Below are 57671 nucleotides of genomic sequence, written 5' to 3'. Positions count from 1 at the left end.
AATATTTTAATATAGCAGATATATCTGTAAGTGGAAATTTAATGCCAAATTTTATAACCTTCTTTTTTACAACAATAGGTCTTGAAATAAGTATAGGTCTCATAAAAAAAGGTGGTAGTATATTATTTAGATATTGGATTTTGTGTGGAGTCTTAGCTTTCTGTCAAAATATTCTAGCTATTACAATATCAAAGATTATAAATCTTGAACCACTTTTGGGACTTATGTGTGGAAATGTATCTATGGAAGGTGGGCATGGTTATTCTGCCGCATTTGGACTTACAATAGAAAATCTTGGTGTGAATGGAGCAGTTGGAGTTGGTCTGTCTGCTGCAACAATAGGACTTATTATAGGTGGTATATTAGGATGTCCTGTAGCTAGATTTTTAATAAATAAATATAAACTAAAACCTTCAGCAGATATAGATTTGTTAAATTCTAAGTACAATAGAAAGCTAAATGGACTAGGAAATAAACTTTTTAGAAGTAAAAATAGAATAAAAAATAATGACTTTTCTCAAACAATAACACCTACTATATTTTTAAAACAGGTGCTTATTATATTTATTTGCATAAATACAGGAGAAATTATAAGTAGAATCTTTTATATAATGTTTAATATTCTTCTACCTTCCGTTGTGACTTGTATGTTCTCAGCCGTTATTTTTAGAAATTTAAATGATAAGATAAATATACTGGAATTAAATTTTAAACTTATTAATTTTCTAAAAGAACTTTCATTAGGAATTTTTTTGACTTTATCACTTATGAATATAGATTTATTTGAATTATCCACATTATTACCTCCTATTCTCCTAATAGTAACTTTCCAAGTAATTTTTATAATTCTATTCTCAGTATTTATTTGCTTTAGAATTCTTGGAAAAGACTTTGATTCTGCTATTATAATAAGTGGTTTGATTGGACATGGGATAGGAGCTACTCCAAATGCTTTAGCAAATATGAGCTCTTTGACACAAAAATATGGTGATTCTCCAAAAGCATTTTTAGTAGTTCCACTTGTAAGTGGATTTTTACTAGATGCTATCAGTATCCCTTGTATATTACTTTTCATAAACATACTAACTTAGTATGTTTATTTTTTTGTTATATATTGACAATTTGCTATTTTTGTTATATATTATAAATATAGAATTTGATAATGATTTTCATTAGGAGGTGTTAATAATGACTGTTTACAATTTGAAACTTGGACAAAAGGGAGTTATAGACAATATAGCTGGAAATGAAAAACTTATGAAGAGACTTCTAGCTTTAGGATTAATAGATGGCACTGAGGTTGAAGTTAAAAAGATAGCTCCTCTTAATGACCCTATAGTGATTAGATTTAGAGGTTTTGATTTGGCTATTAGAAAATCCGATGCAAAGAATATAAATTTAAAAAATAATTAATATATAAGAATAAAAAAGAGATTTTAAAATCTCTTTTTTTATTTACATATATAACCTTAAATTGATACTACATCAGTATAAAAATTATTAATATAGACTTATAAATAATACTCTTGTAAAACAACATAATAAATATCCATAGATATGTTAATTGCAAATAAATATATCTATGGATACCTTAATAGTACAAAATAGAAACTATTTTTATAAATAAATTATATTGGTCTATTAAATTTCACTTTTGAATTTTTATCATCCTGAACAAGACTGTAAGTATTATCCCATTGCTCATCTTCATCACTTCTCTCAAAAACATCATACAATGTTTTTATATTTTCATTATTAGAAGGTTCTTTTCCTTTCTCTAGTAGGTCATTATTTACTTCTGAAACCTTATTTTCTTCTCTATTTGACTCTTGTGCTTTATTTTCTTTTAGCTCTTGAATTTTATTTTCAATCTCTTCTATTTCTTTTTTTAAGCTTTCTATTTTTAATTTGGCTGTTTCACTATCAATACTCTTATTACTTTTTACTTTCTCTATTTCATCTTGTAATGATTTTTTCTTTTGTTCTAGACTTTGTATCTCACTCTGACTATTATCTAAACTATTTGTAATAGGTGTTTGACCACTTATATTTCCAATTTTCATTTTAACAACCTCCTATTTTCTATATGTTAAACTTTTTTGTTTAAATACATAGTATTGCTTACAAAGGTTATTTTCAACTGTATTGTTCTCAAATACCAATACGTTGTAACGAAATAACTAGCATTATATTTATTTGAAAATAATCTGATGCCTTATCTATACTTATAGCTCCTTGATATTTCTTAGCGATTTCTTTTATATTTGAAATTCCTATTCCTGAGCCACCTGTATAATTATTCATTGAGTTATAACTATTCTTTATTTCTATCATAAAAAATCCCCCTTCTAACTTGGTAGAAAGTTTTAAATACCTACTTTGTTTATCTACAAATCTACAGGCCTTAATTGCATTATCAATGGCATTGGAAAATACTATACATAGGTCAAAATCCTTTATATTAGTATCCTTTGGTATGATTACTTCACAATCCACCTGTATTCCTAATTGTTTAGCTATACTCAATTTATTATTAAAAAGTGCATCAATAACAACATTTCGTGTATTACAAGAAAAAGATAGGTCACTTGTTACTTTTTCAAGTTTATTTAAATAATCTTGTGCCTTTGAAATTTGACCTTTTTTCAACAATCCATTGACAATGGCTAAATGATTATTAAAATCATGTCTAAATGATATGGTTTGTGATAATCGTGACTTTGCTTCTTCAATGTAGTTTTTTTGAGCATAAATTTGTTGATTTATAATTGCCTTCTCCTTATCATCTTCTAGAGATTGCATAAGTTTCTTGAAGGTAAATATAGAAAAAGATACACACATCGTTCCGATTATTGAAAAAAGAAAAGCTTGAATTTCTTCAGTAATAGACACATTTAACAACAATTTTGCAGTTTGAAGTTTTGTATCTATATTTATATATGAACTACTCTCAAATGATTTCATAAATAAGATTATAAATAGAAATGGAGTTATTAAAATTGCTAAATATCTATCAAATTTTACAATCTTAATATTAAATTTTTTAGCACCATACCAATATATAAATCCAGCTATTAGAATAGTAATTAAACATGATATGCCTATATTTATATAAAAGTTATAAATACCTTTATTTGTATTACTTACAAATATTAGGTAATTAAATGGAGCTACAAATCCATATACTAACTGTTCAATTAAATATACTAATAGAGATGAGACTATAGATAATACTGTAGATTGTTTTATGATATACTTTACAAATAAAAAAGTCATGAAAAAAAACGGAAGCTGTGAAGAAAATAAATTATTTAAATTAAAATATGTACTTGTGATGATTAAGAGAAATGAAACTAGCAAATACAAAATAAAACTCCTAGATTTTAAATTAGCATTTGTGAAACTAACTAGAAAATAGTATTGTAATATTATCATCAAAAATCTATATATTATAAAAGAAAATAAACTAATCATCTTATTTCCTCCTATTCTTCATAAACTCAAGCATAACTTCTGAAAATATTTGTTGACGTAGTCTAGAAACTGGTATCCTCTCTCCATTTTCTATAACTGCATTACCATTTTCATACCCATATACAGATTGCAAATTAATTATATAGCTGCGGTGACATCTAAAAAAATTTGTTGGTAGACTTTTCTCTAAATTATCAATAGTTTCATAGTAATCAATAGTCTCTTTTTTTAAGTGAACATAAATCTTCCTTTTTATGACTTCACAATATAAAATATCTGCAATTTTTAATCGCCAATATGAATAACCTTTTTGTATTGTTATATAATTATTTTCATTATTATCAAGTTTTGCAACTATTCTGTCCAAAGTTTTATATAGTTTCTCATTAGATAGTGGTTTTATCAAATAATTTATAGCATCTACTTCAAAAGCATCATATACGAATTCATTTAAAACTGTAACAAAAACTATAAAGCAATCATTACCATAAGCCCTTAATTTTCTAGCTGTCTGCATTCCATTAATCTCTTCCATTTGTATGTCTAAAAATATAATGCTAAACTTTTCATGGTTACATAATAAATCTTCTGCTTTATCAAAAATCTCTATATTATATGATAGATTATTCTGTTTCATATATAATTGTATATTTTCTTTTATATGATTTAGCATGTATGATTCATCATCACAAATTGCAATTGAAATCAATATATACACCTTCTTCCTTATTATTATCCTAATTATTATATAAAGTTAGTTTTTTCTATTCAATTAAACTGTTCTAATATGTTGAATATCTGTTCCAAAAGGTAATAATCTCACCTTTCATAGTATATCTAATTTAAATTTATGTATCAAGATTATGTCAAATTAATTTATCATCTTATAAGTTTAATTTAAGTATATACAAATACTTCTTACTATTTTAGATTTGCATAATAAAAAAAATATCATAAAATAATTTTCAAAAACTATTTTATGATATCAGTTTTTATTACAGTGTTATGTTATTTTTATTATTCAAATACTGTTTGAGTTTCTATATCCTCTTTTAGGGCATTTAGAGCTTTTAAAACTATCTTCTTTCTAATCTTTTTACTTTCTTCTTCTCCTAAGTTAGGATTTCCAAGTGGGTATGGTATTCCTACTGCAGGAACAATTCTATTAGCTCCTATTGTAAGCGATATTGGTACTACAGTACAAATATGAACAACTACTATGCCAGCTCTTTCTATCTCTTTTACCATCGTTGCTCCACAACGAGTGCAAGTACCTCATGTAGATGTTAAAATTACAGCATCCACATTATCTTCTAAAAGTTTCTTTGAAAACTCTTCCCCAAATCTTTTAGAATTTCCAACACTTGTTCCAGTTCCTGTAGTAGTGACAAAATAATTTGCCAATTCTCCAATTATACCTTCTTTTTCAAGTTCTCTAACTACATCTAATGGTACAACTAAATTTGGATTTTCAAGTACATATGCTCTATCATAACCTCCATGTATAGTTGTAAAATTTTTATTTGACATGGAATCCATATCTGTTAAATCATAAATTCCATACTTAGTAGCACTTGAAGACTCAATTTTATCTGGATTATCAATCGGAACTATCCCTCCAGAAGTTACTAGTGCAAGTTTTATTTTAGACAAATCCTTAATAGGTTTCATAGGTGTAACTCTGTCAAACATAGGCATTGGATACTCTGTTTCAAAGCTTTCTCCTTGCATCTTTTTAACCAACATATCAATTGCTCTTTCAGACCCTCTACACTCATGGAAGAAATTTTTTCTTATTCCCCTCATTATATATCCTTCTTCTTCAGGAGGTCCTATTTCTTCTCCTCTAACCAGTCTAAGACCTAGCTTTGTCATTATCGGAACTACTTTTCTAAGACTAGCTGCTGAATTTCCAGTAGATATTATGTGTAAATCTAGCTTAAACATGTCTACACCAGGGTTTTCTTTGTACATTCCTGTAATTACAGGAATACTTAGCTCATCTTCAACTGCTTTACAAATAGCTCCACAAGCTACTCCATATCTACCTGCATTAAACGCAGGCCCTGCAATAAATAAATCAGGATTTTCGTCTTTTATCATTTTTAAAAGTTCTTGGGTTGCACTTTCAATGTTCTCTCCGAAATACGTATCTCCACAAATTACAGTTGAAATTATTTCTGCTTCATCATTAAATTGACTTTGAAATGCCATTCCAGGTCCTACTGCTCCCTCTCTTTTCTCTGGTGGAATATCTGCTTTTTCTTCTCCTCCTATACCAGCAAAGAAATTATTTATATAATGAACCACTTTGATTTTACTCATATCTTAACCCTCCAAAACACTTTATAGTTATTGCATTAATTAGACCAATGATTACACTAATAAAACTCTATATTCAAATATTTATTTAATAATATCTTGCTGTCAGATGATTATAACCATTTGCTATAGTTGAAGCTATTATTATTTGTAATTCTGCATCCATACTTCCATCATCATTTAAGCATCCTTTATACCCACCAATCATCATTTCAACATAGTCTAAAGTACCTATAACCTTATCCATTGCTGGAAAATGAACCACTAAGTTCCCTTGACCACAAGAAACAACTGCATCTGCTTCTTTAGTAGCATCTGCTATAGATTGACTCTTTCCATCTTTTCCAGGGAATTCATCTGTTATCAAAACCACACTTGCTCCAACTTCACTACATTTTCTACAATTCATCATTAGGTCAGTATCTGGATTTCCATAACCTTCTTCTGTAACTAATACTCCATCAACACCCAAAAATTCAATTAATTTTGACACCATATCAGAACTTCTCTCTTTATCAACTAAGAATACATTTTCATTAGTTAAAATAACTCCTACAAAGTTTAAATCTTTTCCATGTCTTTTATATAAGTCATGTATAACTGGATTATTTAAATGATGGAATGTAGTAACCTTATCACATGGTGCTACACAGTTTCCAGAGATTATAGCTCCATCCATTATTTCAGTTGGATACATAAAAGTAGGAACTATTTGTTTAGCATCAACTCCATAATAATAAGTATCATGTAAAAGTCCTTGTGATTGTAACATATGAACATATGCTACTGTTGGTAGGTCTGGGTATTCTTTTACTTGTTTCAATAGTGGTTTTGTCTCATATATAATTATTTCATCTGGATTAACTTCTCTTCCTGCTTCACCTATATAGGCACCTATTTTCAATCCAGCAATTCTAGCTGCTTGCTCATAGTCATGAGTATCTATACCATCTTTTACTTTTATAATAATACATACATTATTTGTTTTTGAAAAAGGTGTATATTTAGCAGTAGGACCACTCATATCAATCACACCTTCTTGAAAACCAACTATACTTCCACAAGTTACAACACAAGCTCCTAAAAGTACATGAGTTCTTCCACTTCCTACAGTTTTTACTTTATTTATAATTCCAGGAAATATTTTACTGTCATCTCCAATTTTAACTCTAGGTTCTATTACATCTTTAACTGGAGCTATTCTTATTGATTCACCAGGTCTTGCAAGTTCAACATTTACACCTACAATCCTTTCATCTTCTAAAGCTATCTTTTCTATTTCTTTACTATTCACATATAGTACTCCATCTTTTACTTCTGTCTTTTCTCCAAATTCAACATTTTTTATAAATATATTCCCTAGCTCTAGCTTCATATGAAAATCCCCCTTAATATATTTAATCGCAATTAAAAGTATTTATTATTACGTTTATTCCTATATAAAGCATTTTTCATGCCAATTATTTAAGATATATATTAATGTCATAGAGATTTTCATTTCTAAGCTTTATAAGTATTGAATTTAACAATAATTATTGTAAATCTTTAATTTAAAAATTATAATAAAAAAAGATAAGCAGGTTTTTCTGCTTATCTTTTAATAAAGTTTGAGAAGTTTTTTTCTCATCAAATGAGAAGTTTTTTTCTCACCTAATATTATATTCCGATATTTTGTTAGTTAATTGTCTTCTACTAATCTCTAATTTTTTAGCCGTGTTTGACACATTATTTCCACATAAAGATAAAACTTTTTCAATATACTCACATTCAAATTCTTTTCTTATTTCTCTTAGAGGTCTGATGCTTATTTTTTCATCTATATGCACGTTATTTGATATTAAATTTAAATTATCTTTTGATAAATTACCTTCTTCACTTAAGACTACAAGCCTATTTATTATATTTTTTAATTCTCTTATATTTCCTGGATAATTGTAATTTAACAAAAAATCCATTACTTCCTTATCAATTGAATATACCTTTTTTTCATGTTCATTTTGATACTTGTTTAAGAAAAATTCTATAAGAGTATTTAAGTCTTCTCTTCTACTTCTCAGCGGTGGTATAGTTATCGTTATTGTACTTATTCTATAAAAAAAATCTTCTCTTATACTTCCATTTGATATTTCTACTTTTGGTTCCTTATTCATCGCACAAATCAGCCTAAAATCAACTTTAATTGATTTATTACTTCCTATTCTCTCTATAGATTTATCTTCAAGTGTTCTTAGTAATTTTACTTGAACGTTTAAAGGTATATCTCCTATTTCATCCAAAAATAAAGTTCCTTTATTTGAAACTTCAAATCTACCTTTTCTGTTATCTAATGCTCCTGTAAAAGAACCTTTTTCATGTCCAAACAACTCAGACTCCAATAAATTTTCTGAAAAAGCACAACAATTTACAGGTACAAATATCTCATTCCTTCTTGGACTTATACTATATATATACCTAGCTAGTATGTCTTTCCCTACACCAGATTCACCCAAAATTAATATATTAACATCTTTACAAGCAGCTTTTTCTGCTATTTTTATGACATCATTAAAATTTTTATTTTTAGATTCTAAAGTAAACTCTAAATTATTCTTTTGTTTAAAACTCGATGTTTTTACTGCTTTTACCTTTTCAATTTCTTCTAATAAATTTTCAATAGGATTGCTCTTTATAAAATAAGATAGCGCACCTCTTTTCATAGCATCAACTGCATTTTCAATACTTCCATATCCTGTAACTAATATAACTTCTATACTCTCATTGATAGATTTAATTCTATCTAATAGTTGTACCCCATCCATATTTTTCATCATAACATCAGATAAAACCAAGTCATAATTCTTATCTTTTTTAATAATATTTATAGCTTCTTCTCCACTTAGTGCTATATCTACAATATATCCATTCTTTTGTAGAATTTTTTTCATTACCGCTCCATACTCTAGCTCATCATCAACTACTAGTATTTTCATTATATAGTCACCTCTTTATTTAGTGGAATCTTTATATGAAAACAAGTTCCAATACCCAATTTACTTTTTACACTTATATCTCCATTATTCTTTTTAATCTCATTATAAGTAATGTATAAACCTAAACCAGTCCCTTCACCTATTGATTTTGTAGTATAGAAAGGATTAAATATATCCTTCAAAGCATTTTCTTTTATTCCTTCACCATTATCTTTAAAATCAATAAACAAATAATTGCTTTCTACATAACAATATATAATAATTTTACCACCTTCATGTATCGCATCTACTGCATTAGAAATTAAATTTATAAATACATGTTTTAATGATTCTCCATTTATATAGCACACTAAATTCTCATTACACTCTATTTTTACTTCAACAGTCTTTAATTGTAAGACCTTATATTGAAGCTTAACTATATTTTCAATAAAGTTTCTTATATTTATATTTTCTAGATTATCATTTGATATTCTCGCAAAGTTTAACAAGTTTGTTATTATGTTACTTGCTCTATCTACATTACTTTCTATAGATTTTACACAGTCATTTACTTCTTCCATTGTAACATCATCTTTTAAAAGATAACAATTATTTCTTATTATACCTAAAGGATTTCTTATCTCATGTGCTACACCAGAAGCTAGTTGCCCTATAGCTATCATCTTATTTTCTCTGAGTAATTTTGCTTCTACTATTTTATCATTCGTTATATCTTTAATGAGAACGACTATATATTCAATATTATTTTTTTTATATTCTACAGGGAAAGTATTTATCTTTAAAATCTTATTATGTAATTCAATTTCATTTGTCTTACGTGAATTTTTAGAAAATGTATTTTCAATAATATCCTTTATCATATTAATTAAATCTTCTATTTTGTAATTTATTTCATCCATAAAATAATACAGAACCTTGTTAGATTCTACTATGTTGTAATTTTCGTCTATAAGCATTATTATATCTGTAATACTATTAAATGTAGCTTCTAAGGTTTTTTTATTTTCAAGTACCTCTTCTGTTTTTCTTTTTATTTCTACCTTTAACAAATATGTATAGCTATAAAAAATATAAACTGATATTAAAATTATACCTATAAAAAGATAAATACTTGGTACAATTCCTCTTTCATACAATATATCATCAACATCATTATAGCTAGAATACCATTTTTTCTTTAAATCTTTATATACTCCATTTTTTTGAAGCTTAAAAATTCCCTTATTTAGAATACTGACCAATTCTTTATATTGTTTAGGCACAGCAAGAACAGCTTTTTTAGTATAAATAGGATTAGTTAAGACATTATATTTATCTGAAAGTCCATAATTACTTATATAATATCGTAATACTGGCTCATCACCTACAACTGCATCTACTCTTCCTGACATTAAATAATTGACCCCAGTCTTTATATCTGGAGTTAGTACTATATTTATGTTTTTAACCTTTTGTTTTAAAAAATTTATAGAATAATCTCCTTCTGGTATTGCTATTTTCTTTCCCTTTAAATCCATATAATCACTTATGTCTTGAGATTTCTTATCTTTTAAGATATTTGCACTTAAAGTATATATTGGGTCAGTGAATATAAATTTCTTTGCCCTTTCCTCTGATGGAATTAAATCAAAGAATTTTATGCTATCACCTACTGAATTTTCAAAAGATTCTTTCCACCAAGTATTTGGTTTAAAATAAAAATCCCTACCAATTTGAATTGACAGGGAATTCATTAAATCAACAATGATTCCTTTATACTGACCATCTTCTTTACCTTTATATCTTAAAGGAGGAGAACTTTGGTCAGAACTATACACCAGATTCTTATATTCTTCTAACCATTCTTTTTCTTCTTTTGTAAATGGTAGTGATTTTTTAATATATTCAAATACATTGAGATTATATTCCGTATTTACATACATATTTGTGAGTGAAAATACCACTAAAAAAGAATAAATAATACCCATAATAACTATCTTTTTTTTATTCACTTTAAAACTCCAATCTTCTTTTTATTATTAAATTCAATATTTAATAACAAAATCCTACTTTTTCATTAAATATTTATATTTATTATAAGATTAATTGGATAGATGTTGAAACTATAGTCATTACTACTCCTATTAATGCTTCATATGGAATTAATTTAAACCTTTCTCCTATATCCATATTTATACTACCTGCACTAGTATGGAATAATGAGCCATGTGGTAATTGCTCAAATACACTAGAGCCTGCATTTACAATTGATGCTCCTGAAATTGGTGATAAGCCTCCATTTATTATAGCATCAGAAAAAGTTGATGAGGCTATAGTAGCACCAGCTGTTGATGAGGCTGTTGCTAATGACATAAGTATACCTGAAATTGGTGCTAATAAAAATTGTGGCATATTTAAAATTTGTAGGATACTTATTGTACTCTGTTGCAATTCAGAAACCTGTATAATACCTGCAATAGTCCCTGTTCCAAGTAATAATATACAAACTCCTTGCATCTTAGATAAACCAAAAGCTAAATACTCTCTTGAATTGTTCATATTTCCTGTGACAATTAAAGTTACTATTCCTCCTATTGGAAGAGCTATCATAGGGTCTATAACTATAGGAGATATGTTCCCCAAAAACAATAAGAATATCGCTACAATTGGACCACATAATGATTTAAACAAACTTGGTAAATTATCTCTTTGTTCTAATATTTCATATGATTCTACTTTATTTCCCTTATTTGTTAGCATACTTGCTAAAACAACTGTAATCACAACTCCAACAATTGCTGGAATTATATTAGCCACCATAACACTAGATAAGTTAACAGAAAAGTTCCCTGCAACTGCTATAGTATTTGGATTTGGTGATATTATATTACCTGCTTTTCCTCCTCCTAACATTGCTAAAAGTATTGATAATTTGGAATAATTTAATTTTCTACCTATATATAATCCTATAGGTGCTACTGTTATTATAGACACATCTAAATTTACTCCTACTCCAGCAAGTACCATAGTTGAAGCAGCAATTGAAAGCAAAGCTCTTTTTTCACCTAATATTTTTACAATCTGCTCTGATATTTTATCTACTGCCCCTGTTTTTATTAAACTTCCAGCTAATACCCCTGATGCTAAAGCTCTAAGAATTGATGGTGAGATGTTCATAGCTCCAGTTGCCATAAAATCTACAGTTTGTGTTATGTTTGCTCCTCCAACTATTCCACCAATGAATGCACCTAACATTAAACTATAAACAGCTTGAAATTTTTTTATAATTAAAATAATTGCTACTAATAAACCTAATATAGCTCCAAATGTTGTTATTTGCATAATACTCCCTCCTATCATAAGTTAATTATTTTTTACTTAATTTAATTTTATTTAAATATATTTTAAGTATTCTGTATTCACTTGTCAATTATATTTTAATTTATTCAATTAGATTGAACATTATTTTTTCAAAAATCCATTCTATATGTTATAATAATTTCATACTGTATAATCTTTTTATTTGATTATTTTAAGGTAATATTTTTTAAAATGAAAAAGAAGGGATATTCATATGAATGATTTAAATTTAGGAGAAAAAATAGCTGAAGTTCGAAAAAAACAAAATTTAAGTATTCGAGATTTAGCAAAACTAGCTGATGTTACACCATCATTATTAAGCCAAATAGAAAGAGGTCTTGCTAATCCATCTGTAAATTCATTAAAGTCTATAGCTTCTTCTCTAAATGTTCCTCTATTTACATTTTTTGTATCTGAGGTAGATAAAAAAAGCTTAATAGTAAGACATAATAGTAGAAAAAAAGTTATTTTACCTGGAAGCAATGATGTTATATATGAAGTTCTAATTCCAGACTCTAGTAGTAATTTAGAATTTGCAATTATGGATTTAGCTCCAAATACCTCTTCTTGTGTAGATAGAATTACTCACAATGGAGATGAGATTGCATATGTTTTGGAGGGTGAAGTCAAACTTTTTATGGACGATGATGAATTTACTCTATTCAAAGGCGATAGTGTCAAAGTTCCTCTAGGAACAAAACACAAATGGCAAAACAATTCAGATAGTGAAAGCAAAGTAATTTTTGCAGTTATCTTATAAAGGAATAGAATTTATGAAAACATATAAATTTATATTTTTTGATGCAGATGATACATTATTTGATTTTAAGAAGAGTGAATTACATGCTTTTAAAAGACTTCTATCTGAGTTTGGTTTAAAACTTGATTATGAGAAATGTATAAAAATATATAGAAATATAAGTGATAAACTCTGGCTTGACCTTGAAAAGAACATTGTAACTTTAGATGAGCTTAAATTGCTTAGATTTAAACTTTTTGCAAATGAAATAAAATTAGATGTTGACCCCAAGACTCTTAGTAAAATGTACTTAAATTTTTTAGGTGAATGTACATTTTTAATTCCAGGTGCAGTCGATATATTATCATATCTCAAAGAAAAGTACACAATAATTATAATAACAAATGGAATATCTGAAGTTCAAAATAAAAGACTTAGAAACTCAGAAATAAAAGGGTATATTGATGGAATTGTCGTGTCTGAAGAATTAAAAATATCAAAACCAAATCCTAAAATATTTAAATATGCCCTTAAAAAATTTGATTGTTATGACAAATCTTCTGTGTTAATGATTGGTGATAGTTTGACATCAGATATTTTAGGAGGAATAAATTCAGGAATAGATACTTGTTGGCTAAATCTCAATAACAATATAAATAATACTAACTATACACCAACTTATGAAATAGGTAATCTGCTTGAATTAAAGGAAATTATTTAGTTCATAAATCACCAAATATTAAGTAAAATATTATTATTTTGCAATAATTTTTTGTTATAAAACTTATATAAATTTTGATTATATTTCATAAATTAGAAAATGTCAGTGCAACCTGTATTTATGGGCTTTACTGACATTTTTTATATTAAATTATATGATGATTTTTTTACTATAAATAATATTTTAAAATGCCTAAAATCCCCTATCTATAAGTAATTTAATAAATCTTCATTTCAATGTTGACATATGTTAATATAGGTGATATCTTATACTTATATTAACACACGTCAACATTTAAGAAGGAGGGTTCTATTGAAAAAGAAACCATATCACCACGGCAACCTACATACAAAATTAATTGAAGATGGATTAACTCTCATCCATGAAGAAGGTAGGGGAAATTTTTCATTGCGAAAACTAGCGAAAAGAGTAGGTGTATCTCCTACTGCCTGTTATAATCATTTTACCACAGTAGAACAATTACTCTTAGAAATGAAGGATTATGTTACGAAAAAGTTTTGTGAAGCATTGACTGAAAATCTGAATACTTCTAAAGATTACTTATCTCTAAGCTTAGGAAAATCATATGTGAACTTCTTTGCGAAAAATCCACACTATTTCACCTTTATCTATGATAACGATGATTATCACATCCGATTGACAGAAGATTCATTTGAAGGAGATTTTCAACCTTTTCTTATCTTTAAAGAAATAGCAACACAATGTATGGAGCATATCCAAGTACCAAAAGAAAATATTCATAATAATTTAATCGTCATGTGGGCAACAGTACATGGACTTGCTGCTATGGCTAATATGAAAGGGTTTCACTATGAAGGTGATTGGGGGACATTGACTGAGACACTTCTAGAAACAAAAATAGATTTATTTTAAAATAAATACTCTAAATCGGAAAGGAAAAAAGAAAATGACTATTTATGAGGCTATGATAAACCGCCATTCTGTTAGAAATTATCAGGATAAAAAAATTGAAAACGACAAGATTCAGACATTAACAGAAGAAATTAATCTCTGCAATAAGGAAAGTTCTCTAGCTATACAACTCATTACAAATGATAAAAATGCATTCAAAGGTCTTATGGCACATTATGGAGGCTTTCGAAATGTTTCAAATTACATTGCACTAGTTGGACCAACTGGAGACAAGCTTGATGAAAAACTTGGCTATTATGGTGAACGAATTGCTTTAAAGGCACAACAACTGGGATTAAATACCTGTTGGGTTGCAGCAACATATAAAAAAAGAAAGTGTAAGGCTATCATTAAAGATAATCAGGCATTGGTATGTGTACTGGCAATTGGTTATGGAGTTACACAAGGCATAGCACATAAATCTAAACCTATGTCTCAAGTGTGTAATGTTAGTAAAGATATGCCTACTTGGTTTGAAAAAGGTATGGAATCTGTATTACTTGCACCTACTGCAATGAATAAACAGAATTTTATGATAACATTAGAAAGTGAAAAACCTAAATTTGAAGTCGAAGAAAGTAAATATAGCAATATAGACCTAGGAATCATTAAATATCATTTCGAACTGGGTGCTAACATCACTTTGGAAAAATAGTACTAAGTCTCATATTTATTTAGCAAATACCTAAAGGAAAGAGCTATTTACATTTGGTACCATATAAAATAGCCGTTCATTTCTGAACGGCTAAAAATAGACTATGAACATCTTTTTTGTGGCATTTTGTAATCTATATACTTTATTCAATTTTTATGTTTCAATACTGATATGTTATACTATATTTTTTCATATATAAAATTATCAGTGTATCAATGCATATTCATAAGTAGTAAATTGCAATTCATACAGAAAACAAGTTTTTAATCTTGAAAAATATCTAAAAGCATTTTTGAGGACATTTGCTGCATCTTGATTCGAGATTTTCTTCATCTCCCATTAAAATAAGCATTGCTACACTCTTTATGGGTGATAGTTGATGATAATCATTAATTTCTATTTCCACATTGTTATATTTATTTTTTATATAGTTATAAATATCTCTTTGCTTCTCAACCTCAAAATCTTTATCTCCTGGATATACTTCATATGATATATTAAGATTACAGTATTCTTCTTTTAAATATTTTTTTATTTTCTCATTGATACAATCTAAACATACTACTCCTATTTTATCCAATGCTAACCCTGCCATCATATTACAATTTTTCATATAATCATTCATCTTGATATCAATCTTATCTCCTATTGTGTATAGTATAGCAAATGCTTTCTTACATTTTTTAGGCATTTTATCAATATCAACTTCACTCATATATATCTTAATATCTAAACTATCATTTATATTTTTTATTTCTCTTTCAACGATTTCACTAATCGTATCTGGAGCTTTTCTATTTCCATACCCCAAAAACTTTAACACAATATCCTTGTCTATAAAAATATCTTCCAGATTTAGATATTCTAAAAAAGATTTATTTTCATTACTATTATAATTCATTAATATCAATCCTATCTAATTCTTTATAACTAATTCTTCCTGCCTTTATAGCTGCTTGTAAGTTTTCTACTGGAGTGGTATTTAAACAATTACATCCAAAGTTGCATAGGAAATTGTCATATCCTCTCATCTTCTTTAGTAACTTTAGTGTCTCTCTTCTAATTTTATCTGGATTAGAACGTCCAAGAAGTTTTATTGGGTCCAAGTTACCAATCAATACTATATCTCTAGGAATCATTGGTGCAACTTCTTCATAGTCTAAAATTTGGTCCAAACTTACTGCATCTATATTACAACTTAACATATTGTCCAATAATTCCCTAGTATCTCCACATATATGCATACCTTTCCAACAATCAAGCTCATCATATATTTTATTTAAATTTTTTACTATATACTCATCAAATCTATCTTTACTTAATGTCACTGATGTTGGTTCTGCTATTGAAATATATTTAGCTCCTGCTTTATTTGCAGCTACAGCATATCTTCTTACCAACTCAGTTGTAAACTCCAATAACTCTTCCACAAATTTTTTATCAGTTATTATACATCTCAAAAGTTGTGTAGCACCAGCTAACTGACCTGCAAGTGTGAATGGACCTTGTATAGCTTCATACAATGGTTTTTTTATACTTTTTGATATAAGTGACAAGCTTTCTATATTAAGTGGCATACGTCCACTTGTATAAGGGTCTGGAACTTCTAGCTTTCTTAATTTTTCCCTATCAGTTATAGTATGTGTTAATACACTTGGAAAATCATAATCTGGTCTTAGCGTCTCTAGACCTAAAGTCTCACAAAATGTGATACCATCACAGAATGAATATATAAAATCTGATTCGAAATACTTATCCATAGTCTTTGCTAATTCAAGTTGTATATCTACACTATCATATACTTCATACGCCTTTTTATTTATTAAAAATAATCCATTTGTACCCATATCAGGCAGAAAAAATCCTCTATCTTCACTATTTATATATTGAAGTAAAGTCATGTCTGAAAACATATTAAACTTCACCTCCTATAAGTTTGTTTATTAATTTAACTGCTTTTGGAGCATTTGAGCTATATCCATCTGCTCCTATTTCTTCTGCAAATTCCATACTTACAGGACCCCCGCCAATTATCACTTTTGGCTTTTTATCTGTATTAATCTTATTAAGCTCATTTATAACTGATTTCATGTTATAGCAATAGGTAAGAGTTTGATGTTATCTCCGTCTTTTCCCCTGCTCCACACCGTACGTGAGACTTTCATCTCATACGGCGTTCCATCAACTATTTATCACTCAAATTATTTCATTTCCAATTATTTTACGATATTTATTCACTTTATTAATCTCTTGCTTAATTAAACCTAGTTTGTGTAGGTAAAAATCAATGGTGTTTGATTTGGTCGCATGTATTAATTTATGTACATATGGGGTTACTAGTATCAAATTTTTATAACTATCATTTCCACCTAGGCTTATAGGTATAACGTGGTGTAATTCCATATTTTCGTCTAATGGAAAACCACTTATTTGACATAAACCTAATTGTGATGAATATTTAGATAATCTATTATCATTGTATTCAACACTCCTGTTGGCTACAGGATGTTGTGTTAAATAAGCCATTAAGTTTTTGTCTATGTATCCTAGTTTTGCATGTATAAGCTTCCGTCCTTCGGCTGTGTAGTTTGTTATTGATTGCCTAAACATGTAAGGTGGAAATGTTTTGATTCCTGTTAAGGGATAGACTGCTTGTTTTAATACAAATAGCTCTTTACCTTTGTAATCTCCATATTTCTTTATATATTCATGTGACTTAATACCTGTTTTAGATTTAATTTGATTCAAGCGATTTTTAAAACTAAAAGAAAGATTATATCTTATTCTATCAAAGTTTCTATATACATCACTAGCTATTTTATAGTCATTATGAGAACCAGCAATTATTTTATTCAACAAATATACATTTTTGTTAATTGGATATTGTCTCAGTATTATTAGTTGATTCTTTATATTACTAATTACTTGTGCTTTGGCTTTTTCTGTCATACTTGTATAAACAACATATTTATTATTTTTCTGTTTTGCTCTTATATTAAATCCTAGAAATTCAGAGTTGGAACGTCTGACATCTGTTATTTTAGATTTTTCTAGGCTAATTTCTAACCCTAATCTTTCTTTCAACCATTGCTTAGTTGCTATGAAAATCTTGTTTGCATGATTGAAGTTTTTACATAAGATTTTGAAGTCATCAGCATAACGTACTATATACATTTCTTTAAGATTTGTATTTCTTAATGCTCTGTATTGATTGCTTAGTGTCGAATATTTATGTTGTTTAGATTCATATGTTTGCCATTGGTTGCTAATCCACCAATCTAATTCATTTAGAACAATATTTGATAATAATGGTGATAATATACCACCTTGAGGTACACCTTTAGTTGGTATACCAATTCCTTCAACTTCTGCTTTTAACATTGCACTGATAATGCTTATAACCTTTTTATCTCTTATTCCAATTGACCACATTTGTTTTAATAACTTACTGTGATTAACATTGTCAAAGAATCCTTTGATGTCTATATCTATTACATAATATAAATGGTCTAAATTTATATTTTTGTTAGTGTAGGCTATTGCATGTTCTGTGCTTCTGTTTGGTCTAAAACCATAACTATGTGGATGAAACTTTGCTTCACATATAGGCTCTAAAACCTGTTTGATACATTGTTGAATTAGTCTATCTTCTATACATGGTATTCCTAAAGGTCTCATTTTACCATTTGATTTAGGTATTTCAACCCTACGGACTTTCTGAGGTCTGTAGTTATTTAGTCTAGCCTTAATGTATTTTAGATAATCTTCTGTGGGTTTATTATTCCAATATTTTATAGTATGTCTATTAGTGCCTGGTGTCTTACTGCCTTTATTACCTTTAATTGTTCTATATGCTAGTAGTATGTTTTCATCACTACTTATTATTTTGTATAGATGTGTGAATTTACTGCCCGATTGACTTTGTTTATACAAATTGTCAAATGTGCATTGCATGTTGTAGTACTCGTTGTATCTAAGTGTATCTTTCTTTAATGGTTTTAAATCTTTATTAATTATAGCTTTCGTATCTGTATTATACATTGATTAGGTTGATTATCTCCTTTATATATATTTGTAAGGAATATAATCTTTCTTAGTCTTACTCGAACCCTAAAGTAAATTTGAAATAAATTTGATATTTTTGAATAGTTGACTTGAGCCTATCCCTCCACCACTTATTATCATGGTTTCTTAGGTACTGTGGCTCTACTCTCATTGGTATGAATTTAGGTTATATTGTTTTATGTTCAGTAAATTTATACTGATTTATAGTATATTATCTACATTTATTTATTATAATATAAACATAATAATAAATTAGATTTGGTTATTTATAGGTTTATTATATGACTGAATTTTGATTTGTAATAAATATTAGGATGTCGGGATTTCGTGGGTAAATTATTGATTGTTATCTATCTCATTACCTATGCGTTGCACCTTTTAAATATATTTCGGCGATAACTATATTTAACTTGGCTCAATGTTGTCCAGTATATTGGAGTTTCTTTGAGTTAACCCGATTTTCATTCATTAATTACTTAATGATGGGACAATAATATTTTATCCTGACCAAAAACTTTCGTTAACGTTCCAGTGAAAGGATGGGTTGGTCCGAATTGTCTTGATTGTACAGTATGTGTGTCCATATCTCTACTAAGCATTCTACCAACTCCTTTTCCTTCGTTCGCAATTTTACCACTACTCATTAGGTCTTCTTGGAAATTCAATCAGTGTTATCTTATGGCTTTTTATCCATAATTCTATATGTTGCCATATAGTTCAGCATATATCATCATCCTAATATTTACTTTTTACATTATATCATAGACCGAAGTTAAGGTCTATGATTTTTTTTCCTGTATTTTCCATATTAAGATGAAAATCTATATCAAATCTATTTATATTACAATTTTTCCCTAAAAATGTTTCATAGGTTGCCAAAAACCTCCACATTACCAACTTTCCACGTTCCGATAATTCTATCTTTACATATAAACTTAGGTCTATCCTATAGTACTGCCTTAACAATATTGCCTGTAACAATATAAGGTATTTCATAACGGAAAATCTTACTTTACCTCTAAGGCGACCCCTTAGGGGTCATTCACATTTCTATGAATCCAACCTTTAGTACTGTACATTCGGATATTCGTCAGTGGTTCGTACCCACTATTCTAACCATATTTATTTTATAGATGCCCGACCTATCATATACTTGACCACCTCTGGTTCACTGTTCCTCTTTTGATATATAAATTTATATTAGGTATATTATATTTCTTTAGGTATCCTCTTTTGGATTATCCTCTTGGGGTTATTTTAAATATATATTTTGTATCAAAAGTTAGGGTATATTCTCAGCCGACTTCACCGAGCTTTTAACCCCTGTAATTTGACTTACAGACGCTAATCGGAGTATCAGCATTAGCCCTTCAAGACGTTACTCTATCATTTGACTAATCAAATTATCAGTTCATTAACTCACCTTTCCTGAGGCTTATTTCATCCCCAAATCCTCCTTAAATTGTTAATGGCTAGTCTTTTCAACTAGCAACGTGTCGCACCTCCATAGTTGTTGTCATCATTGAAGACAGACCGATTATATCCACATTATTTTTTATAGCTTCCTCTATTATATCTTCACTTTTTCTATTTACACCTAAATCAATAACTTTATATCCAGTAGCTTCTACCATTACTTTTACAATGTTTTTTCCTATCTCATGAGTATCTCCTTCCACTACAGACATCAGAATTACTCCCTTTGATTTTTTCTTTACTTTTCCAGTTCCTTTCAAGAGATTAATTCCTTTATTTAATGCATCTGTACATACTATAACTTCTGAAAGGTAGTATTCTTTGTTCTCAAATTTATCTAAAGCTCCTATCATCCCTTTATTTAAACCATATTCATAAATGTCTTCTACATCAATATTTTTATCTATAGCAATTTTCACTAAATTTTCTATATTGTCTACACCCATATTTAATATGCATTCTGCTATATCATCAAGTATGTCCATATAATATTTCATCCCTTCTAATATCTTACAAAATTTCTTTTTTAACATACACTAATTTATGTTATTTAATAAGAGCTCTCTTTAGACATAATCCATTTTTATTGAATATAGTCAAAAAACACAACAATTATTGATAATTTAAATTTGCAGTCCATGGAAAATCTAAAGGAAATACCTTTGTTGCAAATTCATGTATATTTTTTAAATGTTTAAACTCATTATATTGTTCTTCGTTTTTCTCAAAAAACAGTTTATTAAGTTTATCCAAACTTTCTATTACAAGTTCTTCTTCTTTATATTTAATAATATATTTATTTTCAACTTGTTTAAACTCCATGTATTTTAATAATTCAGAATCTATATATTGATTAAAATAACTTCTTAGATTATCACACAATTTTGCAAAGTTTATTATTTTCATTGTTCCTTGTTGATAATCCAAAGTTTTTATTTCATTACCTTTTAATTGGTCTTTAAGATTTCTCACATGTACTTTATAATCTAAAGATTCTAAACCGAATTTATTTGCAACATATTTCAACACATTTTCAACATTTACAGAGTTTAACCCTATTTCAGCCACTTCTCCTATAATAGAATCTTCTTTTTTTATTGTTCTTATTATTAAATATCCTATAACATTATTATTTTCTTTTATAAATATCTTCTTATAATCAATTGGACCCCAAGCGATAGTTGCTGCATGTAATAATTTTTTGAACTCATCTTTTGTTCTTATGAATCTAGTACTATTTTGATTATATAGTTCAATCATCTTATCTAAATCACAATCTTTTTCAAAATTAGTTTCATCAAATTCAACTATTTCATATGGTATTTTCATATTTTCAGGTTTTATTGTATATTTATAGAAACTTTTTACCAAACTACAGTTTCTTCTACTATATAAGGTTCTCGTTCCCGAAATGATTACAATATCTACACCATCATAAAGCATTTTTTCTTCTACTTTATCCAATACCTTAGATGAATATCCCTTTTTCTCATAATCTGGATGAGTACATACCCCACCTATAGCTGCAACCTTAAGCTTATTTCCTTGAATAGATACATCTTGAATTAAATAGTTTACATCTGAAACTATTTTATTATCTTCCGATATTATAATCATATTTTCTATATTATTTTTATTTAGCAATAGAGGAAATTCCTCCATCATAGTTGGTTTATGATTCCTTGATATCCTAAATACATAGTTTATTAATTCTATTACTTTATCGAATTCTTCTAATTTTGCACTTCTTGGTCTTAATTCCATCTACCTTCCTCCAAATATTATTTAAAATACTTAAACTCTATTATCTATAATAAAACATTTATTACTACATTTCTAATTATATCTTTTTTCTTTGCAATTTTTAATTGTTTTTTTCATCAAATTTTTATAAAATATACATCTAATTCCCAGTTACACTTATAAAATGACCAGTTACGTATAATATATTGAAATATTTTCTATATATTTATATGATTAATGTCTATAGGTCAGTTGAAATAATCACTTTTTTAGAAGGTTATAATTTTTTTATTACCTTCTTTTTTTATTATAAATTACAAACGAACCAACAGAAAATATTCTAAGTTACTTTTAAATAATGACTTTATGATTCAATTGTACTAAAATAGTATATGTAGGTTACAAATAATCTAATAAATATTAAAGTTTGGAGGTAATAAATATGGCAGATTGTAATTCATGTCCATCAAATGGAAATTGTAATAGTCAATCAAATTGTTCTATTGAAAATAACCCTAACAATAAATTCGGAAAAATAATTGGTGTTATGAGTGGTAAAGGTGGAGTTGGAAAATCAACTGTAACTGCTTTACTTGCTAATAAGCTAAATAAAATGGGATATAAGGTTGGTATATTAGATTCAGATATAACTGGTCCAAGTATTCCTAGACTTATGGGTGTAAAAAATGTAAAAGCTTATTCTGATGGCTCTTATATTTATCCTGTAGAAAATGCAAATAACATAAAAGTAATGTCTATAAATCTTATGATAGATGATGAGAATGAGCCTGTTGTTTGGAGAGGTCCTCTACTTGGAGGAGTTGTAAAACAATTTTATACTGATGTTCTGTGGGAGGAATTAGACTATTTATTAATAGATATGCCTCCTGGTACTGGAGATGTTGCATTAACAGTTATGCAATCTATTCCTATAAGTGGAATAGTTATGGTTTCTGTCCCTCAAGATTTAGTATCTATGATTGTATCAAAAGCAGTTAATATGGCTAAAAAAATGAACATAAATGTTCTAGGAGTTATTGAAAATATGAGTTATATCCAGTGTCCTGATTGTTCTAAAAAAATCAAGTTATTTGATGGAGAATCTACTGAGACATTTTTAAATGATTTAGATTTAGAGCTTTTAGGAGAACTTCCTATGACTAAAGAAATCATAGATATTACTCATAATGGAGTTACAGAAATTAGCAGTGATTTAGACTCAATATTAACTAGCGTTGTTGAAAAAATTAAATAACAATTTTATAGTTTATATTTAACATAAAAGAGGCTTGTCTTTATTTTGAAATAATACAAATAAATACAGACCTCTTTTATGTTTATCTATGTTTTAAATATACAAAATATTCTTCTACAGTATCTCCATTTTGTACTTTTACTAAATATTCATTATAATGAGCATTATATGGTTGTGTCATTTTACATTCTATTACATTTTCTATGTCTTCCAATTCTAAAAGTTCTACATCTTTTAAAAATTTTCTTTCTATGAGTTCCATCAATCTTTCCATAACATATCCCCACTTCCCCTATAATTAAGATAAACTATGTATTCTTTTAACTACAAAATTTACCTGTTTATTATATTATATCCAATATCCTAGGGTTTCTAACACAACTCATAACTATTTTAATAAAATATGTATTGATTTTTAATAAATTTGTTTATAATAAACATTTTTACATATTATTTATGTATTTAATGTTATATATTTAGTATTTTTTCGATTATATAAAGAATTCCTCTTAGACCTACAAATGGAGTATATGGATATATGTTTACACTTTTTAGATTAGGATTACTTATTTGTATGTCTAACTTAGAATTGTGTTGCATATCTATACTAGCACCATCTCCAAATAATATTAATAAGTCACTCTCTTTTAAATATTTACTTCTATCTAGTTCATCATTTCCAATATACACAGATTTATCATTACAATCTACATTATGCAATATATTAACTCTATCAATTTCAAGACCTAATTCCTCTAACAAGTCTTTGACACCTAAAGCAGTATCATAATCTCCAAATACAGCACATTTTTTGCTTTCTTCATAAAAATAGAACTTCCTTTTTATGTTAAATAGATACTTCTTTATAATAGAAACTTCAGCTTCATAAGCATTTTTATCTAAATCCCATGTAGTTACTTTTTGTACTTCATTTATGAACTCTTCAGTATTTTTCATTCCATAAGGTTTCTTATATACATATGGTATATTGTACTTATCTTTCATAAAAATAGCTGCTTTTACACCTTCTTTTCTAAGCACTATATTTAAACTTGATTTAGAAGCATTTTCTATCTCATCAATTGATGTATATGATGTAAAGGTTACATTTACATCTTTTTTAAAAAACATCTTCATCATTCTTTTTATTTCTTCACAATCTGATAAAAAATTAAATTGGTCTATATTACATCCAACTATATTAAAACTATCAAATTTTTCATTACTATCTTTAACAACTTCTTTTGCTAATATATAGAGAAGTTCTTCTACTCCTTGATTATAATCTTCTCTCAATCCACCTGTTGTAATTGGAATTAGTTTACTGTTTACAGACTTACTTAAAACGTTACATATCCCTATTATGTCTGTCCCTATAATTGATGATACAGATGAAGCCATTACAAAAATATACTTGGGTCTTATATTATTGTCTATTTCAATTATAGCTTTCTCTAATCTATCATAGTTTCCAAAAGTAACATCACTTTCACTCATATGAGTTGAATAAATTTTAGCATTATCTTCTCCATTCAAACTTCCAATTGCTTCTATTGCATAATGAGTTGTACCTGATGGTCCAAATTCTATAACACAGGCTTCATTTATTGATGATAGTGTAAATATTATCCCCATTCTATCAGAAGGTGTTGGAAAGTATCTATATATTTCCATCTTAAATCACTTCCCTTCTTGTAGATTTTTTTGCATCAAATAGTTTAATTAGAGTTTCCATTATTCCTATAGGAAGCTCAAAACCTATTTTTTGTGCATGTTCATCTAGTGTTATTTGCATAAGCCCTTTTTCTCTTAATAGCATTGGGTTTTCATGTCCTATATAAATATCTGCATTTATAGTCTCATACAGATTTCTAAGTGGTGCTATATTTGCAATTCTACTTACATAAGGATTGTATCCTTTTTTTATTATGTTATCTTTAAACAAACTATCTTGTTCATAAAGCTCTCTCACCTGAATAAATTCTGGAATCAATCCTAATTCAGTTAAAAAATCAACCGTTTCAAAGGCCATCATTGGTGTATTACCATAAATTAATTTTTTACCCTCTAGTAAAAATTTACATTTATCTAACAATGAATGGTATATCTGTCTTTGTTTTGATAATTCATCTTGTACATCTATATCTAAAATTTTGCAAAGCTTATTATAGTTTTCTATTATAATTGATTCTTTCATGTTTTTATCAAAATATATGTACTCTATTCCAAATTTATTTTTCATGTCTTCTGCCAAATCCAATGCTATCATATCTGTTACTATGTTTAATTTAGCACTAGATGCACTTTTAATGTCTTTTATGGTACACTTAGATGGAATTACACAATTTATTTTTACATCTTCTTTTACAAGCAATTTTAAAAGTTCTGTATCTTCTACATTTTCTTGTCTATGACCTAAAATATTAACTCCTTCTTTATCTTTATAATGCTCCATAACTGATGATAAACTTTTTAAAGCTCTAGTCATACCAAATATATGTGAATTGCAAGTATAATGCTCTGTATTAACTGTCAAAACAGGTATCCCAAACATATCTTCCAATTCACTAGATAAGGCATTATAATCTTCTCCTATTAATTCTGGTACACATGTAGTTACTACCATTATTGCGTCAAATTTTTCGGTTTCTGAAATATACTTTACAGCTTCTACTACTTTTTTTTCCGCTCCAAAAACTATATCTTTATCTTTCAATACTACTGAATAAACACTATCTTTACCAGATTGTCTATGATATGCAAAATTTTTACTATAGTAAGTACATTCATTGGTTCCCACTATTACAAGAGCCATATTCTTTATATATGATGCAGTCAATACAACTCCAAATAACGGACAATGTGTCCCTGGGAATATAGCATAAGATAGAGACTTTATATCTTTATCACAATCTATATCTTTCAATCTATTTAATACGTCTAAAGTATACATATTTTTTCCTTTCTAGTCTTACTAACCGTGTAATTTTAAGGTTATAGAACTACATGGTTAGTAACTTTTATTCTTTAATTATTAGTTATTTATCTTTTCATATACTGCTAGTTCTTCTACATAGCATTATTGGATGAATCCTAGGCTTTTTACTAATTGGGTCTACATCTATATCACATTTCACTTTATAGACATCTTTTATTATTTTTTCACTTATTACATTATTGGGATGGCCATCTGCTACTATGGAACCTTTATTCATAATAATAAGTCTATCACTGTATTTACTTGCTTGATTTATATCATGCAAAACCATAATTATAGTCATTTTAAACTTTTTATTTATATCTTTTATAAGTTCCATAAGTTCTAATTGATGAGATATATCCAAATATGTTGTCGGTTCATCTAATAAAAGTATATCTGGCTTTTGACAAAGAGCCATTGCTAACCATACCCTTTGTCTTTCACCTCCAGATAGATTACTGACCAATTTATCTTTATATGTTTCAAGACCTGTATTTTTCATTGCCCAAGTCACTATTTCATCATCATTCTTATTTTTTCCTTCAAAAAAACCTTTATGTGGTATTCTTCCATAGTATATTAAGTCTTTTACTTTTATATCTTTTAAAGAAACATTATGCTGAGCTAATAATGCCACTTGTCTTGAAATCTCTTTATTACTCATGACTTTCATATTTTTTTTATCAATATATATATCACCCTGTTTGATTTTCAGAATTCTAGACAATGCTTTAAGAAGCGTAGACTTTCCTGACCCATTTGGTCCTAATATAGAAACTACTTCACTTTTTTTTATGCTTACACTCAGGCTGTCTATGATAATTTTATCTTCATATCCTATTGTAATATCTTTTATATTAAACATTAATAACTGCCTCTCTTTCTTAATAAGTATAAGAAGAATGGACCTCCTATTATGGACATAATAACACCCACTGGAATCTCTATCGAGCCTCCTATTGTTCTTGCCAATGTGTCTGCAATTAATAAAACTATACTTCCTAAGATTATACTGAATGGAATTGTATATTTATGGTCACTACCAAGCAACATACGTGTTATATGTGGTACTATTAAACCTACAAAACTAATCACTCCTACTACAGAAGTAGAAACTCCAGCCAGAAATATTGCTACTAATGATATTACAAATCTACTTCTATTTACATTGAAACCTAGATTTGTAGCTGCATCATCTCCTAATTGTAGTACATTTGCACTTCTAATAAGGAAAACTGCCCCTATAAGCCCTGCAATAGAATACCATATCAACATATTTACATCTAACCATGTCTTTGTTGCCAAACTACCATTTAACCATAACATAGCACTTTGAATTCTTTCACTATACATAGTTGATAAATATGATATCACGCCACCTAATATAGTGTTTACTGCTACACCAGCTAGTATGATTCTTTCTGGTCTTAGACCATTTTTATATGCCATTAAATATACCACTGCACAAGATATAAGACCTCCTATAAATGCAACTATTGGTAACATACTTGTATATTGTGGAAATAGAAGCAATATTATAATAGCAGCCACACTTGCTCCTGTTGATATACCTGTTATACCAGGGTCTGCTAATGGATTTTTCATAACAGCTTGTAACAACAGACCTGAAACAGCTAAGTTTGCTCCAACTAATGCTGCTAAGATGTTCCTAGGCAATCTCATCTTATATACAATTGTAGTAACCATTGGATTATTTTCATTTATCAGTGCATCGAATATTTCTCTAATACTTAAATTAACACTTCCTATAGTAGAAAAAATAATTAGCAAAGTAATTACAGTTATCATACCAGTAATTATTAATAAAATTTTTTTATTATCCATATTACCCACCTAAAATTTATTTATCTCCATAGAAGATATCTCCTAATTTATTTATTGAATCTTTAACATATATATTTGCAGATACATTAAATACACTTGAATCTAAATCTATGACTTTCCCATTTTTTACTGCATCTAATGTAGCCCATGCAGGATTTTTTTCAAAAGAGTCATCAAATGCTTTCTTTGTTTCTTCAATATTTCCATGTGCAAATCTAAGTATATAATCTGGATTTTCTTTTAAAATTTGTTCTAAACTAAATTGTATATAACCTGACTCTACATTATCTGTTAAATTGTCAGCTATATTTTCAGCACCTACTGTTTTTACCAAATCTCCAAGATATGAGCTTTTTGTAGCTAACATAAAATTATTTCCACCACCAAATAATATTGCTACTTTTGGTTTCTTTGATTGTTTTTGTGATTTTGCTACTACAGATTGTTCTACTCCTTCTAGCTCATCAATAAGTTTTTTGGCTTCACTCTGTTTATTTATTTTTTCTCCTAAACTTTCTATGCTTTTAAGAAATTTTGTATATGTGCCAGTCTCAAAATAAAAAGTATCTAAGTTATATTCCTTCATACTTTTTTCAACATTTTCTTTAAACATACTATCAACTACAAATACATCTGGTTTTAGAGATGCTACAATTTCTAAATCAGGATTCATAGCCTGTCCTACTTCTGGTAAATCTTTATATTTTTCAGGCAAATCGGATTTAGTTGTTGGTATTCCTACTAATGTAGCATCCAATTTATCTAGTACTTGTGTCGCTGCAACTGTAGCTGAAACTACATTTACATTATTATTTGTCTCCTTGAATTCACTATCTGATGATTTTGAGCACCCTGTTAATATTAATGAACTAAGTAAAAATACTGAGCATAATTTTTTTAATTTCATAAAATTTCCTCCATAATAAACTTTATTTTAAACATATATTTTTTAATTATTTTGCATAATTTTATTTGCAAGATTTATATATACTTCTGACATTTCGTTATCTTTATCTTCTTCTATAACAGTTCGTCCATTATTTTCGGACTGCTGTACAATTTTATTTCTTGGTATGTAATGAAAAACTTCACTTTTTATTTCATCTGCCAATTTTTCAACTAATTCTCTTTCATTCTCAACATTCTTGGCATTTAATATAAGACCTTTTAAAGAAGCATATCCTCTATTTTTAAATTGTTCCACAGCCAAAGATATATTACTTGCAGCATACATTGACATCATTTCTCCAGAAGTTACTATATACACTTCCTTTGCAAACCCATTTCTTATTGGCATTGAGAAACCTCCACAAACAACATCCCCTAGAACATCATAAATTACTACATCTGGATTATATATTTCAAATGCTTTTAATTCTTCTAATTTTTCAAATGCTGCTATTATACCTCTTCCTGCACATCCTACGCCTGGAGTTGGCCCTCCAGCTTCAATACATAATACTCCTCCATAACCTTCAAACACTATATTTTCAAGCTTTAGTTCTTCCTTTTTTTCTTTCATTACGTCAAGTACTGTTGGTATGAATTTACCTTTCATTAAATTTTTTGTTGAATCAGATTTTGGGTCACATCCTATTTGCATTACCTTATATCCTAAATGAGAAAGTGATGCTGATAAATTGGAAGTTGTTGTTGATTTTCCAATTCCTCCTTTCCCATAAATAGCTATCTTTTTCATTGACTTTCTACCTCTCTTACATCATAATATTATTTAACGAAATTAATTATCATTCGCAATAACTATTTTAATTGATATATTATTTTAATTCTTAACTATATTTGTTTTTTTATAAAAATATTTGTATAAATTTGAAAGAGGTGATTTTTTGAAAGATTTTAAAGATGATATGGAACTCATCATTAACGATTTTTTTGACTGTTGTAACATTCCAACAAAGGCAGTTAGTAAGGATTTAAAAGAGATTTGCAGTATTGGATATAACTCTACTTTAGAAATATATTTTTCAAGTTTAAATATATTTAATAGCATAAATAGCACAGATTTTATATCTAATAAAAATCTTTCCTATATAATGTTAAGTTTTTGTGATGACATACATTTTATAGTTATGCCTATACATAAGTTTGATGTCTCTAGTGGTTATTTTATTGTAGGTCCTTTTAAATCCTGTATCAATAATGACATTGAGTTTATTGACATCCCATTTAAACCTTTATCCTGTTTAGATTACATATCCAATCTTTTATCAGAGATATGTCATGATAAAATGAAACACAAACCAGCTCTTAGTTTTTATGTAAAGAAAACTATAGATTATATTCATAAAAACTACTCAGAAGATATAACTGTGACTGATATATGTAATGACCTACAACTTAATAAAAGTTATTTTTGTTCTCTATTTAAAAAAGAAAGTGGATATACTTTTACTAATTTTTTGAATAAAGTTAGGGTTGAAAAGAGTAAAAAATACCTGCTAAAAAAAGATTTTTCTATTTTAGATGTTGCTGTACTTGTTGGATTCAATAGTCAAAACTACTATAGCATAGTTTTTAAAAAGTTTAATAATCTTACACCAATTGAATATAAGAATATTTATAATTAAAAAATATCATTCTAAAAAGGATGATATTTTTTACATGATTTTTACAAATATGGTTAATTTTTTGTTAAATCAATTGTACATAAAATAGCCCAAATCTTAGTTCAAGTCTTTAAATTGCTATATATAGTGAATTTTCTCAAATTAACAACAACTTAAAGATTTAACATTCTCTTAACGTATACTTAACAAAACATTAATATTTTTATTGACAAAATTTGTTATTCTATATTAAGGAAACAATAAATTTTAGTTAATAAAGTTTATAATTCAGATAAAAAATTTATTAATTTCTTAAGGGAGGAAATATCGTGAATATAGCAATTAGCCTTATCGGTGGACTTGGACTTTTTCTTTATGGAATGAGTTTAATGGGAGAAGGTCTACAAAAATCGGCAGGAGACAAATTAAAAAAAATTATTGAACTCTTAACAAGTAATGTTGTTATGGGTGTACTGGTAGGTACAGTTGTTACAGGTATTATACAAAGTTCAAGTGCTACTACTGTTATGGTTGTAGGATTTGTAAATGCAGGAATAATGAATCTAAGTCAAGCTATTGGTGTAATAATGGGGGCAAATATTGGTACTACAGTTACTGCCCAATTGGTTTCATTTAATCTTGAAGGAATAGCACCAATTGCTCTAGGTGTAGGTATTGTATTCTATTTATTTACATCAAATCAAAAAACAAAACATTTATCTGAAATACTTATTGGCTTTGGTATATTGTTTACAGGTATGGAATTTATGAAAGATGCAGTGGCTCCACTTGCTGAATATAAAGCATTTACTGATGTACTTTTATATTTTAGTAAAAATCCTCTATTGGGTATATTAGCCGGATTTGCTATAACAGGTATTATACAAAGTTCAAGTGCATCTATGGGTATGTTAATAGCCTTAGCTTCTCAGGGAATACTTCCTCTATCAGCCGCTTTACCTATCCTTTATGGAGATAATATAGGTACTTGTGTTACTTCACTTTTATCAAGTGTTGGAGCAAACAGAAATGCTAGACGTGCAGCTGTAATGCATCTAAGCTTTAACGTAATTGGTACAATCATATTTATGGTTGTTTTAAATAAACCTATATCAGCTATAGTTACTCATTTTGACCCAACTGATACTGCTAGACAAATAGCAAATGCACATACTTTATTTAACCTTACAAATGTTATAATATTATTACCATTTTCTAAATACATAGTTAAATTAGCAAATAAACTTATACCTATTAAAGAAACTGAATCAGAAGTAGTAAATAATACTAAGTACTTAGATGAAAGAATGTTTAGTACTCCATCTATAGCACTTGGTAATACTGTACAAGAAGTTGTAAGAATGGGACACAAAGCTACAAATTCTTTAGAACATTCAATTGCAGGATTTTTGAATAAGAGCAGTGATGATATTAATAAAACTTTTGAGTCAGAAAAAGTTGTCAATAAGCTACAAAAAGATATACTGAACTATTTATTAAAACTTTCTAAAGAACCTCTTAGAGATGATGAACGTTTTAGAACAGATTTACTTTTTAACACTGTAAATGATATTGAAAGAGTATCTGACCATGCAGAAAATATAGCTGAATTGGCTATGAGTGTTAAAGAAATGAATGTTAACTTCTCTGATAGTGCGATAAAAGAAATATACCAAATATACAATAAGACTATGACTAACTTTAAGGATGCTTTAATAGTGCTAGATGTTAAAGATTTTGAGTTAGCAAACAAAGTTTTAGAAGTTGAAAATGAAGTAAATTACTTAGAAAAAACTTTTAGAAATTCACACATGATTAGATTAAATAATGGAAGTTGTACAATAGATGCTGGTGTGCTTTATCTTGACTTACTTACTAATTTAGAAAGAATTTCTGACCATTCAACAAATATTGTAAAACAAGTATTAAAACTTAAACAAAAAATATAGTGATTACTTTTATATGTAATCCTAATGAATAAAAAATAAGAAGCTATAAATGATACTTATATCATTTATAGCTTCTTATTTTTTATTCAAGATTCAAAGTATTATATTATTTAGTATCAAACTATTATTTAGATTATTCACAAACATTTTACTAAAAATTTAATATCTTAATATCAAAAGTTTATTTTATTTTTTAATACTACTGTGTCATTTAAATATGTTATTATATATTTGAATATTGTCATATTAATAGGAGGGTTCTACAATGATAAATTATATGGTGGACATTATATATAGTGAAAAAATAGGTAAAGTAGAAAATATATTGAAAAGTGAAAATATACAATATGAATTTACTTCTCGTGATGGTTTTATATTTTTTGGTTTTTATGAGATGACAAATGCATACAGATTTGAAACTTTGTGTTCAGATGAAAAAATTCAATTAAAAAGAATATAATAAATTTAAAAAAGTACATATGCCTAGAATATATGAAAAAACAGGACGCCTTTTTAACTACCATGTCCCGTTTTTTTATTATTCTACCTTTACTATACTAATAATAAGTCTTATTCCAAAAATAAGTACCAAATCAATGTAATAAATCATTTTTTTGAAGTAATGTTGTTATCTTAATTATGTAGTCATCTGTACTCTTTAATCCTATCATTGGAATTGATAAACTTTCTTTTGCAAGTTTTTCATAAAGCTCTGACATAAACAAACCCTTACCATTAATTTCTTCATCATTGTCTGAAGTAGTATCAACTCCACAACTAGGAGAGCGATTTGCACCTATAATACCTAGTATCTTAAAACCATATTTATTATATTCTAAGATTTGTTGCATCACATAATCGACTAATAGATGTAACTTTTTATATTTATCATCTTTTTGCATTTCTTTCCTAATCCTTGTATTTTCTTTTACTACATCTTCATTAGCACCATTTACATTTCCTCTATCAATTCCCAAACAACTAAGCTCTGGACATGGTAATTGGACGATGCCCACTTCTTCATTAATAAATAATTCAATTATATCCTTAAATGTTGCAGGATATATGGCGGTCCCATCTGAAATGGCATTCTGATTTAATAAACAATGTGCTATAAAAACTACTTTCTTACTTCTTCCATCTGTAAACATGTTTTCCTCCTCCACACTTTATCATTCTACACCTTTGACTATCAAAAAATACTCTCAATATTATACTTAATAACACTGTATTCCTTAACTTGTTTTTTAACTTGAATTTATTTGCTGACTTTACAAAATAATATACTATTTATATTATACTATATAACATGTATTTACATCTATTTCCAAAATTGTAATACTTTCATAATATAGACATTTAAATTTTACATATAAAAAATACACATCTATAAATTATAAATGTGTATTATATACTAATAATAGGCTAAGCTTTCTTACTAAATTTCAATTCGTTATATTTTTTCAAAATAAAACTCACATAAATTAGTTCTATTGTATAATTGAAACCTTAATAATATCTCCGTTTTTTCTTTCTAAGTGAACTACTTCTCCAGTTAAATCATAGTCAAATGCTTTAACTAATATCTCAGTAACTTTTTTGCCATCTACTACATCATCTTTCCCATTAAATAAATCCAAAGCATTATTTTCAATCATTCTCTTTGCAAAATTTACAGGCAATTTTATATGTATTTTGTCGCCTGTATGTGATAAAACTCTTATTCTCAAAAACTTTTCTAAATTGTTTCTTGGTGTTTGTTTTGATGCCATACTATTAAACCACTCTCCTTTATTTTTTATTTAATAATAAATTTTATTCTTAAAAATATCTTTATATGTATTTATTATGAAAGTAACACTATTATTTTCTAATCCTAATTTATATCTATTCCTGGCTAATACATCTATTTAGCAAACATCCATAATTTATAATAATTGTATATTTTGAAATTTTAACTTACAATTATTGTATCTGAATTTAACAAAGATATCTTATTGAAACATTTCAGTTAAATCAAAATTTGTTTATTATATATTAAAATAAATTAACATATTTATTCTTAATATATTAGGAGGATGTACTTATGAATAAAATAATCAATAATATTTTAAATACCTGCAAACAGTATACATATATTTTGCCACATAAATTGTTAAGGCCATATATAGCACACTATACAATATCTATTTCCGATATAAACATTAAAGAAAATCTCACATTAATACCTGATGCTAGTGGATGTATGATATTTGAATTTGATAAAAAAGGTATGGAGAGTTCATTTTGGGGAGCTACAACGAAAACTATAATTGTAAAAAATGATATAGAAAATGTACTATTTCGAGTATTTGTTGAGTTTCGCCCAGGTGGAGTATATTACTTAACGGGTTTTTCTCAAAAGGAATCCACAGATTTAAAAATTACACTTAAAGATTTTAATACATTATTTAACTCAAAAATTAATTCTATATTTGAAAAAACAAGTAATCTAAAAGAATTGATAGAAGAACTAGATATGTTGTTTTTATCATCCTTATTCAAATCAAATATAATAGATATGACTATACCAATCCTTGAAGATGCTAGAAAACAGAACTCTGTTGTGTCTGTTAAAAATATTTCTCAAATCAGTTGTTATAGTGAACGTCATTTAAATAGGATTTTTAATAATTCTCTTGGCATGAGTGTTAAATCCTATCTTAGATTACTTCGTATAAATCTTGTATTACAAGAAGTACAAAATAATAAGGTACCATTTACAACTTTAGCTCAAGATATTGGCTATTATGACCAGTCGCATTTTATAAATGATTTTAAATCTATTTGTGGTGTTAATCCAACAACCTATATAAAAAATTTGTCCGATTTTTACAATGAAAAGTATAAATTTTGATGTACAATGATATAAAATTTATATTTAAGGAGTGAGTAAGAATGATAGAATCAAGATGTGGAATTTTGTGTTATGAATGTGAGTACAAAGAAAAGGTGAACTGTAAAGGATGTACATGTATTGATAAACCTTTTTGGGGCGAAGAATGTCCTGTAAAATCATGTTGTGAAAATAAAAATCTTACACATTGTGGTCTATGTGATACATTTCCATGTGAAATGCTCAATCAATTTGCATATGATAAAGAACAAGGTGATGATGGAAAAAGAATTGCTCAGTGTAAAGAATGGGCTAGTTCTAGCATTACGAATTAATATATCTCTATATTATAAAGTAAATCTTTTTAAACTGTTGTTGATAATCTACAACAGTTTTTATAATTGAATTTAAAGGTTATTAAGTTGATTTAATAGAATAGTAATTTATTGATAAAATTAAAAGTATAAAATTTTAATATCTATCTATTTTAAATATAGATTATAGAAATGAATTAAAATAGACTTAAATTTTATTTTATGTTAAAATCTTTACAGTAATAAATAATTTTATTTTAAGGAGATAATTTTATGAATAATTACTTAAAATTTGCTACATATCAACTTATAGGTTTTACATCTTCTATACCCAGGCTCATTAAAATCAAAAAGAATCCTGATAAATTTAGCTTAAAAGAAAAATTCGAATTCATGCAAAAGCAAGCTAGAAAATCTTTAGATATAGTAAATATAGACCTTAATATAATTGGAAAAGAAACATTACCAAAAGAACCACTTCTATTTGTTGTAAATCATTCTAGTATGCTTGATAGCTTCATATTAGCAGCAAGTGTGGAAAGACCAATTGGATGTGTAATTGCAGATGAACCAGTTTGGAGGAATATACCTATTTTTAAAGAATGGGCGAAACTATTAAGATGTGTATATGTAAACAGAAAAAACAATCGAGAAGGAATAAAAAGTATCTCTGAAGCTTCTCAAAATATACTTAAAGGTCAAAGTATGGCTGTATTTCCAGAAGGAGATTTAACATGGATTAAAGAACCAAATTCACTAGTATCAGAGTTTAGAAGTGGAGCCTTAAAAATAGCATATAAAGCAAAATGCCCTATTGTTCCACTAGTAATAAAAAATTCAAAAGATACTTATGAAGGATATCAGCCTATTGGTAAGATTAATTCTCTTCCTGTTGAAGTTGAATTTTTAGAACCAATTTATGACCATATTGAAAATCCTAGACTAAAATCTTCTGTTTTAGGTGAAAATATAAAAAATAATATGATAAAAGCAATAGAAAGTTTTAGAAAATCAAATAAAACCTTTAAAGAATTTTAATATTAAAATTTATTGACTAAAAAAAATTTTAATGTTAAAATTCTTTTTAAGAGGTGATTAACATGGCAAAAAACACAAAGCAAACAACAGTTCATATTGATGAAACATTACTCAAAGAAGTTAAAAGAATAGGAATTAATGAAAATAAGAGTATATCCCAAATAATAAATGAATCAATAATAAATTATGTATTAGTATATAGAGAAAATGAAGATAAAGAAAAAAATGAACATGATAAGAATTTAAATGAAACAATAAATGCATTCAAAAAAGAAGAAGAAAAAAGAATACAAGCAAAAAGTGCTGCTAGAGCTATAGCTGAAGCAAAAAAACGAGTTCTTTACTAAAAAACAAAAATCGGTACAAATTAAGCACCGATTTTTTTATATTTAAAATTAAGTTTAAAAATAATTAAGTCCTTCTTTAAATTAAATCACCAACAACTTTTACTTTTATAAGGAGTGCATTTCCAGGAAGATATGCAAGTGGAACATCTTCTATGTTTAATACTTCTATAGTATCTTTTTTAGCACCAGCCTTTAAAGCTTTATTTACTGCCTCTTGTTTTGCATCTTCTATAGCATCTTCTCTAGACATTTTATCTAAGCTATATACTTTTTCTACGTCTCCACTTATTTGTCCTAAGGCTGCACCAATAGCATTTGCAGCAGTGTAATGAGGAGGTCTTATAACATTACTTATGCCTTTTAATTTTTCAGGGACAATTATACTTCCACCACCTGTTAAAACCAACTCAACATCATCTTGGCTAGTTTTCATTTGGTCTACAACATCCTCTAGTTTTAAAATTACCTTTTTATATACCTCTTCACAATACTCTTTATCTAAATGTTCAACATTACTTTTTCTATCTTTAAATGCCATATCTAACTTTGTAACAACATCTGATAAAGTTAAAGTATCTCCACCAAATATTATTGCATCTTCAGTTATTTTATAACCAACACTTTCAGGCCCTATCTTTATATTATCTTTTTCACCTTTTACACATGTCCCACCAGCAAGTCCAATAGTTAAAACATCTGGCATTCTAAAGTTTGTATGTACTCCTCCAATTGTAACAGGAATTGATGACTCTCTAGGGAAGCCATTATATAGCACACCTAAGTCACTTGTAGTCCCACCAACATCTAATACTATTGCATTTTTTACTTCTGATAAGAAAGATGCTCCTCTTATAGAATTTGTTATTCCACATCCAATTGTAAAAATTGGATATTTCATTGTATACTCTAAATTCATTAATGTGCCATCATTTTGACTAAAATAAATTTGTGCATCTATACCTAAATCTTTAAGTGCTTTTTCAAATCCTAAAGATACAGCTTTACCTACTTGAGATAATGCAGAATTTAAAATAGCTCCATTTTCTCTTTCTAGTATACCTATATTACCTATTTCATTTGATAAAGATATAGGAATATCTCCTAAAATTTCTCTAACCCACTTTGCAACTTCTTCTTCTTGTTGTTTATTTACTGGAGCAAATACTCCGCTTATTGCAACACTTTCCACTCTGTCTTTTATTTTATTGCAAAATTCTACAACTTCTTCTTTACAAAGTTCATTTATTTTTCTACCATCAAACTCATATCCACCAGACACTAGTATTGAATCCAACTCTATCTTTTCTCTTAAATCTTCTGGCCAATCTATAAAAGGAAGAATAGCAGTGGTTGCTGGCTTTCCTATTCTTATCATTGCTACATTATTAAGTCTTTTTCTTTCTATAATGGCATTTGTGCAATGAGTTGTACCAAGCATAGCATACTTTATTAAAGAATGGTCAATTTTACTTTCATCTATCACTTTTTTTAAGGCATTATAAACACCTGTCTCAACATCTTTTGTAGTTGCTACTTTAACTGAATGAATCACTTTTAATTCCCCATCCAGTACACAAGCATCTGTATTTGTTCCTCCAACATCAATTCCTACACGATACATCAAAATTTCCTCCTAAACTTTATTTTCCTTGTAATTCTTCTACTGTTTTATATTCCACATCATATCCAAAGTATCCAGGTCCAACTGTCTCAATTCCTTTTTCTGTTCTCCATTTTTCATTACAAGGAAAAGCCACTACCATAACACGAGAACCGTATTTTATTCTTTCTGTAGTTATTGGAAATCCAGTTTCTAAATCTAACACTGCTATTAAGTCTGGTGTAATACAAAGTGGTATATCACCTTTTTTTGCAATTAAATTCTCATTTTGGAATAATATAGAATACTCTCCATCATATTCATTAATTCCGGTAAAAAAGGCATGTCCTCTAGTAAATCCACCTTTCAACTCTCTTTTAATATCAATTACCTTTCCTTCAAATAACTTATATCCTTTTAATTCTTTCAATATATTCTCAACAGCACCTTTTGAATCAGATTTATTTTCAAGCAAAAATCCTCCTATAGTTTCAGCTATTGTAAGTGTATTACCTATAGCGGCTTTTTTAACTTGAGCCCCACTTAAATTGTAGTCACTAATAGAAGAGCTTCCTCCCATTTCCACAGTTAAAGTTCTAGCTAGCCTTTCTGACCAAATTCCATCCACAGGATAAAGGATAGCAGAATTTCCTTTTTCATCAGACATTACAGCAGGTGATGCCTCATACCCTTCAAGATAAAAAGTTACCATTTGAGCTTCAGGAAAAGCTCTACCCATAGAATCAGCATCTAAAATAGGAAGTCCTTTTTTTGCAGCAACCGCTATTGGCATAAGCGAGTTTATTCCACCTATTTCTATAGGAATTATAACATCTACTTTTCTGTTTATTAATTTCTCCATTATTTCTAATGGTGTAGTTAATTCTACCTCAGAAAGTAATTTTTCTATTGTAATTACAGGAGAGCCCATACCAGATACTGGAACTACTAGAGCATCATCATCAAGTTCATCCAAACTTATTACTTTTACAGGACCATATTTTTTAATTGCTTGTTTTGCAACCAATTTACCTACATATGGGTCGCCTCCACCTCCAGTTCCAAGTACTGCTGCACCAACTGCTATTTTATCCACACTTTCTTCTGTTAAAAATCTCATGTTACTTTCTCCTCATATTTCAAATTTATTTTATACTTTATAAACAAATTTCATTACACTGCTTTATCTATATTTTCCTTATTTTTTATTGAACAAAGCACTTTTCCAATAATAGATTGTACTACAAAGCCTGCTATAAACCCATCTAAAGGAGCTATAGTAGTAAGAGTTATAAATCCATATGTTGAAAGGTAAGTTATCAGTATACCAATTATCCAAGATGCTATTGAACGTTTAACTATTGGTTTGTATAATACACCCTTATCAAAACCTTTAAGTTCTTGTTTTACTATGTAATACTCCGCTGTATATACACCACCAACAGGTGCAATTACGATTCCAAGTAGATTTAAAAACCCTATAAACCCTTCATATATTCCAAATACAGCTAATAATGTTGCTACAATACCAAGAACTATAGTTAATGCTTTCTCAGGAGCTTTTTTAAGCACAAGTGCTATACTTAGTGATGCTGAATAGACATTACTTGTATTTGTAGTCCATTGAGCCAAGGTAAGCACTATTATCCCTGGTATAGCAATTCCTAATGTAATAAAAATTCTCATAATATCTGAAGTTCCCATACATTTTACTAATATTATAGAAACTACTATCATAAAGGCATTTCCAAACTGTATCCCCAAAAAACTTGAAAACGCACAATCTCTTCTACTTTTAGCCCAACGACTTATATCAGGAGATACTATTGCACCAACTATTATTATACTCATTGATAAAGAGACTCCACCTGCAAATGTCATAGTAGATTTCATATTATCATCAACTGGAATTCCATTTGCTCTAAAAGCTAAAAATATAGTTAGCATCATAAGAATTAACAAGAATGGTACTGAATATACACTTAACTTTTCCATTGCCTTATATCCATAAATAGCAGTACTCATCATCAAGAGACCACCTATGAGGCTTAGAATTTGCATACTCACATCCAGATTAAATATATCTTTTATTATTATTTGTGCATTTTGAGCAAAGAAGCCTACTTGAACTCCAAACCACCCTAATAGAGAAACACCTATAACTAGAGAAAATATTTTTGCTCCAGCTTCTCCAAACACATACTTTGTTATCATAGATGTAGATAGGCTTGTAGATGAACCAACCAAAGAGCATGTAGTATACAAAATTGCAGAAAAAAATGAACCAACAATTACTGATAATATTGCTTGTTTCATTGGCATACTCTGTGCCAATTCAGCCCCTAAGATAACAGATGATAAATCCACACCTATTGCTACTAAAACTGAAAACATGGCTACCCAACCACGTTTTTGGTGCTCTGGAACCTGCTCCAGTGCATAGTTAATTTTTTCTTCTTCCATTTCCATCCCTCCATTTAAATCGTAAAGTTACTGAATCTAGTATATTTTACAATTTTCTAATTTATAAATTTATTAACTATCATATATTTATACTTTTCATTTAATATATAGTTTTAAATTTTCTGAAATAACTCTATAATAAAAAACGCCTCTTGGAAAAATCCAAGAGACGAATATAAATCCGTGTTACCACTCTTATTAGTAAAAATTAATCTTACTCACTCATTTTCTTAAGGCGAATTAAACCACTATCATAACAGGATTATAATAGTATTCTCCAAAGTCCTCTTCACACAAATTCCAATATTAGTTCTCAGCCAAATCTAATTCTCTGTAAAATTCCTTTATGCTACTTTCTTCTTCTACGAATCTATAATATTTATTTATAGTTAATTTATGATTTATATAATAATATATATGCAATATTTTGTCAACTCAAAAAGTAAATTACTTGTATTTTTTAGTTTTATATGTAAATTTTTATATTATTACTATATTTATATAATGTATTTTTTTAAATTTCATCAAAATTTATATTATTTATACTTTATTATTTATAAATTTACAACATAATCAATCAGTATAAAACAATTAATTTTTATATAAAATACAATTCTAAATATATAAACAAAATATTGCATCTTAAAAATTAAAAATTAAAAAGCTATGATTTTACATTCATAGCTTAATACAATTAATATTTTAATTTACCAATAAAATATTTAATTAATGTTTTTATAAAATTAATCATTATATTTTAAAATATATACTTACATATTAAATAGTCTTTTCATTAAATCATATATCATATATATCATTATATTTTAATAGTAATTTTACTAGATTATATCTATTGAATCATCTACATGTATAATTCCTTCTTTTAGAACCTTCACAAAAATTCCTTCTCGTGGCATTACACAGTCTCCAGTTAATTTCTTAATTTCACATCCGTTATGACACTTTTTACCAATTTGAGTCACCTCAACTTCACATTTACCAATTCTTAGTTTTGTCCCAACAGGTAAAGAAAATACTTCTATTCCTTCTGTAGTTATATTCTCAGCAAAATCTCCATATTTTAATTGGTCAAAACCTTTCATCTTCATTTTATCTATGCTTTCTTTTCCAAGTAAGCTTATTTGACGATGCCAATTTCCTGCATGTGCATCTCCAACTATTCCATGATTTATTTTTAATTCTGCACATTGTACAGGAACTTTAATTACACCCTTTTTTTCACTTATATTTATTGATACTACCTTAGCCATATTTCCTCCAAATTTTCACCCATATATTATTAATTACTCAAACTTAAAGTCTCCCGATTTTCCACCATTTTTCTCTACAAGATGTATATTATTTATAACCATTTTTTTATCAACTGCTTTACACATATCATAAATTGTAAGAGCTGCTAAAGAACATGCACTTAAAGCTTCCATTTCCACTCCAGTCTTTCCTAGAGATTTGCAAGTTGCATATATCCTAATAGCAGATGCAGAGTCATCTATATCAAACTCCAAGTCACAACCTACTAATTTTATCTGATGGCACATTGGTATATTTGAAGATGTATTTTTAGCTCCCATTATACCTGCAACCTGAGCTACAGATAGTACATCTCCTTTTTTTATCTGACCATTTTTTACTTTATCTAAAGCTTCTCTACTAAGAGTAATTGTAGCTGTTGCTATAGCAGTTCTTTTAGTATCATCTTTCTCACTTATATCTACCATCTTGGCATACCCTTTTTCATTTATATGCGTTAACATTACTTATCCTCCAATTTCATACATACGTCTATTTGTATCACTACATTTATTTTCTATTAAATGATGCTTTTCTGGCTTCTGTTTTATTATATCTTTCATTGATTCCCTAAATAACAATGGTTTATGTAAAAATGGTTTTATATCTATTTCTTCCTTTGAATGTAGACACAATTTTATCGCACCGCTAGAAGTAAGTCTAATACGATTACATGTATTGCAAAATGAACAACTTAATGGAGTTATAATTCCTATTCTTCCTTTAGCTCCCTTAAACATATAATATTCTGCTGTACTTTTTTCTTCATTTTTAACTTTATATAGTCCATATATTTTTTCAACCATTTCTTTTATATTAAAATAACCCTTTTTATAAACTCTATTAGCTTCACCTAATGGCATAAGCTCTATAAATCTTACATCAATTGGTGATTTAACAGTTAAAAACATAAAATCTTTAAGCTCATCATCATTGAATCCACTTATAGCAACACAGTTTAATTTTACTTTTATCCCTAAATTTAAACAAGATTCAATCGATTTTAAGACATCTTTTAGATTTCCGCCTCTTGTTACAGATTTATACTTATATTCTTTCAAAGAGTCTAAACTTATATTAACTTTATTTAAACCACATTTTTCAAGCTCAGATATTCTATCAGAAAGTCCAATAGCATTAGTTGTCATTCCAATATTATTTATTCCACATTCTTCTTTTGTAAATTTTATAAGCTCATTCAATTTAGGATATAAAAGAGGCTCTCCCCCAGTAAATCTAACCTTGGTTATTCCTTGTTCTGACATAGCCTTTATAATGAATTTATAATCTTCAAAACTTAGATTTTCATTTATATAATTTTTATCAAATTTTACATCTGGTGGCATACAATAGACACACCTTAAATTACACTTATCTGTAAGTGAAATACGTAGGTAGTCTATTTTTCTTCCATAATTATCAATCATACTCTATCTACCTCTTTGTCTATTTTTTATCTATCTAGATTATATACTATTTACTTTTTTTAGTGGCACATTCTGTAGCTTCTCCTCTTAAAATTTCTATGCCATGGTCTAAAACATCAATTATAAAACTTAAATTTTCAACTGCACCTTTGGGACTTCCAGGTAAATTTATTATTATAGAATTATTTCTTATTCCACTTACACCTCTACTTAATATAGCTTTTTTGGTGATTTCTGTAGATTTCATTCGCATATATTCACTCAGACCAGGTATCTCTTTTTCTAATATCTCCTTAGTTGCTTCTGGAGTTATATCTCTTTTTGAAAAACCAGTTCCACCATTAGTAAGAATTAAATCTATTTTATTACTATCACAAAGTTTTATAATATTTTCCTTTAACATTTCCTTATCATCTTTAATCAATACATATTCAATAACTTTATAATCTCCTGTATTTTCAACAAATTCAGTTAGTTTTTTCCCTGTTATATCTTCTCTTTTTCCTTCATATCCTTTATCGCTAAGTGTTATAATTGCGACATTAAACATATAATTTCACCCCTTTATACATTAACTAAACCCTTATAAATAAAAACATCATTTAATAAAGCTCATTCTATGTTATTTCCATTTTTCTCAACAATATAACATATTATATCTACATTTCTTATCATATAACTTAATAGTACATACATTTTTATTATTCCAACGTTCACAAAATAAAAAATATTAACTTATAACTATTCCAAATATAAAACCAGTATATATGTAATCTATTTAACAAATGTACAACTATTTTAAATTTCTATAACTATTATAACATTGTCCATATTTTTTCTACTAATAAATTTTTTTAAGTCTACACCATATATTATATAATATAATTTTATTTATTTATATAACATCATCCCATTTTATTATCTTAACGATTAAAATTCTTTCTTATATTAATTTTTTCAAATAAAAAAAGACATCCATAAAATTTTTAAAAGATGCCTCTTTTTAACTATTTATATCTTATTTTTCAAATTCATTCTTATCATCTTCTAAAATAACTGCTGTTCCATAAGCAAGCATTTCTGCTGCACCTTGCATAACTGAAGCTGAAGATAGTCTAAATGCTATTATTGCATTTGCACCTTTTGCTTCTGCATCTTCAACCATTCTACCTATAGCAATTTGTCTTGCTTCAGTAAGCATTTCATTATATCCTGTAAGCTCTCCTCCAACAAGATTTTTAAAGCTTGCTCCTATATCTTTCCCAACATGTTTTGCTCTTATTGTACTGCCTCTAACTAGTCCTAGAACTTCTGATATTTTTTTGCCTTCGACTTTTTCTGTAGTAACTATTAACATAATATATCAACTCCTTTATATCTTATTTAATATATTATATCATGTAACTTATAACTTTTTTAGCAAATATTGTAACTTAATGTTTCATTAATTAATCTATACTATAAAATAATTTGTTTGGTTAACTACTTATATCTCTTATTATTTAGTTAACTCATCATGTAAGTTTAAATTATATTCTACATTCAATTTTAAATCTTTAATCTTTTTAATCATCATTTCACTAAAGCTTCCTTTTTCAAACCATATGTTTTGTATATCTAAAAGTTCTACTTCTTCTAAAATTACATCCATCTTAGATTGTTTATCAATAATGGCCACAACATCAATATTGTGTGGTACATCTTTTAAACACTCATACACATCTATACCTTCAATAGGTTTCTTTTCTTCATCTATAGCAACAACTTTGTACATATTCTTTTTAAGTTCATCTAATATTTTATATGCTTTACTTCCTTCATCGCTATTATTTAATATTACTGCCCAAGAATCGCATTTAAGTAAATTCATAAACTCTCCTCCATATAAATCCTACTCTATTTTATAACCATAGCTAATTAAACTCCAGTTAATTTTTTGTACTCATTAACAGTATTTACATTTAAAAATAAATTTTCATCATCAAAGTATATATAGCTTTTATCTATTTTGTCTATAAGGCTTCTGAGCTTTAAATCCTTTCCCTCTATACATAAGGATACCTTATTTATTATACTCTTTTTATACCCAGAACACAATGGTTGTAACTTACCATTTGTCACTGAAATCACACTTTTATCATCCATTTCATTAGCTATTCTTTCTACTGTTTCACTATTTAGATATGGCATATCACATGCAACTATAACTATGTCATACTTTGCATATTCAAGAGCAGTATATATTCCTCCAATTGGACCAACATTTTTTATTATATCATTATAAACTTTAATATCATATTTAGAATATAATTCTTCATTATTAGATATTATTATTACTTCATCAAAATTTTTAAATACTTCTATTGCAATTTCAATAAAAGGCTTCTCATCTAATTCTAGAAAAGCTTTATCTCTTCCCATTCTAGAATTTTTTCCACCTGCTAAAATTACACCTGTTTTCTCTATACAAATCTCCTCCTCATAAAATACTTTCTAAATTTATATTTATGCGTATTTGAAAAATGGCGCATTAGCGCCATTTTAACATTGATTGATTACTCAAATATTTGAATAATTTTTTCTTTAAATGCATTCATAAGCTTTTCTTTTTCTTCTAAATATTCACTATAGCATTCATATTCTCTACATATACAATTTATAATTTCACTTGATGTAAAGTTTATTTTTTCAAGATTGTAGTTATACAAAATTTCAACACTATCAACTTCACTTATGCTATTGAATATACATTCATACATATCTTCAATTATAAATTGACTATTTTCTTCAAATTGACATAAAAGTTGTTCTCTATTTTCTTCAAGTAGTACATTTTCTTTTATAAACTCCACAAAGTTTTCAAAGTCTTCTGTATTGTTACATGGCTCTATTTCAAATAATATTCTAAAAAATAGATTCCATGGAAATTCCGTATTTAATCTACTTCTAAAGTGATTTCCTAGGTCTTTACAAAATTTATCATCAAATGTCGGTTCTCTTTCAAATTCTATTTGCTCGTTAAAATCTATGTCTTTATTTACAATCTCATTTAATCTTGCAAATTCATCAAGCATAAAATTACCTAAAACCTCATCACTTATATCCTGTTTATTAAAAGAATAACTCAATATAGTCTCACATGGTTTTTTAAAATCCACAACGAAACCTATACTTTTGTTCATTTTTTCAGAAAAAGCATCGTATACTAATTTCGCAAATAGTTTTTCAATTTCTTTTTTACTTACTTTCATATTAAAAGACTTTCCTGAATGAAAGTTTTTGTAAATGCTTAAAAGCTGATTATCAATCATAGTAAGATTATTCTTTATAGAGTCCATCATATCCTTTATAAATTTATCAGCAAGTAAATATGTGTTATTTTTATAAATTATTTTATGTTCAATTTCACTCCAAAACACATTTACAAGAGATTTAATTTGAAGCTCAAATTTTACTTCTCTATCTAAATATGCAAAAACTCCATCTATTTTATATATTTCAAATCCATTTTTTTGTTTATTAGGTTGCCTTTCAGACAATTTTAATTTAATGTTCTTATTCTCTTTATTATAATAGTTTATTTTGTCATCTGTTTTATTAAAATATCTTCTTAGAAGTCTATATATTTTGTTTTCATCCTCAATAAATCTACATTCAATTCTCAAACCTATTAGGTCAGAAACATTGTGAATAAGATTACTTGCTTCCCCATATTTTTTCAAATATCTATTTCTAATTATCTTTTCCCTTAAACTTGATTCTGATTTTATTCGAGAGGTTACATTTATATATTCTTGATTCTTTTCATCCAAGATATTTTCAAAATACTCTTCTATTTCATCTGATATAGTTTCTAATGTTGGAGACATTGTCCTCAACATATCAATAGACTCTTCAATAAAATCAAATTCTTTTAATCCCATAAATTTTTACACTCCTATATTTAATAACTGTTAGCTATTTCAGTTCTTTATATTTGATTACACTCTTATTTTAACATTTTTTCCTACTATAAGTAAGTATTCTCCAAAAACCTTCATATATATTTCAAATTAGAATTAACTTATTTAATTTTTTGACTTTTAATTTAATTTTATTTAGCTTATTTGATATATAAAATAAGAGTAAATAGATTAAATGTATACAATTTAAGAGATTGAAGTAGAAAATATAAGCTTACTAGGATATTTTGTCATTTATTATATAAAAAATAAATTGCCACTAAATTATTTTTAGTGGCAATTTATTGAAAATCATACTTTGGGATATTTTGTTTTTGAGTATTTTACATAATCTCTAAATATATTAAACTAAATTATTTTTAATTAAAATCCTATATATATACCTATTGTTAAAAAAACTAGAGATACAGCTGTCAAAATCAACAATATAGGCATTATAAATCTCACCCATTTTGAAAAAGGAATATGAGCTACTGCAAGTGCTCCCATCAATACTCCTGAAGTTGGAGTTATAAAGTTTGTAAGACCAACCCCAAATTGGTAAGCAGTTACTATTACCTGAGCAGATATATTAACCAAATCACCAAGAGGAGCAAGTACAGGTACTGTAAGTGAAGCAAGACCTGAAGATGATGGAATTAAAAATGCCAATGCAGCTTCCAAGAAGAAAGATAAATATACAAATATAACTTTTGGAAGACCGCCTAAAAAAGCTGCTGCGGAATTTAATATAGTATCTATTATAAATCCATTTTGAGCAATTATTACGATTCCACGAGCTAATGCTATGGCAAGAGCGGCTGATGCTAAATCTTTAGCTCCATCTATAAAACTTTCTGAAATTTCAATTTGAGATAATCTACCAACCAAGCCAGAAAGTACACCTATAGCAGCAAAACACATTGATATTTCTGGAATATACCATCCTTGACTTAAGACACCCCAAATCATTATTGCCATACCTATTCCAAAGATAGCAAGAACAGATACTTCTTTAAAAGTAAATTCTTTTATTTCTGTTGAAGTTTGATTAAGTATTGACTTATTATTTTTATCTATTTCATATACTATTGAACTTTCAGGATTTTCTTTAACTTTCTTAGCATAATACATGACAAATGCTATACTTATTAATATATAAGCTATAAAAATAACTACTCTATATGCTACTCCTGAACCTGGAGCAAGTTGAGCCAATGCCTGTGCAATACCAACCGAGAATGGATTTATTGTTGAAGCTGCAGCTCCTGCTGCTGCTCCTATAAACACAATTGCTATGGCGGTTAGAGAATCATATCCCAAGGATGTCATAAGCGGAACAAATATCATATAAAATGGTAATGTCTCTTCTGCCATCCCAAATGTAGTACCTCCAAGACCAAATAAAATCATTGATATTGGAATTATAAGAAGTTCTTTTCCTTTAAACTTAGATATAACTGATGCTATTCCTGCTTCTATAGCCCCAGTTCTATTTACAATACCAAAAGCACCTCCAACTATTAAGACAAATCCTACAACTTCTGCTGAATCAATAAAACCTTCTATCGGTGCTTTAAAAACATCTGCAAACCCTTGAGGATTACTTTCTACACTTTGGTAAGTTCCTGGTACAACTACCATTCTGCCTTCTACATCTTCTCTACTAAATTCACCACTTGGTACTATCCAAGTTAATATTGCCATTAAGACTATTAGTAAAAATATTATTGTAAAAGTGTGTGGTATAATAAATCGTTTCTTTTTACTGTCAGTCATTATAATGTCCTCCATACTTTACTAAATTTTAAATCTTTTAGGATATTGTTTAATCTCTCTGACTAAAGTTTTCCCTTTTTACAATTTTTTATTAGCAAAGATATAAAATAAAAAAGTTATCTTTTAAATTTTAAAAGATAACTTTTTTATTTTTTTAATTAAGGATTCCATATACTATTTTAATAATTCAACTTTTTCATTATAATTTGAGATTGTTTTTTTAATATCTTTAGATTTCATTATAGTTGACATTACAGCAAAATCATCACAATATTTTAATGTTTCTTTGACATTAGATGGTAAAATTCCTCCTAGTGCAACTATCTTAATATCAGTAATCTTCTTGGCTTCTTTTAAAAGTTCAATCCCTTTTGGATATAAACCTTCTTTACACTTAGTTTCATATATATGTGATAAGGTTATGTAATCTATTTTTATATTTTTATTTCTTATCAATTTTTCTAAATATTCTACTTCTTCTATCTGATGCAAAGATAATCCTAATACCTTCTCTTTATTAAAACTGTAATTATTTTCAAGTAAATCCAAGAATACTCTAAAAGGAAGATGAATCCCTTGGCAATCTGTTTTTTCAAAAAATTCAATATTACTATTTATTATAAAGTTAACATTAAGTTTATTACTACTTTCTTTCTGATTTGTATTAATCTTAAATCTTTCATTCGATATTTGTTCTTGAAAATCTATACAATTGATTTTGGTTTTTATTTTCATATATAATTTATTTAGTTCTTCATATTCTAAATCTTTTTCTCTTATTATAATGTTTTTTATACCACTCAATATAGACTCTTTAATAACATCTAAATACTTTTCTTCACTACATAATAATTTTCTATTTGTTATCAAATACATCTAAAATCTTTCCCAATCTTTAAATACATGTTGATATCCAATTGAGTTTAACATCTTCTCTACATCTGCAACAGTGCTCTCATCATTTATCTTAAATTGAGCAGTATCATGCTCGTCCTGAGAATGTCCTCCTACATCAGTGGATACACCTGCACTCAATTTAGTTACTCCTAAAGGTATTATATGACTTCTCATTTCCAAATTTTCCCTAGTTGATATATTTATTGCCGCATGTGGGTCAAACAATCTCATACATATCATAGCTTGAACCAAATCAGTATCACTTATATCTACTAATTCTTCAAAACAACCTTTAAAAGGTCTCATTCTTGGTGTTGAATATGAAAGCTCAATATGAGGATATTTTGTTTTTAAATATTTCCCATGCAATATTGTAAAAAAAGTTTCTTTTCTAAAATCATTCAGCCCTAAAAGTGCACCTATTGATAAAGTTCTCATCCCTGCTTTCGCCCCTCTTTCAGGAGCATCTAACCTAAATTTATAATTTGCTTTTGGACCTTTTACATGCACTTTTTTGTATATTTCCTCGTCATAAGTTTCCTGATATACTGTTAAACCTTCAACACCTTTATCTACAATATACTTATATTCTTCTACTTCCATTGGATAGACTTCTATACCTATAGATGGAAATTTCTCTCTTAGTATTTCTATAGCTTCGCCTATATATTCCACACTTGAATGAAAACTACTTTCTCCAGTCAAAACAAGTAAATGTTTAAAACCTTCTCTTGAAATTACATTTCCCTCTTCTCTAATTTCATCCATAGTTAATTTTTTTCTTTTTATTCCACTTTTTATATTATAACTACAGTAAACACATTGATTAACACAGTAATTTGCTATATACATTGGTGTATATAAACATACTGTTTTTCCAAAATATTGAACGCTTAATTTGTGTGCTCTCTGTGCCATCGCTTCTAAATGTTTTACAGCCGTTTTAGAAAGCAAATTTAATATATCAAAATCTTCAAGCTTGTCCTTTGATAGACTTCTTAAAACATCATTATCAGTAACATTATTTAAATATCCATCAAAATCAAAATCTCTATATTTTTCTATTACATCATAAAAACTCATCACCAATCACCACTTTCTATAAATTGCCTAAAAAACCTGTTAAAGGAGAAGATGCATTTGCAAATTCTGATACACTTCCTGTTTTTGCGAGATATGCTTCTCTTCCACCCTCTACAGCTAGTTTGAATGCTCTAGCCATCTTTACAGGATTTCCTGCTGAAGCTATTGCAGTGTTAACAAGTACAGCATCGGCTCCCATTTCCATAGCTTCCATAGCTTGAGATGGTTTACCAATACCTGCATCCACTATTATTGGTATATCTAATTCATCTATCATTATTCTTATCATTTCTTTCATTTGAAGACCTCTATTTGAACCAATTGGAGCTCCAAGAGGCATAACTGCTGCTGCATTAGCTTCTATAAGTCTTCTTCCAGCATAAAGGTCTGGTGTCATATATGGAAGAACTATAAATCCTTCATCTGCAAGTATCTTTGTCGCTTTTATAGTTTCTTCATTATCAGGAAGTAAATATCTAGTATCTGATATTACTTCTATTTTTATAAAATCTCCACAACCCATTTTTCTAGATATTCTAGCTATTCTTACTGCTTCTTCTGCATTAGTGGCTCCTGATGTATTTGGAAGTATTGTCATTTCTTTTGGAATATATGTTAATATATTTTCTTGTTTATTATCTAAATCCACTCTTCTAAGTGCCATTGTTATTATCTCGCTGCCACTTTCTTTTATTACTTCAGGCAATATATTATTTGAACCATATTTGCCTGTCCCCACCAACAATCTGCTATTAAATTCATGTCCACCAAGTACCAATTTATCCATATTATTTCCCTCCATATATAATTTTTTTAATATTCAATCTTTTTATCATTTAATTTTAGTCTTTACATATCTATAAGTATTTGTGTTGCCAAATTTGCCATGTGATTTGCACAGATAGCTACCCTTGGAGCCATTAGACCTTCACCAATTTTAGCTTCATTTACAAAATCACCACATATATAAAACTTGTCTTTTATCTTCTTAGTAGTTATTATATTTGAATCATAGTAGCCTGCCATACCTGATGATGCTATTAGATATTTATCTTTTAAATTTATTAGTACATAATTACAAACCTGTGCCTTACATGAAGCATCATCAAAGGCTTCAATTATCAAATCTGAATTTTTAATAGCATCCATATTATGTTTATTTAAAAAAACATCTCGTTTCTTTAGTTTTATAAAAGGATTTATTTTTTTTATATTTTCTATCATAGCATCAGTTTTTAATTTTCCAATATCATCTATAAAATACTGCTGTCTATTTAAATTGGATGGTTCTACAACATCATAGTCTATAAGTAAAAGTTCTCCTACTCCAATTCTTGCTAAAGAGATAGCTATATTGGACCCAAGCCCCCCTAAGCCCAATATAGCAACCTTCCCTTTTTTTAACTTATTGTGTATATTTGGAGTATGCCTAGCAATCAACAAGCTTTCCAACTCATCAAATGAAGGCTTTACTCCCTTTTGTATAAGTGTTAATTTATCATTCTCACAAAGGGGAATATCTGTTTTAATGGGATATCCATTTAACACTAGTACATCACATTTATGATTGTAACCATCTCTAACTTTGTAGGCAGTTGTATTCTCTTCAACATCTGTTAATAATTCATTTACAAATATTTTTATTTTAACCACCTCCAATAAAGCTAATAAGTTCTATAATGTCTTCATCTTTCAATATATATGTACTGTAGTTAGATTCTTCAATTATTTCTAAATTTACTTCAACTACAACTCTATCGCTCTTTAAATTATATTTATTTAGTAAATCTATTATAGTCAAATCTTCTTTAAATTCAATGTCTTTACCATTAACCTTCACTAAATCACCTCCTCTTGTTAAATTTACTTTATTCTAATCACAAATTATATTAAATTAAGTTCCTCATTGTTTAATATTTTTTTAACTGTTCTCATTGAACACATTTTTCCGCACATAGTACAGCTATCTTCATGAGTAGGAGTTGATTCATCTCTATATCTCTTAGCTTTTTCAGGGTCTATTGCAAGTCTAAACATCTCACACCAATCTAAATCAGCTCTGGCTTTACTCATCTTATTATCCCATTCACGAGCACCTTTAACATTTTTAGCTATGTCTCCTGCATGAGCAGCTATTTTCGCAGCTATTATACCTTCTTTCATGTCATCTAAATTAGGTAATCTTAAGTGCTCTGCTGGAGTTACATAACATAAAAAGTCTACTCCTTTAGCACATGCCAAAGCTCCTCCTATTGCACTTGTTATATGGTCATAACCTGGTGCTATATCTGTGACTAATGGTCCAAGAACATAAAAAGGTGCTCCATGACATAATCTTTTTTCTAATACTACATTTGCTTCTATTTCATCAATAGCCATATGACCAGGTCCTTCTATCATTACTTGTACATTTCTCTCCCATGCTCTTTTAGTAAGCTCACCTAGTACTACAAGCTCCTGAATTTGAACACCATCAGTAGAATCTTTTATACAACCAGGTCTACAAGCATCTCCTAAGCTCAATGTAACATCGTATTCCTCACATATATCCAATATTTTATCAAAATTAGTATAAATAGGATTTTCCTTATTATTTAATTCCATCCATGCAAATAATAGAGAACCTCCACGAGATACTATATGAGTCAATCTTTCATGATTTTTTATTTTTTGACAAACACTTCTTGTAAGACCTGCATGTATAGTAATAAAATCCACTCCATCAATAGCATGCTGTTTTATTACATTTAAAAATTCTTCTTCTGTTATATCTTTTAATTCTTTTTCTAAATATCCCACTGCATCATACATAGGTACTGAACCTATCATTGCAGGTGACATTTCAACTACTTTTTCTCTAAATTCTCTAGTTTTACCATAGTTGCTTAAATCCATTATAGCTTCAGCTTTCATGTCTATCGCTACTTTAACTTTTTCAAGTTCTTTTTCTATATTCTTACAATCTCTTGAAATTCCTAGATTTACATTTATTTTTGTTCTTAAATTTTTACCTACACCTTCTGCACTTAAAGAGTTATGATTTTTATTAGCAGGTATAACAACTTGTCCATTTGCTATTAATTCTCTTAGTTCATTTACATCTACTTGCTCTTTTTGAGAAACGATTTCCATTTCTTTAGTTATTATGCCTTTTCTAGCAGCATCCATTTGTGTTGTATAATTCATATTACAATCCTCCAAGATTAAAGTTATAGTTTTTGAAAATAAAAAAAGTGCTTTTCCTTGTTTGGAAAGCACTCTTATAATCATATATACACTTAGACAAATTTCCCCTAACATTAAATAATTTATCTATTTATGTAACAAAATTATATTAAAAGCTTCCCTTCGCAAGCATTATCTTGATCAGGTTATTAGGGTTTGTAAGTTACGGCTTTATCTCTCAGCTAGCCAATTCTAGCGCCCCTAGCTCTAAATTTTTCATTATTTTTACAAATTCAGTATAACACAGCAAAAATATTAGTTCAACACAATAATACAAATTTTATTTTTGAATATGTTAAAAATTACTCTGATATAATATCATTTTTTAGTTTTTTAAGATAAGAGTCAAGCATCACAGCTCTTATGTTTTCGTACTTTATTGAATCTGGAAGCTTTCTTTTTATGTTATTTAAATTATCATAGCCTACTTTTTCACAAGCGTCTAAAATCATTTGTTTTTCATCTTCATTATAAAAATTTTCTAATTCTAACTCAAATGATATGCTATGTCCATCCTTTACATAATCATGGACATATCCAATAATAGTTGATAAGGAAACTTCTAGTTCTTGGCTGATGCTTTGTATATCCTTGCCTTGATTTAATAAATCTAATGCTATTTCATTATTTTTTCTACTTTCTCCATCTAGTATTAGCTTCCTTTTACCTTTTTTCTCCCAGATAGCATTAATATCATTTTCTTTTACATATTGTTTAACTTCATCCAAGACACTAATTCCATACTTTTCAATTTTTACCCCACCTATACCTGAAATATCTTTCAACTGTTCTTCATCAATTGGATATCTTCCACTTATTTCTTTCAAAGCCTTATTGGATAAAATCATATATGGAGGTAATTTTTCTTTTGTTGCATATTTGCTTCTAATGCTTAATAGTTTTTCGTATAAAACTTTGTCTGAATTAACCTCAAGAAACTCACTATTAACATTCTCTAAATCGACATTTTTTTCTTCATCCTTTTTATTTATGTTGTTTTTTTCGACATATTCTTTAATTACTGTTTCAAAATCTCTACCGTATTTTTGATATTTAATTTCCCCTACTCCAGATATATCTAACATTTCTTCTTTATTGACTGGATAACTACTAGACATAGCTCTAAGTGTTCCATCTCCAAATACCATATATGGAGCTATTCTTTCTTCACTTGCTATTGAGTGTCTAAGTTCTCTTAAAGCACTATATAACTCATCTTCTATCTCTAATGATTTTGTCATTACGATTTCTTTAAATTCCACTTTTACTTGACCTTTTAAAACGTTCATAGACATATCATTCAATCTTATTGTTGGAAAACTTCCTCTATTTCCATTACCTAAAGTCTCAACTAAATCTAAGAAACCATGGGAGACCAATGTATTTATAAAGTTCTTTAAATCTTCACTAGAATAATCTCTCATAATATTATATGTAGATAAGGTATTCAATCCAAGTTGTAAAATTTTTTTATTCTTAGACCCTCTAAGTACATCTACAATAGTAGTAACACCATAACTTCTTTTCATTCTAGCTACACATGAAATAACTTTTTGAGCATCTATAGTCTTATCTACTATTTCACCTTCTACTAAACAGTTACTACAATTATTACAATCTTCTATATAGTTTTCTCCAAAGTAATTAAGTATTGTCCTCCTATAACATGAATTACTGTAAGCTAAATCAATCATATATTGAAGTTTTTTATGTTGAAACAGCTTTCTTTCAGGATTCTCAACTCCAATATCGATTAAATATTTTTGTATATGTACATCTCCTGGAGAAAATAAAAGCACACATTCACTTTTTTCTCCATCCCTACCAGCCCTACCTATTTCTTGATAGTAATTTTCTATACTTTGAGGCATGTTGTAGTGTATAACCCATCTTATATTAGGTTTATCAATACCCATTCCAAATGCGTTTGTTGCTACCATTATATCTACATCATCATTTATAAAGTCTTCTTGATTTTTACTTCTTTCATTTTTAGATAAACCTGCATGATATTTTGACACAGATATATTTCTTTTAGATAATCCATTATGTATATTTTCGACTTCCTTTCTAGTTGCAACATATATAATTCCAGACTCATTTTTATGATTTTTAATATAATCTAAAATATATTTATTTTTACTAGATGATTTTACTATATTTATTGATAAGTTTTCTCTATCAAAACCAGTTATATAACAGTCTGGATTTTCTAGACACAATAAATTTATTATATCAGCTCGTACCTCTTCTGAAGCGGTTGCTGTAAATGCTGTAATTATAGGTCTTTTAGGTAAATTCTTTATAAAATCAGAAATCCTTCTATAACTCAATCT

The 57671-nt window shown here is 27.8% G+C and carries 58 protein-coding genes, 1 riboswitch and 1 other annotated feature (2 of these 60 cut by a window edge); of the genes, 15 read left to right on the top strand and 43 right to left on the bottom strand.

Features of this window, described 5'->3' with window-relative positions:
• On the top strand, positions 1-1091 hold the 3' portion of the coding sequence (locus ACTG47_RS09300; protein WP_479926946.1) for a sodium/glutamate symporter. 163 nt of this gene lie to the left of the window's left edge; 1091 of the gene's 1254 nt are visible here — the last part of the coding sequence; its start codon lies beyond the left edge, outside the window; the stop codon is at positions 1089-1091.
• Between the two features lie 97 nt (positions 1092-1188).
• A complete protein-coding gene (locus ACTG47_RS09295; RefSeq protein WP_021384566.1) occupies positions 1189-1413 on the top strand; it encodes a FeoA family protein in 225 nt (74 codons plus the stop codon).
• A gap of 215 nt (positions 1414-1628) precedes the next feature.
• Here the strand turns inward: ACTG47_RS09295 and ACTG47_RS09290 are convergent, their stop codons facing one another.
• Both ACTG47_RS09290 and ACTG47_RS09285 read right to left on the bottom strand, forming a co-directional pair.
• Positions 1629-2063, bottom strand: a complete 435-nt coding sequence (locus tag ACTG47_RS09290) for a hypothetical protein (RefSeq protein WP_479926945.1) — start codon at positions 2061-2063, stop codon at positions 1629-1631.
• A gap of 88 nt (positions 2064-2151) precedes the next feature.
• Positions 2152-3276 (bottom strand): sensor histidine kinase, encoded by a 1125-nt coding sequence (locus ACTG47_RS09285; protein ID WP_479926944.1) that lies wholly within the window; start codon positions 3274-3276, stop codon positions 2152-2154.
• Between ACTG47_RS09285 and ACTG47_RS09280 the strand changes: the two genes are divergently transcribed.
• Positions 3275-3418 carry a hypothetical protein gene (locus tag ACTG47_RS09280; protein WP_254176407.1) on the top strand — a complete coding sequence of 48 codons (144 nt, stop codon included), beginning with the start codon at positions 3275-3277 and terminating at the stop codon, positions 3416-3418. The two genes, ACTG47_RS09285 and ACTG47_RS09280, sit on opposite strands and share 2 nt — an antisense overlap.
• Before the next feature lie 57 nt (positions 3419-3475).
• On the opposite strand, the gene ACTG47_RS09275 is transcribed toward ACTG47_RS09280, so the two are convergent.
• The 6 genes from ACTG47_RS09275 to ACTG47_RS09250 form a co-directional block, all read right to left on the bottom strand.
• Positions 3476-4192, bottom strand: a complete 717-nt coding sequence (locus ACTG47_RS09275) for a LytR/AlgR family response regulator transcription factor (protein WP_479926943.1) — start codon at positions 4190-4192, stop codon at positions 3476-3478.
• Between the two features lie 299 nt (positions 4193-4491).
• Complete coding sequence (grdF, locus tag ACTG47_RS09270; RefSeq protein WP_479926942.1) at positions 4492-5799, bottom strand: sarcosine reductase complex component B subunit beta; 1308 nt, start codon at positions 5797-5799, stop codon at positions 4492-4494.
• A gap of 85 nt (positions 5800-5884) precedes the next feature.
• Positions 5885-7171 carry a sarcosine reductase complex component B subunit alpha gene (gene grdG, locus ACTG47_RS09265; RefSeq protein WP_479926941.1) on the bottom strand — a complete coding sequence of 429 codons (1287 nt, stop codon included), beginning with the start codon at positions 7169-7171 and terminating at the stop codon, positions 5885-5887.
• A gap of 271 nt (positions 7172-7442) precedes the next feature.
• Positions 7443-8765, bottom strand: a complete 1323-nt coding sequence (locus ACTG47_RS09260) for a sigma-54-dependent transcriptional regulator (protein WP_479926940.1) — start codon at positions 8763-8765, stop codon at positions 7443-7445.
• Entirely contained in the window at positions 8765-10759 is a 1995-nt protein-coding gene (locus ACTG47_RS09255) for an ATP-binding protein (protein WP_479926939.1), read from the bottom strand. The genes ACTG47_RS09260 and ACTG47_RS09255 overlap by 1 nt, the downstream gene beginning before the upstream one ends.
• Before the next feature lie 82 nt (positions 10760-10841).
• Complete coding sequence (locus tag ACTG47_RS09250; protein ID WP_479926938.1) at positions 10842-12089, bottom strand: GntP family permease; 1248 nt, start codon at positions 12087-12089, stop codon at positions 10842-10844.
• 232 nt (positions 12090-12321) lie between these two features.
• Between ACTG47_RS09250 and ACTG47_RS09245 the strand changes: the two genes are divergently transcribed.
• From ACTG47_RS09245 to ACTG47_RS09230, 4 genes are all read left to right on the top strand, one after another.
• The gene (locus tag ACTG47_RS09245) at positions 12322-12867 is read left to right on the top strand and encodes a helix-turn-helix domain-containing protein (protein WP_479926937.1); all 546 of its coding nucleotides are present in this window, start codon (positions 12322-12324) and stop codon (positions 12865-12867) included.
• 13 nt (positions 12868-12880) lie between these two features.
• Positions 12881-13567: a YjjG family noncanonical pyrimidine nucleotidase gene (locus ACTG47_RS09240; RefSeq protein ID WP_479926936.1), complete on the top strand. Its 687-nt coding sequence runs from the start codon at positions 12881-12883 to the stop codon at positions 13565-13567.
• Between the two features lie 258 nt (positions 13568-13825).
• Positions 13826-14461 (top strand): TetR/AcrR family transcriptional regulator, encoded by a 636-nt coding sequence (locus ACTG47_RS09235; RefSeq protein WP_479926935.1) that lies wholly within the window; start codon positions 13826-13828, stop codon positions 14459-14461.
• Positions 14462-14495: 34 nt separating this feature from the next.
• Positions 14496-15155 (top strand): nitroreductase family protein, encoded by a 660-nt coding sequence (locus tag ACTG47_RS09230; RefSeq protein ID WP_479926934.1) that lies wholly within the window; start codon positions 14496-14498, stop codon positions 15153-15155.
• A 280-nt stretch (positions 15156-15435) separates the two neighbouring features.
• On the opposite strand, the gene ACTG47_RS09225 is transcribed toward ACTG47_RS09230, so the two are convergent.
• From ACTG47_RS09225 to ACTG47_RS09195, 7 genes are all read right to left on the bottom strand, one after another.
• Positions 15436-16056: a hypothetical protein gene (locus tag ACTG47_RS09225; RefSeq protein ID WP_479926933.1), complete on the bottom strand. Its 621-nt coding sequence runs from the start codon at positions 16054-16056 to the stop codon at positions 15436-15438.
• Complete coding sequence (locus ACTG47_RS09220; RefSeq protein ID WP_169469861.1) at positions 16046-17068, bottom strand: uroporphyrinogen decarboxylase family protein; 1023 nt, start codon at positions 17066-17068, stop codon at positions 16046-16048. The genes ACTG47_RS09225 and ACTG47_RS09220 overlap by 11 nt, the downstream gene beginning before the upstream one ends.
• 1 nt (position 17069) lies before the next feature.
• Positions 17070-17246 (bottom strand): hypothetical protein, encoded by a 177-nt coding sequence (locus ACTG47_RS09215; RefSeq protein WP_479926932.1) that lies wholly within the window; start codon positions 17244-17246, stop codon positions 17070-17072.
• Between the two features lie 105 nt (positions 17247-17351).
• Positions 17352-19196, bottom strand: coding sequence for a group II intron reverse transcriptase/maturase (ltrA, locus tag ACTG47_RS09210; RefSeq protein ID WP_479926931.1), 1845 nt, complete (start codon positions 19194-19196; stop codon positions 17352-17354).
• 783 nt (positions 19197-19979) lie between these two features.
• Positions 19980-20216 carry a hypothetical protein gene (locus ACTG47_RS09205; RefSeq protein ID WP_479926930.1) on the bottom strand — a complete coding sequence of 79 codons (237 nt, stop codon included), beginning with the start codon at positions 20214-20216 and terminating at the stop codon, positions 19980-19982.
• A 485-nt stretch (positions 20217-20701) separates the two neighbouring features.
• Entirely contained in the window at positions 20702-21229 is a 528-nt protein-coding gene (locus ACTG47_RS09200; RefSeq protein WP_479926929.1) for a cobalamin B12-binding domain-containing protein, read from the bottom strand.
• Between the two features lie 79 nt (positions 21230-21308).
• Complete coding sequence (locus ACTG47_RS09195; RefSeq protein WP_479926928.1) at positions 21309-22460, bottom strand: GNAT family N-acetyltransferase; 1152 nt, start codon at positions 22458-22460, stop codon at positions 21309-21311.
• A 421-nt stretch (positions 22461-22881) separates the two neighbouring features.
• Here ACTG47_RS09195 and ACTG47_RS09190 point away from each other — a divergent pair, with 421 nt between their 5' ends.
• Complete coding sequence (locus ACTG47_RS09190; RefSeq protein ID WP_479926927.1) at positions 22882-23694, top strand: Mrp/NBP35 family ATP-binding protein; 813 nt, start codon at positions 22882-22884, stop codon at positions 23692-23694.
• A gap of 82 nt (positions 23695-23776) precedes the next feature.
• On the opposite strand, the gene ACTG47_RS09185 is transcribed toward ACTG47_RS09190, so the two are convergent.
• The 7 genes from ACTG47_RS09185 to ACTG47_RS09155 form a co-directional block, all read right to left on the bottom strand.
• A complete protein-coding gene (locus tag ACTG47_RS09185) occupies positions 23777-23968 on the bottom strand; it encodes a hypothetical protein (RefSeq protein ID WP_479926926.1) in 192 nt (63 codons plus the stop codon).
• 194 nt (positions 23969-24162) lie between these two features.
• On the bottom strand, positions 24163-25368 hold the full coding sequence (locus tag ACTG47_RS09180) for a nitrogenase component 1 (RefSeq protein WP_479926925.1): 1206 nt from the start codon (positions 25366-25368) through the stop codon (positions 24163-24165).
• 1 nt (position 25369) lies between these two features.
• Positions 25370-26620: a nitrogenase component 1 gene (locus ACTG47_RS09175; protein ID WP_479926924.1), complete on the bottom strand. Its 1251-nt coding sequence runs from the start codon at positions 26618-26620 to the stop codon at positions 25370-25372.
• Positions 26621-26744: 124 nt separating this feature from the next.
• Positions 26745-27539, bottom strand: coding sequence for an ABC transporter ATP-binding protein (locus ACTG47_RS09170; RefSeq protein ID WP_169469854.1), 795 nt, complete (start codon positions 27537-27539; stop codon positions 26745-26747).
• Entirely contained in the window at positions 27539-28519 is a 981-nt protein-coding gene (locus ACTG47_RS09165; RefSeq protein WP_479926923.1) for a FecCD family ABC transporter permease, read from the bottom strand. Before ACTG47_RS09165 ends, ACTG47_RS09170 begins: the two co-directional genes overlap by 1 nt.
• Before the next feature lie 16 nt (positions 28520-28535).
• A complete protein-coding gene (locus ACTG47_RS09160; protein WP_479926922.1) occupies positions 28536-29426 on the bottom strand; it encodes an ABC transporter substrate-binding protein in 891 nt (296 codons plus the stop codon).
• A 42-nt stretch (positions 29427-29468) separates the two neighbouring features.
• The gene (locus ACTG47_RS09155) at positions 29469-30218 is read right to left on the bottom strand and encodes a nucleotide-binding protein (protein WP_479926921.1); all 750 of its coding nucleotides are present in this window, start codon (positions 30216-30218) and stop codon (positions 29469-29471) included.
• 148 nt (positions 30219-30366) lie between these two features.
• Between ACTG47_RS09155 and ACTG47_RS09150 the strand changes: the two genes are divergently transcribed.
• The 3 genes from ACTG47_RS09150 to ACTG47_RS09140 all read left to right on the top strand — a co-directional run bounded on the left by ACTG47_RS09150 (position 30367) and on the right by ACTG47_RS09140 (position 33495).
• Positions 30367-31107, top strand: a complete 741-nt coding sequence (locus ACTG47_RS09150; RefSeq protein ID WP_479926920.1) for a helix-turn-helix transcriptional regulator — start codon at positions 30367-30369, stop codon at positions 31105-31107.
• Between the two features lie 308 nt (positions 31108-31415).
• Complete coding sequence (locus ACTG47_RS09145) at positions 31416-33035, top strand: Na/Pi cotransporter family protein (RefSeq protein WP_479926919.1); 1620 nt, start codon at positions 31416-31418, stop codon at positions 33033-33035.
• 265 nt (positions 33036-33300) lie between these two features.
• Entirely contained in the window at positions 33301-33495 is a 195-nt protein-coding gene (locus ACTG47_RS09140; protein WP_479926918.1) for a peptide ABC transporter substrate-binding protein, read from the top strand.
• Between the two features lie 133 nt (positions 33496-33628).
• On the opposite strand, the gene ACTG47_RS09135 is transcribed toward ACTG47_RS09140, so the two are convergent.
• The gene (locus ACTG47_RS09135; protein ID WP_479926917.1) at positions 33629-34186 is read right to left on the bottom strand and encodes a CD3072 family TudS-related putative desulfidase; all 558 of its coding nucleotides are present in this window, start codon (positions 34184-34186) and stop codon (positions 33629-33631) included.
• 339 nt (positions 34187-34525) lie between these two features.
• A complete protein-coding gene (locus tag ACTG47_RS09130; protein WP_021384558.1) occupies positions 34526-34807 on the bottom strand; it encodes a hypothetical protein in 282 nt (93 codons plus the stop codon).
• A gap of 314 nt (positions 34808-35121) precedes the next feature.
• Between ACTG47_RS09130 and ACTG47_RS09125 the strand changes: the two genes are divergently transcribed.
• The 4 genes from ACTG47_RS09125 (at position 35122) to ACTG47_RS09110 (ending at position 37609) form a co-directional block, all read left to right on the top strand.
• Positions 35122-35931 (top strand): helix-turn-helix domain-containing protein, encoded by an 810-nt coding sequence (locus tag ACTG47_RS09125; protein ID WP_479926916.1) that lies wholly within the window; start codon positions 35122-35124, stop codon positions 35929-35931.
• A gap of 41 nt (positions 35932-35972) precedes the next feature.
• Positions 35973-36245 carry a DUF3795 domain-containing protein gene (locus ACTG47_RS09120; protein ID WP_169470228.1) on the top strand — a complete coding sequence of 91 codons (273 nt, stop codon included), beginning with the start codon at positions 35973-35975 and terminating at the stop codon, positions 36243-36245.
• Positions 36246-36497: 252 nt separating this feature from the next.
• On the top strand, positions 36498-37262 hold the full coding sequence (locus tag ACTG47_RS09115) for a lysophospholipid acyltransferase family protein (protein ID WP_479926915.1): 765 nt from the start codon (positions 36498-36500) through the stop codon (positions 37260-37262).
• A 62-nt stretch (positions 37263-37324) separates the two neighbouring features.
• Entirely contained in the window at positions 37325-37609 is a 285-nt protein-coding gene (locus tag ACTG47_RS09110; protein ID WP_021384547.1) for a hypothetical protein, read from the top strand.
• 76 nt (positions 37610-37685) lie between these two features.
• Here the strand turns inward: ACTG47_RS09110 and ACTG47_RS09105 are convergent, their stop codons facing one another.
• The 19 genes from ACTG47_RS09105 to recQ form a co-directional block, all read right to left on the bottom strand.
• Positions 37686-39230: a hydantoinase/oxoprolinase N-terminal domain-containing protein gene (locus ACTG47_RS09105; RefSeq protein WP_479926914.1), complete on the bottom strand. Its 1545-nt coding sequence runs from the start codon at positions 39228-39230 to the stop codon at positions 37686-37688.
• Between the two features lie 19 nt (positions 39231-39249).
• Positions 39250-40329, bottom strand: coding sequence for a DUF917 domain-containing protein (locus tag ACTG47_RS09100; protein ID WP_479926913.1), 1080 nt, complete (start codon positions 40327-40329; stop codon positions 39250-39252).
• A gap of 53 nt (positions 40330-40382) precedes the next feature.
• Complete coding sequence (locus tag ACTG47_RS09095) at positions 40383-41672, bottom strand: cytosine permease (RefSeq protein ID WP_479926912.1); 1290 nt, start codon at positions 41670-41672, stop codon at positions 40383-40385.
• A 162-nt stretch (positions 41673-41834) separates the two neighbouring features.
• Positions 41835-42046, bottom strand: a binding site (T-box leader).
• A gap of 465 nt (positions 42047-42511) precedes the next feature.
• Entirely contained in the window at positions 42512-42943 is a 432-nt protein-coding gene (locus ACTG47_RS09090; protein ID WP_169470223.1) for an MOSC domain-containing protein, read from the bottom strand.
• A gap of 33 nt (positions 42944-42976) precedes the next feature.
• On the bottom strand, positions 42977-43447 hold the full coding sequence (moaC, locus tag ACTG47_RS09085) for a cyclic pyranopterin monophosphate synthase MoaC (protein WP_479926911.1): 471 nt from the start codon (positions 43445-43447) through the stop codon (positions 42977-42979).
• A 3-nt stretch (positions 43448-43450) separates the two neighbouring features.
• Complete coding sequence (gene moaA, locus ACTG47_RS09080) at positions 43451-44410, bottom strand: GTP 3',8-cyclase MoaA (RefSeq protein ID WP_479926910.1); 960 nt, start codon at positions 44408-44410, stop codon at positions 43451-43453.
• 46 nt (positions 44411-44456) lie between these two features.
• Positions 44457-44960 carry a MogA/MoaB family molybdenum cofactor biosynthesis protein gene (locus ACTG47_RS09075; protein ID WP_169470220.1) on the bottom strand — a complete coding sequence of 168 codons (504 nt, stop codon included), beginning with the start codon at positions 44958-44960 and terminating at the stop codon, positions 44457-44459.
• A gap of 468 nt (positions 44961-45428) precedes the next feature.
• The gene (locus ACTG47_RS09070) at positions 45429-45767 is read right to left on the bottom strand and encodes a heavy metal-binding domain-containing protein (RefSeq protein ID WP_169470219.1); all 339 of its coding nucleotides are present in this window, start codon (positions 45765-45767) and stop codon (positions 45429-45431) included.
• Between the two features lie 141 nt (positions 45768-45908).
• Positions 45909-46280 (bottom strand): CoA-binding protein, encoded by a 372-nt coding sequence (locus ACTG47_RS09065; RefSeq protein WP_169470218.1) that lies wholly within the window; start codon positions 46278-46280, stop codon positions 45909-45911.
• A 47-nt stretch (positions 46281-46327) separates the two neighbouring features.
• Complete coding sequence (locus ACTG47_RS09060) at positions 46328-46831, bottom strand: molybdenum cofactor guanylyltransferase (RefSeq protein WP_479926909.1); 504 nt, start codon at positions 46829-46831, stop codon at positions 46328-46330.
• A 134-nt stretch (positions 46832-46965) separates the two neighbouring features.
• Positions 46966-48333: a nucleotidyltransferase family protein gene (locus ACTG47_RS09055; protein WP_169470217.1), complete on the bottom strand. Its 1368-nt coding sequence runs from the start codon at positions 48331-48333 to the stop codon at positions 46966-46968.
• A gap of 402 nt (positions 48334-48735) precedes the next feature.
• The gene (locus ACTG47_RS09050; protein WP_021384495.1) at positions 48736-50130 is read right to left on the bottom strand and encodes a YfcC family protein; all 1395 of its coding nucleotides are present in this window, start codon (positions 50128-50130) and stop codon (positions 48736-48738) included.
• A gap of 174 nt (positions 50131-50304) precedes the next feature.
• Positions 50305-51006, bottom strand: a complete 702-nt coding sequence (locus tag ACTG47_RS09045) for a thiamine phosphate synthase (protein ID WP_479926908.1) — start codon at positions 51004-51006, stop codon at positions 50305-50307.
• The gene (gene thiH / locus ACTG47_RS09040; protein ID WP_479926907.1) at positions 51007-52110 is read right to left on the bottom strand and encodes a 2-iminoacetate synthase ThiH; all 1104 of its coding nucleotides are present in this window, start codon (positions 52108-52110) and stop codon (positions 51007-51009) included.
• 16 nt (positions 52111-52126) lie between these two features.
• A complete protein-coding gene (locus tag ACTG47_RS09035) occupies positions 52127-52897 on the bottom strand; it encodes a thiazole synthase (protein WP_169470214.1) in 771 nt (256 codons plus the stop codon).
• A 62-nt stretch (positions 52898-52959) separates the two neighbouring features.
• Positions 52960-53763, bottom strand: a complete 804-nt coding sequence (gene thiF / locus ACTG47_RS09030) for a thiamine biosynthesis protein ThiF (RefSeq protein WP_479926906.1) — start codon at positions 53761-53763, stop codon at positions 52960-52962.
• Positions 53756-53950: a sulfur carrier protein ThiS gene (gene thiS, locus ACTG47_RS09025; RefSeq protein WP_479926905.1), complete on the bottom strand. Its 195-nt coding sequence runs from the start codon at positions 53948-53950 to the stop codon at positions 53756-53758. Before thiS ends, thiF begins: the two co-directional genes overlap by 8 nt.
• Before the next feature lie 44 nt (positions 53951-53994).
• Positions 53995-55296 (bottom strand): phosphomethylpyrimidine synthase ThiC, encoded by a 1302-nt coding sequence (gene thiC / locus ACTG47_RS09020; RefSeq protein WP_479926904.1) that lies wholly within the window; start codon positions 55294-55296, stop codon positions 53995-53997.
• A gap of 140 nt (positions 55297-55436) precedes the next feature.
• Positions 55437-55548, bottom strand: a riboswitch (TPP riboswitch).
• A gap of 89 nt (positions 55549-55637) precedes the next feature.
• Positions 55638-57671: the 3' portion of a DNA helicase RecQ gene (gene recQ / locus ACTG47_RS09015; RefSeq protein WP_479926903.1), read on the bottom strand. The gene runs 450 nt beyond the window's last position; the window shows 2034 of its 2484 coding nt (coding positions 451-2484); its start codon lies off the right edge, out of view; its stop codon occupies positions 55638-55640.

It is taken from the genome of Clostridioides sp. LIBA-6622 (assembly GCF_056716095.1).
This window is presented reverse-complemented; position numbering and strand designations above follow the sequence as displayed.

Excerpts from the sequence above, each read along its gene's own strand:
- thiC (WP_479926904.1), bottom strand. The coding sequence starts at position 55,296 with ATGAATTATACAACACAAATGGATGCTGCTAGAAAAGGCATAATAACT.
- ACTG47_RS09190 (WP_479926927.1), top strand. The coding sequence starts at position 22,882 with ATGGCAGATTGTAATTCATGTCCATCAAATGGAAATTGTAATAGTCAA.
- ACTG47_RS09280 (WP_254176407.1), top strand. The coding sequence starts at position 3,275 with ATGAAAAAAAACGGAAGCTGTGAAGAAAATAAATTATTTAAATTAAAA.
- ACTG47_RS09130 (WP_021384558.1), bottom strand. The coding sequence starts at position 34,807 with ATGGCATCAAAACAAACACCAAGAAACAATTTAGAAAAGTTTTTGAGA.
- ACTG47_RS09295 (WP_021384566.1), top strand. The coding sequence starts at position 1,189 with ATGACTGTTTACAATTTGAAACTTGGACAAAAGGGAGTTATAGACAAT.
- ACTG47_RS09155 (WP_479926921.1), bottom strand. The coding sequence starts at position 30,218 with ATGAAAAAGATAGCTATTTATGGGAAAGGAGGAATTGGAAAATCAACA.
- ACTG47_RS09195 (WP_479926928.1), bottom strand. The coding sequence starts at position 22,460 with ATGGAATTAAGACCAAGAAGTGCAAAATTAGAAGAATTCGATAAAGTA.
- ACTG47_RS09225 (WP_479926933.1), bottom strand. The coding sequence starts at position 16,056 with ATGAATTATAATAGTAATGAAAATAAATCTTTTTTAGAATATCTAAAT.
- ACTG47_RS09045 (WP_479926908.1), bottom strand. The coding sequence starts at position 51,006 with ATGTATTTGATAACAAATAGAAAATTATTATGTAGTGAAGAAAAGTAT.
- ACTG47_RS09100 (WP_479926913.1), bottom strand. The coding sequence starts at position 40,329 with ATGAGATTTTTAACAGAAGAAAGTGTGGATAAAATAGCAGTTGGTGCA.
- ACTG47_RS09230 (WP_479926934.1), top strand. The coding sequence starts at position 14,496 with ATGACTATTTATGAGGCTATGATAAACCGCCATTCTGTTAGAAATTAT.
- ACTG47_RS09055 (WP_169470217.1), bottom strand. The coding sequence starts at position 48,333 with ATGGGATTAAAAGAATTTGATTTTATTGAAGAGTCTATTGATATGTTG.
- ACTG47_RS09205 (WP_479926930.1), bottom strand. The coding sequence starts at position 20,216 with ATGAAATACCTTATATTGTTACAGGCAATATTGTTAAGGCAGTACTAT.
- moaC (WP_479926911.1), bottom strand. The coding sequence starts at position 43,447 with ATGTTAACGCATATAAATGAAAAAGGGTATGCCAAGATGGTAGATATA.
- ltrA (WP_479926931.1), bottom strand. The coding sequence starts at position 19,196 with ATGTATAATACAGATACGAAAGCTATAATTAATAAAGATTTAAAACCA.
- ACTG47_RS09220 (WP_169469861.1), bottom strand. The coding sequence starts at position 17,068 with ATGTTTTCAGACATGACTTTACTTCAATATATAAATAGTGAAGATAGA.
- ACTG47_RS09290 (WP_479926945.1), bottom strand. The coding sequence starts at position 2,063 with ATGAAAATTGGAAATATAAGTGGTCAAACACCTATTACAAATAGTTTA.
- ACTG47_RS09240 (WP_479926936.1), top strand. The coding sequence starts at position 12,881 with ATGAAAACATATAAATTTATATTTTTTGATGCAGATGATACATTATTT.
- ACTG47_RS09200 (WP_479926929.1), bottom strand. The coding sequence starts at position 21,229 with ATGTTAAAAAAGAAATTTTGTAAGATATTAGAAGGGATGAAATATTAT.
- ACTG47_RS09185 (WP_479926926.1), bottom strand. The coding sequence starts at position 23,968 with ATGGAAAGATTGATGGAACTCATAGAAAGAAAATTTTTAAAAGATGTA.
- ACTG47_RS09260 (WP_479926940.1), bottom strand. The coding sequence starts at position 8,765 with ATGAAAATACTAGTAGTTGATGATGAGCTAGAGTATGGAGCGGTAATG.
- ACTG47_RS09120 (WP_169470228.1), top strand. The coding sequence starts at position 35,973 with ATGATAGAATCAAGATGTGGAATTTTGTGTTATGAATGTGAGTACAAA.
- ACTG47_RS09215 (WP_479926932.1), bottom strand. The coding sequence starts at position 17,246 with ATGAAATCAGTTATAAATGAGCTTAATAAGATTAATACAGATAAAAAG.
- ACTG47_RS09050 (WP_021384495.1), bottom strand. The coding sequence starts at position 50,130 with ATGACTGACAGTAAAAAGAAACGATTTATTATACCACACACTTTTACA.
- moaA (WP_479926910.1), bottom strand. The coding sequence starts at position 44,410 with ATGATTGATAATTATGGAAGAAAAATAGACTACCTACGTATTTCACTT.
- ACTG47_RS09140 (WP_479926918.1), top strand. The coding sequence starts at position 33,301 with ATGATAAATTATATGGTGGACATTATATATAGTGAAAAAATAGGTAAA.
- ACTG47_RS09115 (WP_479926915.1), top strand. The coding sequence starts at position 36,498 with ATGAATAATTACTTAAAATTTGCTACATATCAACTTATAGGTTTTACA.
- ACTG47_RS09105 (WP_479926914.1), bottom strand. The coding sequence starts at position 39,230 with ATGTATCGTGTAGGAATTGATGTTGGAGGAACAAATACAGATGCTTGT.
- ACTG47_RS09075 (WP_169470220.1), bottom strand. The coding sequence starts at position 44,960 with ATGTTTAATGTCGCAATTATAACACTTAGCGATAAAGGATATGAAGGA.
- ACTG47_RS09250 (WP_479926938.1), bottom strand. The coding sequence starts at position 12,089 with ATGCAAATAACAACATTTGGAGCTATATTAGGTTTATTAGTAGCAATT.
- ACTG47_RS09035 (WP_169470214.1), bottom strand. The coding sequence starts at position 52,897 with ATGGATAAATTGGTACTTGGTGGACATGAATTTAATAGCAGATTGTTG.
- thiH (WP_479926907.1), bottom strand. The coding sequence starts at position 52,110 with ATGAGTTTTTATGATGTAATAGAAAAATATAGAGATTTTGATTTTGAT.
- ACTG47_RS09245 (WP_479926937.1), top strand. The coding sequence starts at position 12,322 with ATGAATGATTTAAATTTAGGAGAAAAAATAGCTGAAGTTCGAAAAAAA.
- ACTG47_RS09110 (WP_021384547.1), top strand. The coding sequence starts at position 37,325 with ATGGCAAAAAACACAAAGCAAACAACAGTTCATATTGATGAAACATTA.
- ACTG47_RS09095 (WP_479926912.1), bottom strand. The coding sequence starts at position 41,672 with ATGGAAGAAGAAAAAATTAACTATGCACTGGAGCAGGTTCCAGAGCAC.
- ACTG47_RS09125 (WP_479926916.1), top strand. The coding sequence starts at position 35,122 with ATGAATAAAATAATCAATAATATTTTAAATACCTGCAAACAGTATACA.
- ACTG47_RS09160 (WP_479926922.1), bottom strand. The coding sequence starts at position 29,426 with ATGAAATTAAAAAAATTATGCTCAGTATTTTTACTTAGTTCATTAATA.
- ACTG47_RS09065 (WP_169470218.1), bottom strand. The coding sequence starts at position 46,280 with ATGAATTTACTTAAATGCGATTCTTGGGCAGTAATATTAAATAATAGC.
- ACTG47_RS09090 (WP_169470223.1), bottom strand. The coding sequence starts at position 42,943 with ATGGCTAAGGTAGTATCAATAAATATAAGTGAAAAAAAGGGTGTAATT.
- ACTG47_RS09170 (WP_169469854.1), bottom strand. The coding sequence starts at position 27,539 with ATGTTTAATATAAAAGATATTACAATAGGATATGAAGATAAAATTATC.
- ACTG47_RS09180 (WP_479926925.1), bottom strand. The coding sequence starts at position 25,368 with ATGGAAATATATAGATACTTTCCAACACCTTCTGATAGAATGGGGATA.
- ACTG47_RS09070 (WP_169470219.1), bottom strand. The coding sequence starts at position 45,767 with ATGTTAATAGTTACTACAGAAAAAGTCGAAGGCAAAAAAATATCAGAA.
- ACTG47_RS09285 (WP_479926944.1), bottom strand. The coding sequence starts at position 3,276 with ATGACTTTTTTATTTGTAAAGTATATCATAAAACAATCTACAGTATTA.
- ACTG47_RS09165 (WP_479926923.1), bottom strand. The coding sequence starts at position 28,519 with ATGGATAATAAAAAAATTTTATTAATAATTACTGGTATGATAACTGTA.
- ACTG47_RS09060 (WP_479926909.1), bottom strand. The coding sequence starts at position 46,831 with ATGGGAAGAGATAAAGCTTTTCTAGAATTAGATGAGAAGCCTTTTATT.
- ACTG47_RS09135 (WP_479926917.1), bottom strand. The coding sequence starts at position 34,186 with ATGTTTACAGATGGAAGAAGTAAGAAAGTAGTTTTTATAGCACATTGT.
- grdG (WP_479926941.1), bottom strand. The coding sequence starts at position 7,171 with ATGAAGCTAGAGCTAGGGAATATATTTATAAAAAATGTTGAATTTGGA.